Origin of the sequence: Arthrobacter sp. 49Tsu3.1M3 (assembly GCF_900168135.1) — a bacterium.
Classification (GTDB): domain Bacteria; phylum Actinomycetota; class Actinomycetes; order Actinomycetales; family Micrococcaceae; genus Arthrobacter.
The window spans coordinates 1-57,671 of sequence record NZ_FUZD01000025.1; the positions used below are offsets into that span (position 1 = coordinate 1).

The following is a 57,671-nucleotide window of genomic DNA, read 5'->3' on the forward strand; positions in this document are numbered from 1 at the left end:
CGGCTTGAGCGGTCCTGCAGACCGGCCGCGCCCTCGGCCCGGAAACGTCTGACCCACCGGTACGCCGTCTGCCGGGACACACCCAGCTCCGCGGCGATATGGGCGACCGGGCGGCCTGCGGCCACACGGTCAACGATCAGGAGTCTTCCATGAACTGTTAGACGGGCATTAACGTGGGACACGAGGACCTCCGAGCGCAAAGTGTGTGAACTAGACAGCTCCACTTAGCCCGGAGGTCCTCCTCGTTTTCAAGCCCTACATGTCAACAACGTCCCGGCGCAGTACATCTAGCCCAAATTCCGGGACACCCCCAGCGAGGGGACAGTTAAGGCCAATGTTCGTACCGGACATTGGCCTTAACTGTGCCGTCCTTAACTGTTCCCTCGCTGGCTGGCACCCCGCGGGGGAGAGCCCCTGGGGCGGGCGGGGCCCCTGGCCCGCTCCGGGCCGCTGGGACCTCTCAGCGGCTGGCGAGGCGCACAAGATTCGAGAACTGACGGGTCTGCATGACCCAGTGCGAGGGCTCCAGCACGGCGATGCTCAGGATCGGTTGCAGCCATCGCGGCCGCAGCGACCAGTACCCGCTGACTACCAGCCGGGTGCGCTCACCCGCGGACTCCCGCAGCTCGAATCCCCAGAGCGAGTCGGTGTAATAGCGCGGCCGGGTTCGTGCCGGGTCGAATGGGCGCCCCCGGAGATCGACCGACATACGCAGGCCCAGGAACCGCTCGGGTTCAAGTGCCGCGACCCCCCACCACTCGCTGCCGTCGGGCTTCGCCGCCAGACGGTCACCAGCGGCGATCTCCTGCCACTCGGGATGGATGCTCTCTGCGCTGCGGCGCCCGAAGTTGTCGAGACGGTCCCAGCTGTACCAGCCCGCTCGATCCGTTCCCATCTGCACCAGCCAGGGCCACACGTGGGAAGGGGGCGCATCGATGGTCACCGCCATGGTCGCCCCCCGGGTGCTGCCCGGAATCAACCCCGCACCCGGGTAAGGTCCCCGCACTTCGTCAACGGTCGCGCCCCAGCGAAGCAGGCGTGGCCGCATGAGTGCCAGGTAGCCGGCAGCGAAACCGGCCACGGCGCCCGCTGCCAGCAGGGCTACCCTCGGTGCAGGGTGCATCATCGCGCTTCCCCTTCATTGGTCAGGTGTTCCCGGAAGAAGCCGAGGATGCGCAGGCGCGCGTCCTCGGCGGAGGGCTCGTGGTAACCGGCAGCAACCAGCTTCGCGAGCACCTTGTCCCCGAACGTGAGCTCCGACGGGCCATGCCTGTTGAGGAAGCCGTGACCGGCGTCGGGATAGACCTTGATGTCATGGTCGATCCCGGCGTCGGCGAGCAGCGGCTCCAGACGCGCGGGGACCTTGCGCACTCCGGGCCAGCGGTCCCTGGCGCCGTAGCTGCCAACGATGGGGCAGGCCCGGGGCATTGCGCGGGCAGTTTCGTCATCGAGTCCGCCGTAGTTGACGCTTGCCGCGGCGAAGTCATGGTCCGGGGCCAGCATGAGGGCGAACCCGCCGCCCATACAGAAGCCGATCACGCCGATCCGGCCGGTGCAGCCGTCCCGTGCGGCCAGCCACGCGCGGGTGAGGTCCAGGTCGCCGAGGGGCCACCAGCCGCGGATGAGGGACCACAAGCAGGCCGACCTGCGGCCCCAGTAAAACAGGTCGGGCGCCACGGCGAGGAACCCCTCGCCGGCCAGCCAGTCGGCCTGGTCTCTGGTGTCACGGCTCAGGCCGAGTGCGTCATGGATGACGAGGACGCCGGGCCACGGACCGGCACCGGCCGGTGTCGCCGCGTAGGCAGGCATGTCCCCACGTTCGGCGTGAATGTTCACAACCGTCATGGGTCCTCCCGTGCACGCTCCACCCCGCCGGGCGCCCCGGCCGGGCGGTGCAGTCTCGATGGCATTAGCCTGTGATGCTGCCTGAAGACGCGGACGAAGCAGGTTTAGCGAGCTGGGCCGTAATCTGATCCGCCCATTCGTCGACTGCCGCCCAGTCCCGCAAATCCCCAAACCGGCCGCCGGTAAGCCGGAACAACACCCGGAGCGGTGCCGGCATCTGGCCGGCCTGGTAGACGCCGGAGAAGAGTTTGTGGCCCCGAAGCGGAACTTCTTTGATCAGGGCTTCTGCCAGACGTTTCTGTTGCAGTGCCGCGCCGCGCCGGCGAATGGGCTGAGGCAGCGCATCCGCCATCCCTACACTGAAGGCCCAGACGGGCCGACCGGCCAGCTCGCGGGCATGGTGTTTGAAGAACAGCAGAGCCGGGGGCAGCCAGGCCTGGTTGTGGACGGCGCTCCCGACCACGACAGCCTCGTAGCGGGAGAGGGCCTCGACGTCCTCCACGGACCGACACTCTACCTCGCCCAGTGCACCCGCCATGCGGTATGCCATATGTTGGGCCATCTCCCGGGTGGACCCCAAGGCGCTTGCATAGGCGATAAGGACAGTCATGGTGAAGCCTCCGGTCTTCCTGCCTCCAGCCTTATGCAACCTGCGCGCGCGGGGTTGTGCCATAAGTCCCGACCTGGGCCCGGACCCTCTCACCGAAGGGACAGTTAAGGCCAATGCCCGGCGCGAGCATTGGCCTTGACTGTCTCTTCGGTGCGGTTGGGGCGTTTAGTAGCCGGAGGTTCCGATGAAAACCTGGATGAAGGCGAAGAAGATCGTCGCGACGACGGCGACGTACAGCAGCGCAGTAATGATCCAGCCGGAGTCGCCGATCACCTTGGTGGGACCGGCGGGCAGGGCAATCACGCCGTGGGAGATGTTCCGCACGCTCACCCAGACGAACAGCGGGATCATCACGGCCCAGACGATCATGCAGAACGGGCAAAGGATGTGGATGGCGTATAGGGCCTGGGACCAGAGCCAGACCACGAACGCGAAGCCCAGCGTCACGCCCGCCTGAAGCCCCAGCCAGTACCACCGGGCAAACCGGGCACCGGCCAGGATACCCATGGCCGTGGTGATGATCACAGCGAAGGCGACAATCCCGATAAACATGTTGGGGAAGCCGAACACGGAACTCTGCGGTGTCTGCATGACCTGGCCGCAGGAGATCCACGGGTTCACGTCGCAGACCGTGACGTGGTTCGGGTCCTTCAGGACCTCCAGCTTCTCCAGCACCAGGGCTCCGGATGCGAGCCAGCCGATGACGCCGGTGATCAGCAGGAGCCACGCGAACGGGCGGTCGCGGGTCATCGTGGGAAGGGACCGCGCCGCGGGGGCCGGGCGGGAACCCGGTTGCTGCACGGTCGCGTCGCCGGCAGTGCTGGAGATGCTGGGCATGGAAATTGAGTCCTTTTTTAGTCGTCTTGACCGGGTGCTTCCTGCCCCGATTGTAACGCCGCAGGCTGAGCAGTGCCGGAGAACGGCCCCGTCCGCCGCGCCCGGCCGGACCCGTTGCACTTCCGGCACCGCCTACGCCTGCTTTCACGGCTCCTGTGAGACAATGATCGTGGCTGGAACCCGATCCACATCCGGATTCCGGTCCGGCGATTTTGTTTCAAGACCGCCAATGATGAGCAGGGAGCTGCGGATCCTCTGATTCCAGCTGTCCCGCAATGCCATTGGACGGCACCTGGTTGTGGCGTGTAGGTCAACGGGTTCCAAAACAATCTCGCCGGCCCTCCAGGGCTGCCGCACCCCACTGCCGGTGCGAACCTGAGGGTATCCAATTGACTTCTGTCAATGCCTGCGGGTGTTGACGCATATTTGCCCCCAAGGGGCGCCGAATGTGGCGGCGCATCAGGGGCAGGAGTGTCGCCACATATGGATAATGACCAGGTTGTAGCCGGAAACGAAGAACTAGTAGTCGCCGGGGAAGCGCAGGGAACTGCGGAAGCCGAGGCTCCGGTAGCGCCGAAGAGGGCCGTCCGGACCCGCCGGAAGGCGCCCGTCTCCAAGGTCAACGCCGCGGAGGCGGCCGAGGCTGTGGCCGAAGCCGCGGCCCTGGCCGACGCGGCCGGCTCAGATGAGCCCGTCCGGGGCCGCCGTAAGGCAGTCAACGTCGAAGCTGCCGTAGCTGAGCCTGCTGAACCCGAAGCTCCTGCCGCCGAGACTGCGGCCAAGGCGCCCGCGCGGCGCACCCGGACCCGGAAAGCTGTAGCAGCCCCGGAACCGTTGCCTGCCTTCGCCGGCGACGCCGAAGCCGGGGCACCTGACGCGGCTGAGGCACCCGCGGCAGCTGGCACTGACGCAGCTGCCGCCGCCGAGACGGTTGCAGAGAAGCCGGTCCGCCGCCGCGCCAGCCGTGCCAAGGCCGCCCCGAAGGCCGAAGAAGCACCCGCTGCAGTACTCCCGGCCGAAGAAACCGCCGCTGCGGAAGCACCCGCTGCGGAAGCCGCGGCAGTCCAGCCCGCCGCAGCCCAGCCCGAAGAGCCGGAAGCCCGGCCCGAGGAAAGCCCGGCCGCGTCGCTGTTCATGGAACCGGGCGCCCTCACTTCCGTCATCTTCCAGGCCCCGGACCTGAGCACCGTGGTGCGTCAGGCCCCCGTTGCCGCGGCAGCAGCTGAGCCCGAGGACGAAGAAGGCGACGAGGACGAGGATGCCGGCAACCGCCGTCGGCGCCGCAGCCGCGGCCGGCGCGGCCGCACCCGCACCTCTGCCGAGTCCGACACCGACTCGGAAGGCACTGAAGAAGAGGGCGATGAAGGCTCCGAGGTAATCCTCGAAGACGGTGTGACTTCCCGCCGCCGCCGCCGCCGTCGCCGCGGTGACCAGGACCTGGAGCTGACCGGCGGGGAAGGCGACGATCCGCCTAACACGGTGACCCGCGTCCGTGCGCCGCGTGCGATGGCCGAGGCGCCGGTGAACAACCGCGTCACTTCTGTCAAGGGCTCCACCCGCCTGGAAGCCAAGAAGCAGCGCCGCCGCGAATCCCGCGACACCGGCCGCCGCCGCACCGTCATCACCGAGGCCGAGTTCCTGGCCCGCCGCGAGTCCGTGGACCGCCAGATGATCGTCCGCCAGCGCGACGACAGAATCCAGATCGGTGTCCTTGAAGACGGCGTCCTGGCTGAGCACTTCGTGTCCAAGACCCAGCAGGACTCACTGATCGGCAACGTTTACCTGGGCAAGGTCCAGAACGTGCTGCCCTCCATGGAGGCCGCTTTCGTGGACATCGGCCGCGGCCGCAACGCCGTGCTCTACGCCGGTGAAGTGAACTGGGAGTCCGTCAACCTCGAGGGCAAGCAGCGCCGGATCGAAAACGCGCTGAAGTCCGGCGACTCCGTGCTGGTCCAGGTCACCAAGGACCCGGTCGGCCACAAGGGCGCCCGCCTCACCAGCCAGATCTCGCTGCCCGGCCGGTACCTCGTGTATGTGCCCGGCGGTTCCATGACCGGCATCTCCCGCAAGCTGCCCGACGTCGAACGCAACCGCCTCAAGCGGATCCTCAAGGACCGCCTGCCCGAGGACGCGGGCGTCATTGTCCGCACCGCGGCCGAGGGGGCTTCCGAGGAAGAGCTGACCCACGACATCAACCGCCTCCGCGCGCAGTGGGAAGGCATCGAGAGCCAGTCGACGTCCACCAAGATCCTGGCCCCCGAGCTGCTCTACGGCGAACCTGACCTGACCATCAAGGTGGTCCGGGACGTCTTCAACGAGGACTTCTCCAAGCTGATCGTCTCCGGCGAGGAAGCCTGGGACACCATCGAGGCCTACGTCACCTACGTCGCACCTGACCTCGTGGGCCGGCTCGAGAAGTGGACCAAGGACACGGACATCTTCGCGGCCTGGCGCATCGACGAGCAGATCCACAAGGCCCTGGACCGGAAGGTCTTCCTGCCCTCGGGTGGTTCGCTCGTGATCGACCGCACCGAAGCCATGACCGTGGTGGACGTCAACACCGGCAAATTCACCGGCTCCGGCGGCAACCTCGAGGAAACCGTCACCAAGAACAACCTGGAAGCGGCCGAAGAAGTCGTCCGGCAGCTGCGCCTGCGCGATATTGGCGGCATCATCGTGATCGACTTCATCGACATGGTGCTCGAATCCAACCGCGACCTCGTGCTGCGCCGCATGGTGGAGTGCCTGGGCCGGGACCGGACCAAGCACCAGGTGGCCGAGGTGACCTCGCTGGGCCTCGTACAGATGACCCGCAAGCGGATGGGCACCGGGCTGCTGGAAGTCTTCGGCGAACAGTGCGAAACGTGTGCGGGCCGCGGCATCGTCACCCACGACGAGCCGGTGGAGCACCGCCGCGCCAACACGGTCGCCGCGGAGCACTATGTGCCGCGCACCGAGGCGCAGCCTGCTGCCCGCCCGGAACGCAAGAGCCGTCGCCGCGGCAGGGGAGGCCAGGGCGTGGAGACCGCGCCGGCCGCACCCGCACCCGTCCACGCCGAACCCACTGAGGCCGAACGCCACGCCAAGGCCGAGGCCACCCGTGCCGCGCTGGCCAACATCGCAGCCGCGGCGCACGCCGCGCACCTGCACGACGGGGAGGCAGCCGCAGCCAGCGACGCCGGGGCCCGCCAGGCCGCCGTCGACGCCGTCACGCAGCTCGCGGCCGCCGACGAGGCAGCCGGCCGCCCCGCAACGGTGCTGACGTTTGGCGGCGAGCAGGTGGCGCTGCCCTTCGTCGAGCACGCGGAGGACGCGCCGTCACCGGCCCTGACCCTGGACCTGCTGACCGAGGCCTTCGCCAACCTGGGCGAAGCCGAAGCCGGCAAGCAGGCCGAGGATCAGGCCGCCGGCCAGGCGGCGCCTGTTGCCGCCCCGGAGGCGACGGCGCCCGAGGCGCCGTCGGCCGTCCGCGCGGCCGAGGCGCCGGCGTCACGCACGGCTGACACCACGCGCGGCCGCCGCGGGCGCCGCAACCGGAGTGCCAGCCGCGCCCAGGGCGCTGCCAACGAAACCTCCGTGGAGCACCGCGAGGCAACCCGGCCGGCCGCGGCCGGATCGGTCCACGAGGCCAAGGCTCCCGCTGCGGCCAAGCCCGCGTCCATCCCGGCCGGCAACGAGCCGATCATCCTCGGGGTCGGCGTGCCGGCGTCGGAGCTGTAGTCCTCCGCGACTGACCACGTCCCCGACCAGTCGCTATTTCGACTGGTCGGGCTGCGGGTCCGGGTCCGGGCAGACGTAACATACGTCCGCCCAGGCCCGGGCCCGCCCGTGCGTTAACGGGTCCGCATGGTGGCAGCGGCTAGGCTGGAACACTGACACGGGGTGCCGGGCATCGGGCCGGCTGAGATCCAGACCCGTTGAACCTGTCCGGTTAGCACCGGCGAAGGGATGTCTGCCTTGTCCGCGAGATCGAATCCGTCCGAGTTCCTGCCCAGCGAGTTTCTGCACAGCGAGTCTCTGCCGGCGCCGCCGCGCATTCCCCGCGTGCTGGCCATCGCCGGCTCCGATCCCTCCGGCGGGGCCGGAATCCAGGCCGACCTGAAGAGCATCGCGGCCAACGGCGGCTACGGCATGGCCGCCATCACCGCCCTGACAGCGCAGAACACCCAGGGCGTGCGCGCCGTCCACGTTCCCCCGGCGGCGTTCCTCACAGCGCAGCTGGACGCCATCAGCGACGACATCGGCATCGACGCCGTCAAGATCGGCATGCTCGGTGACGCCGCCGTGATCGACGCCGTCCGCAGCTGGCTGGAAAAGGTGCGCCCCGCCGTCGTGGTCCTGGACCCGGTGATGGTCGCCACCAGCGGTGACCGTCTGCTGCAGGAATCCGCCGAGGCCGCCCTGCAGGCCCTCCTGCCGCTGGCGGACCTCATCACGCCCAACCTCGCCGAACTCGCCATCCTGCTCAAGGAACCCGTCGCGGCCGACTGGTCCGAGGCCCTGGCGCAAGGCAAGCGGCTGGCCGCCCTGACCGGCACGACCGTCCTGGTTAAGGGCGGACACCTCCAGGGCGGCGAGCCCGGGGACGGGCAGGCCCACGACGCCGACGGCAACGGCCCCGCCAACGACACCAACGACGCCGGCGCCGGCTGCCCGGATGCGCTGGTCAACACCGGCGGCCTGCTCGGCCAGGAAACGGTGGTGGTGCCGGGGGAGCGGATCGCGACGCGCAACAGTCACGGCACCGGCTGCTCCCTGTCCTCGGCCATGGCCACCGTGCAGGCCCGGGTGGGGAACTGGGAAGCGGCGCTGCGGGAAGTCAAGCCGTGGCTGCTGGGCGCGCTCCGCGAAGCCTCGGCCCTGGACGTCGGCACCGGCAACGGCCCGGTCCACCACTTCCACCACCTCCACGGCGGGCAGGGCCTCAAAGGCGGCCAGCGCCGCCCGGCCGGGCACGGTCCGGCGGCGGGGGAGTTCGCCGCAGCCCTGCGCGCAGGAGCCACGGGCGATCTTGAGGCGATTTACGCCCTGGACTTCGTCCGCGGACTCGCTGACGGCACCTTGCCCGAGCACGAGTTCGCGTACTACCTCGCCCAGGACGCCATCTACCTCAACGGCTACTCCCGGGTCCTGGCCCGGGCCGCGGCGATTGCCCCCACCGAGGCCGAGCAGCTGTTCTGGGCCCGTTCGGCGCAGACCTGCCTGGAAGTCGAATCCGAGCTGCACCGTTCCTGGCTCAGCACCCGCCCCACGGCCTCCACCCTGGGCCCGGTCACGAAAGCGTACGTGGACCACCTGCTGGCCGCCTCGGTCTCCGGTAGCTATGGCGTCCTGGTGGCGGCGGCGCTGCCCTGCTTCTGGCTCTACGCCGAGGTCGGTTCCACGCTGCACCGGGAGTTCCTGGCCGGCGGCGCCCCCGGGGAGCACCCCTACGCCAGCTGGCTGCGGACCTACGCCGACGAGGCCTTCGCCGCCGCGACCCGGCAGGCCATCGCGTACACGGACACGGCGGCCAGGCGGGCATCGGAGAGCGAGCGGGAGGCAATGGCCCTGGCTTTCCGGCAGTCATCGCGCTACGAAGTGGACTTCTTCGACGCGCCGCGGCTGTACGCCTGACACGAGCCGGTCCGGACTACCGGTACGATGGTGGGGCACGGTTCCGGAAGTCGTTGCGGCAGCACAGCTCAAGATGGTCAAGATCCCGGCCAAGAACATTGGCAGGGTCTTTGCATCAAGACGTTGTGGCGCCTATCACGGACTACCCGCCGGAACCAGCCTCATTTGCGGCCGAAGGCAAAATTAGCGTATTCTAGATCTTCGGTGCTTACGCCAACACTTGGGTTATGACCCTGAGAACAGTCCGCTTGGAATTCCAAATGGATTTGTTCCGGGGATAGCTCATGGGTTCCCCCGGGGAATCCACCGGCGTTGAGGCACAGCGTGAGCCGGTCCAAACAATTTGGCCCCTGGTTCCGCACGCAAATCTAGTAATAAACGTCGAGAGAAGTGAGTTCCCCAGTGGTGTACGCGATTGTCCGCGCAGGCGGCCGCCAAGAGAAGGTTTCCGTTGGAGACTTCGTTACCCTGAACCGCGTCCCCGGTGGAGCCGGCAGCACCTTTGAGTTGCCCGCACTGCTCCTGGTGGACGGTGACAAAGTCACGTCTGCTGCTGCGGACCTGGCCAAGGTAACGGTTACGGCTGAGATCCTCGAAGACCTCCGTGGTCCGAAGATCGTCATCCAGAAGTTCAAGAACAAGACCGGTTACAAGAAGCGTCAGGGCCACCGTCAGGAACTGACCAAGGTCAAGATCACCGGTATCAAGTAACTCTTCGTTACTGTTCAGGTTCCAGCAGATTCCCCAGAATTTTTGAAGGCAGGCATTTCAAATGGCACATAAAAAAGGCGCGAGTTCCACTCGCAACGGTCGTGACTCCAACGCCCAGTACCTCGGCGTCAAGCGCTTCGGTGGCCAGGTAGTTTCCGCAGGCGAGATCATCGTCCGCCAGCGCGGCACCCACTTCCACCCGGGCGCCGGCGTAGGCCGCGGCGGGGACGACACCCTGTTCGCCCTGACCCCCGGTGCTGTCGAGTTCGGCACCCGCCGTGGTCGCCGCGTTGTGAACATCGTGGCTGCTGCAGCTGCAGAGTAACAATAAGTTCTAAATCGGTGGGGCGGGCCATTAGGTCCGCTCCACCGGTGTTTTAACCGCATTACAATCATCTTGGGCCTCTTTGGGGGTCCGGGGAACAGCACTGAGGAGATCCACGTGGCGAGCTTTGTAGACCGGGTAGTACTGCACGTATCCGGCGGTACCGGCGGCCACGGCTGTGTCTCCGTCCACCGCGAGAAGTTCAAGCCCCTCGGCGGTCCCGACGGCGGCAACGGCGGCAACGGCGGCGACGTCATCCTGCGCGTGGACCCCCAGACCACCACCCTGCTCGACTACCACCACGCGCCCCACCGGCACGCCACCAACGGCGGCCCCGGCATGGGCGACTGGCGCGGCGGCAAAAACGGCGAAACCCTGATTCTTCCGGTGCCGGTCGGCACCGTGGTGAAGTCCAAGTCCGGCGAAGTCATCGCCGACCTCGTGGCCGAAGGCGACGAATACATCGCCGCCGCCGGCGGCATCGGCGGCCTCGGCAACGCCTCCCTGTCCTCCCAGAAGCGCCGCGCGCCCGGCTTCGCGCTGCTCGGCATCGAAGGCGAATCCAGCGACGTTGTCCTGGAACTGAAGTCCATCGCGGACATCGCCCTCGTCGGCTTCCCCTCCGCCGGCAAGTCCAGCCTGATCGCCGCCATGTCCGCCGCCCGGCCGAAGATCGCGGACTATCCCTTCACCACCCTCATCCCCAACCTCGGCGTCGTCCAGGCCGGTGAGGTCCGCTTCACCATTGCCGACGTCCCCGGCCTGATCGAGGGCGCCAGCGAGGGCAAGGGACTGGGCCACCACTTCCTGCGCCACGTCGAGCGGTGCGCCGCCCTGGTGCACGTGCTGGACTGCGGCACCCTCGAATCGGACCGCGATCCGCTCTCCGACCTCGCCATCATCGAGGCCGAGCTGGAGAAGTACGCCGTGGACATGAGCTACAGCGGGTCCGACGGCGAAGTCGTTCCGCTGAACCACCGCCCCCGCCTGGTGGCCCTGAACAAGGTCGACCTGCCCGACGGTAAGGACATGGCCGAGTTCGTCCGCCCGGAGCTCGAATCCCGGGGCTACAAGGTCTTCGAAATCTCTGCGACGAGCCACGAAGGTCTCCGCCAGCTCGGCTTCGCCATGGCCGAAATCGTCAAGGCCGCCCGCGACGCCGTCGCCGCGACCCCGCCGAAGGTACACGCCCCCGTGCTCCGCCCCCGCGCCGTCAACGAGACCGGCTTCACGATCCGCCGCGAGGAAAAGAACCTCGAGCCGCTCTTCCGCGTCCTCGGCGACAAGCCCGTGCGCTGGGTCAAGCAGACCGACTTCACCAACGAGGAAGCCATCGGCTACCTCGCCGACCGCCTGGCCAAGCTCGGCGTCGAAAATGAACTGTTCAAGCAAGGCGCCAAGCCGGGCGACATGGTGGTCATCGGCGAGGACGACGGCGTCGTCTTCGACTGGGAGCCGACCATGATGGCCGGTGCCGAGCTGCTCGCCTCACCCCGCGGCACCGACGTTCGCTTCGCCGACATCGGCGACCGCCCGACGCGTGGCCAGAAGCGCGACGAACAGCAGGAACGCCGCGACGCCAAGGCCGCCGCCCGCGCCGAGCTCGAAGCCGAACGCAAGGCCGGCATCTGGACCGAATCCGTCAGCAGCCGCCGCGCGCGGCAGCCGCTCAAGGAGAGTGGACTGGGCGAAGCCGATGACGAGTAAGACCGTCGTCGAGCACCGGTCCCAGCCGCTCAAGGCCCAGACCATCAACGCCCCGGACCGCTCCGCGCTGTCCGGGGCCCGCCGGATCGTCGTCAAGGTCGGCTCGTCCTCGCTGACCTCCATCAAGGGCGGGATCTCCGAAGAGGCCCTGACCGGGCTCGCCGACGCCCTGGCGCACAAGCGAAACGCGGGCGCGGAGATCATCCTGGTGTCCTCCGGCGCGATCGCCGCCGGCCTCGCCCCGCTCGGCCTCGAGAAGCGCCCCCGCGACCTCGCCACCCAGCAGGCCGCGGCCAGTGTGGGCCAGGGCCTGCTGATGGCCCGCTACACCCACGCCTTCGGCGCGCACGGAGTTACCGTCAGCCAGGTGCTGTTGACCGCGGATGACTTCATGCGCCGCAGCCAGCACACCAACGCGTTCCGCGCACTGGACCGGCTGCTGAACCTCGGCGTTGTCCCGGTGGTCAACGAAAACGACACCGTAGCCACACACGAGATCCGCTTTGGCGACAACGACCGCCTCGCTGCCCTGGTGGCGCACCTGGTCCGCGCCGACGCGCTCGTGCTGCTGTCCGACGTCGACTCCCTGTACGACGGTCCGCCGTCGCACGGCGCCAAGCGAATTCCGCACGTCTCCGGCCCCCACGACCTCGACGGCGTCTCGATCGGCAGCACCGGCAAGGCCGGCGTGGGCACGGGCGGCATGGTCACCAAAGTCGAAGCCGCCAGCATCGCGGCGGGGTCGGGCATCCACGCCCTCGTAACATCCACCGCCAATGCGGCCGCCGCGCTGGCCGGCGAGGACGTGGGCACGTGGTTCTCCGTCAACGGCGCGCGCAAGCCCATCCGGCTCCTGTGGCTGGCCCACCTGGCATCCGTGCGCGGCACCCTGGTGCTCGACGACGGGGCGGTCAAGGCCGTCCGCGACCGCCGCACCTCGCTGCTGCCGGCCGGAATCGCCGCGGTCAAGGGCGACTTCGAGGCCGGCGACGCCGTGGAGATGGTGTCCGTAGACAACACCGTGATTGCCCGCGGGCTGGTCAACTACTCGGCCGCCGAGCTGCCCCAAATGCTGGGCCGCTCCACCCATGAGCTCGGCAAGGCACTGGGCCGCGGATATGACCGCGAAGTTGTTCATGTTGACGACCTGGTGCTGGTCTAGGTTCCCCCGACGCCTAAACTGGAAGCATGACTGAGGCCCTGACTTCCGCTGCCGTGACTGATGTGCCTGCCGGCACCGTTTCCGCCCGTAGCGCCGCGCCCGCCCAAGGGTTCGCCGCGGCGCCGGATCCGGCCGCCGCCCCTGGCACGGCAGCAGAGACCGAAGCAGCCGTCCACGCGATCGCAGACCGCTCACGTAACGCTGCCCACAAGATGGCGCGTGCCAACCGGGCCTGGAAGGACCGGGGCCTGCGCGCCATCGGCAAGGCGCTGGTGGAACACAAGCACCAGATCATGGCCGCCAACGCCAAGGACGTCGCCGCCGGCCGGGCCGCCGGCACCAGCGCCGCCCTGCTGGACCGCCTGACGCTGACCGACTCACGCATCACGGCCCTCGCCGCCGCACTGGAAAACCTGGCCACCCTGCCCGATCCTGTCGGAAACGTCGTGAGGGGCCAAACCCTCCCCAACGGGCTGCGCCTGCGCCAGATCAACGTACCCATGGGCGTGGTGGCCGCGATCTATGAGGCCCGCCCGAACGTCACGGTCGACATCGCCGGACTGGCCCTCAAGAGCGGCAACGCCGTCATCCTGCGCGGCGGATCCGCCGCCGCCGCCACCAACGCCGCCCTGATCACCATCCTCCGGGATGCGCTGGAATCGGTGGGCCTGCCCGCCGACGCCGTCCAGACCGTGGACCAGTACGGCCGCGACGGCGCCAACGCGCTCATGCGGGCGCGCGGCCGGGTGGACGTGCTCATTCCCCGCGGCGGGCGCGAGCTGATCCAGACCGTGGTGACGAACTCCTCCGTGCCGGTCATCGAGACCGGTGAAGGCAACGTCCATATCTTCCTGGACGCTTCCGCCAGCGAGGAAATGGCCGTGGAGATCCTCCTCAACGCCAAGACCCAGCGGCCCAGCGTCTGCAACACCGTCGAAACGCTCCTGGTGCACTCCAAGTCCACCGTCCTTCCCGCGGTCGCCGCCGCGTTGCGGGCTGCCGGGGTCACCCTGCACGTGGACCAGCGCATCCGCGCCGCCCTGCCGGCCTCGGTCCAGTCCGTGCCGGCCACGGAAGAGGACTGGGCCACCGAATACATGAACCTGGACCTGGCGGTGGCCATGGTGGACAGCCTGGACGAGGCCGTCAGGCACATCCGGAAGTGGTCCACCGGCCACACCGAAGCGATCCTGACCAACGACCTCGCCAACGCCGAGCGCTTCATCGCCGACGTCGATTCGGCCGCCGTGATCGTGAACGCCTCCACCCGCTTCACCGACGGCGGCGAGCTCGGCCTCGGCGCCGAAGTGGGCATTTCCACGCAAAAACTCCATGCCCGCGGCCCCATGGGACTGACCGAACTGACCACGACCAAATGGATCGTGCAGGGCGAGGGCCAGATCCGGGGCTAGCAACGCTGTAACATGGAACGGAAGACCGGAACGGCGGACACCTCCGCCGTCGTCAAAATTTGAACTCACTAGGGGAGAACATGCTGTCGCAGCAGATCGCCACTTTCGTCGCCGCCGCCGGCGAATCGGGCCACGAGGAACTCGCACCGCTCATTGCACCGCCGTTTGTCATTGGCGGCACCATGTTCGCGATCCTGGTGGTCCTGCTGCTGATCACCCTGTCCTACTCCAACCTGGGCCGGCGCCACGTGGCTGTCGAGGAGCACGCGGACCCGCACCGCCAGCACCCGAACAAGCACGATCACGGCCAAGGTCACTAATATTTCCGCCCCCACGAAGCAGCGCGGCGCCCAGCGCCGCCTGCGTCTGGGTGTGATGGGCGGCACGTTCGACCCCATCCACCACGGACACCTTGTCGCGGCCAGTGAGGTCGCGGCCAAGTTCGACCTCGACGAAGTCGTTTTTGTGCCCACCGGCCAGCCCTGGCAGAAGATGGCCAAGAAGGTCAGCGAAGCCGAGCACCGGTATCTCATGACAGTCATCGCCACGGCCTCGAACCCGCGCTTCACCGTAAGCCGGGTGGACGTGGACCGTCCGGGACCGACCTACACGATCGACACCCTACGTGACCTCCGGACCCTGCGTCCGGACGCCGACCTGTTCTTCATCACCGGCGCGGACGCCCTGGCACAGATCTTGTCGTGGAAAGACATCGATGAACTCTGGTCCCTCGCGCACTTTGTGGGCGTAACCCGGCCGGGCCACGTCCTGGATGGCATGGGCCGCAAAGACGTCAGCCTCCTGGAGGTCCCGGCCATGGCCATTTCCTCCACGGATTGCCGCACGAGGGTGGCAGAAGGCAACCCGGTCTGGTACCTCGTGCCCGACGGGGTGGTCCAGTACATCGCCAAGTACGGCCTGTACCACGCCAGCCCCGACGCCGATCGCCTTGAGGCCGGTCACGCCGGGACCGCCAACACGGGAAACGGCGCGGCAGGGACTGCCCCCGCACAGCACGATCCAGCCTTTGAGATAACCCAACCAGCCAGCACTGAATGAGTTTGCCATGAGTCAGGAACAGCCTCCCATCCGCAGCCGCCGCGAATTGCGGCAGGCCAGAGATGAACGTCTGGACACTCCGGGCCCGGGCGAGCCGACGGAGGCCGAAATCACCGGCCGGAGCCGTCGCGTTGCCGACGTCCCGGTGGACTCTGTGCGTGCTGACTCTGCGCCTGCCGGCACGGAGCGGTCTTCCCAGGTCCGGGCACGTGACCGCGCCGCGCTGCGCACCATCAAGGAACTCGCAGAGAAGGAAGGCCAGCTGGCCGGCGGAGGGCCGCCCACGCGACGCCAGTTGAGGCTTTTGGAGCTGGCGACCGAAACTGCCCCGGCCACCCAGGCCAACACCATTGTCCCGGTATCGCCGCGGACCCGTGCCAGCCCGGTGGTCTCCCCGGCCGGGAAGGACGCCGCCTCCAAGGACGCCGCTTCCAAGGATGCCGCCTCCAAGGATGCGGCTCACCCGGCGTCCAAGGATCCCGCTGCGTCCAAGGATCCCGCTGCCGACGGCGCCGGACCGGGCGGGGCGACGCCCGAAGGCATGACCGTGGAGCAGGCGCTGGCCGCCCGCGAACTCCTCGCGGAGCAGGCCAAGAACCAAGTGGCCAAGATGGAACACATTGCGGCCACGGATCCGGAGGCCGTTGATCCGGCCGTCCTGGCCGAGCAGATCGCCCTCGCCGAGCGTGCCGCGATCCTGAACCGCCGCGCCGCCGCCAAGCAGAAGCTTGCCGAACAAAACAGCCAGCCGGCGGCGCCCCGAAACGATCCGACCACGGCCAACAACCTGGCCATGGTCACACCCCTGGAATTCGAGAAGGTTCCCGGCGTGGAGCGGCCCGTCATGAAGCGCCCTGCCACGTCGTACGTCCCCGTTGTCACCAACCCGGGTCCGCGCGTGGACTCGCCACGGAAACCCGGCCTGCGGCGGCCGGGTATCTCCCGCCAGAAGGCCGCAGGTCCTGCTACGGGTTCTGCCGCTGGCAGGGCCGGCGTCCTGGCCCGTGCGGAAGCAGCCGCCAAAGCCGGCACGGCACGGCCGGCGAACGCGGCGAATTCGGTGGGGGAGTCCGAGGAAAGACTCGTCGGCGGGGAACCCGTGGCCGCGAATGCCGCCTACGGGCTCGAACCCCTGGATGCCGCCACCGCCGGGCTCGGCCGGGCGCGCCGCCTGCGCATGCTCCAGCTCGGCGTCCTGGCGGTGGGGATCGTTGCCCTCATTGCCGGCATCACGCTGATCATCACCGGGCTGGCCCACTAGGTCTGAGGCCGCCACTGGCGCCACATTTTCATCACCATAATTTTTCATCACTACAAGGAGTCCCGTGACTGCAACCGATTCATCCATCACTACCGCCCGCCACGCAGCCCGCGCTGCCTCGGAGAAGCTTGCCGAGGACATCGTGGCCCTGGACGTCAGCGAGCGGCTGGCCCTGGCCGACGTCTTCCTGATCGCTTCCGCCCCGAGCGAACGCCAGGTCAACGCAATCGTGGACGGCATCGAGGACGAGCTCTCCAAGTTCGACCAGAAGCCCGTCCGCCGCGAGGGCCGCTCCGGCGGTCGCTGGGTGCTGCTGGACTACTCCAACGTCGTCATCCACGTCCAGCACGAGGAAGACCGCGTGTTCTACGCCCTCGAGCGCCTGTGGAAGGACTGCCCCGTCGTCGATCTGCAGCTCGGCGATGACGCCTCCGCCAAGGCCACCGCCGGCACCGACACGGAGTAGCCGCCCGCGCTCGGGCCACCCTCGGACGCTGAACCGGGCCGAATATGCCCGATTTGGAATTTTCCGAAGGGCTGGTCTAAGATATTTGAGTTGCTTCGGAGAAATCCGGACAAAAGCCGGAACACCGCACGTCAGCAGACATGCTCGGAGCAGCGAAAATTCGGGGCTGTGGCGCAGCTGGTAGCGCACCTGCATGGCATGCAGGGGGTCAGGGGTTCGAGTCCCCTCAGCTCCACCGGATAATCCGCCGGAATCGAAAGATTCCGGCGGATTTTTTTGTGCCCTGTCCAGCGCCTTGTTCCGCGCCTGTTCCATGCGGCAGCGCGCCGATTAGCGCGAACGCGATTTGTGGTTTAGGCTATTCAGGTTGCTTCAGGGAGGACGAAACTTCCAGGCAAATGAGGGGCTGTGGCGCAGCTGGTAGCGCACCTGCATGGCATGCAGGGGGTCAGGGGTTCGAGTCCCCTCAGCTCCACCAGAAAGGGAATCACCGCTAGGCGGTGGTTCCCTTTTTCGTACCCTCCGCAGCCGTGCCGGACTTCGAAAGCCGCATCCGTCAAGACCGTCTCATGAGCGGACGTCATAAACTGTCATTTAGGCTCTCCACCCTGAGCTGGACCTTGCTATCGTCGCTAGGAGACAGCCGCCATGCGGCTTAGCTGGAAGGCCATTTCCGGCTCCACGACTAAGGAACATCATGAAGCGCACACGACTTTCCGTTATCGGCCTCATCGCTGCTGCAGGACTCGCCCTGGCAGGTTGCGGGTCGGCGTCCACCACCCCGGCCAGCTCGGCGCCGGCGGCCGGTGCGGACACTTCCCTCAGCGACGTCAAGAGCGCAGGCGTGCTCAAGGTCGGCACGGAAGGCACCTACAAGCCGTTCACGTTCCACGCCAACGGCAGCGGTGAACTGACGGGCTACGACGTGGAGATCATCAGCGCCGTCGCAGAGAAGCTGGGCGTCAAGCCCGCCTTCCAGGAGACGCAATTCGACGCCATCTTCGCCGGCCTCGACGCCAAGCGGTTCGACGTCGTCGCCAACCAGATCTCCATCACGGACGAGCGCAAGGCGAAGTACGATTTCTCCACCCCCTACACGGTGAGCACCGGCGTCGTCGTCACCAAGTCGGACAACGACAGCATCCACTCCTTCGAGGACCTCAAGGGCAAGACCACGGCCCAGTCCCTGACCAGCAACTGGTACAAGCTGGCGCAGCAGAGCGGCGCGAACGTCGAGGCCGTCGAGGGCTGGGCGCAGGCGATCACGCTGCTCAAGCAGGGCCGGGTCGATGCAACCATCAACGACAAGCTGACCTACCTGGACTCGCAGAAGACCAACCACGACGCCGACATCAAGATTGCGGCCGAGACCACTGACAAATCGCTGAGCGCCTTCACCCTGCGCAAGGGATCGACCAGCCTGACCGAGGCCATCAACAAGGCCCTCGGCGAACTGGCGGCCGACGGCACGCTGACGAAGATCTCCCAGAAGTACTTCGACGCCGACGTCTCGAAGTAACCCTGTGCCAGCCGCAGAGAAACACCGCGTCCGGGCATGAGCATCAACTGGGAACTCGTGTGGTCATCGCTGGGTCCGCTCCTGACGGGTGCGATCTTCGGCACCATTCCCTTGGCACTGGCCTCATTCAGCCTGGGCCTGCTGCTGGCACTGGTGGTGGCCCTCATGCGGCTGAGCCGCAACCGCGTGGTTTCGGCAGTGGCGCGGACCTACATCTCCGTCATCCGCGGAACCCCGCTTTTGGTCCAGCTGTTCGTCATTTTCTACGGGCTCCCTTCCGTCGGCATCACCATCAGCCCCTGGCCCAGCGCCATCATCGCGTTCTCCCTGAACGTCGGCGGCTATGCGGCGGAGGTCATCCGGGCGGCCATCCTGTCCGTCCCCAAGGGCCAGTGGGAGGCCGGCCACACCATCGGAATGTCGCGCCGGCAGACGCTCGTGCGGATCATCCTGCCGCAGGCCGCCCGGGTCTCGGTTCCGCCGCTGTCGAACACCTTCATCAGCCTGGTCAAGGACACCTCACTGGCGTCGCTGATCCTCGTCACCGAACTGTTCCGCGTAGCGCAGCAGGTGGCGGCCTTCAGCCAGGAATTCATGCTGCTGTATCTGGAGGCGGCCGTGATCTACTGGATTATCTGCCTCGTTCTCGCCAGCGGACAGTCCGCCCTGGAGAAGAGATTGGACCGCTATGTCGCCCACTGAACCGCAACCCTCCGATGTTCCTGTCCCGGACGAGCCGCTCCTGACCGTCACGGGCCTGCGCAAGGCGTTCGGCCAGCACGAAGTGCTCAAATCCATCGACCTTGAAGTCCGCCGCGGCGAAGTGGTCACGTTGATCGGGCCGTCCGGATCCGGGAAAACGACGGTCCTGCGCTGCCTGAACGGCCTCGAGGTGCCCGACGCCGGCGTCGCCGAATTCGCGGGGCAGCTGACCGTGGACTTTGCCACACCGGTGGCGAAGAAGCAGGTGCTCGCGTTGCGGGACCGCAGCGCCATGGTGTTCCAGCACTACAACCTCTTCCCGCACAAGACCGTCCTGGAGAACGTGATCGAGGGCCCGGTCCAGGTGCAGAAGCGGCCCAAGGCGGACGCGATCCAGGAGGCCCGGGACCTGTTGGCCCGCGTCGGCCTGACCGGCAAGGAGGACAGCTACCCGTTCGAACTCTCCGGCGGCCAGCAGCAGCGCGTCGGCATTGTGCGTGCCCTCGCCCTGCGCCCGCAGCTGCTGCTCTTCGACGAGCCCACCTCCGCGCTGGACCCCGAGCTCGTGGGCGAGGTCCTGGCCGTCATCAAGGAACTCGCGGACGAGGGTTGGACCATGGTGGTGGTCACCCACGAGCTCGCATTCGCCCGTCAGGTGGCCGACGAGGTCATCTTCATGGACGGCGGCGTGGTGGTCGAACGCGGTCACCCCGACACCGTACTGCGGGACCCGCGGGAGGAACGCACGCGGCAGTTCGTGGACCGGCTCCTGAACCCGTTCTAGGGCGATCCGTCCGCGGCGGGAATTCGGGCCGGCACAGGGGTGGGGATTCGGGCGGGCACAGGGGTGGGAACTCGGGCGGCACAGGCGGCGACTAAACTTGGTCGGGTGAACGACTCCCTGCCCCCGTGCCCCGAATGTTCCAGCGAATACACCTACGAAATGGGGGCGCTCCTGGTCTGCCCGGAGTGCGCGCATGAATGGTCAGCATCCGCGGAGACTGACACAGAGGCCGACGCCGATGCTCCTGCGGCCGCGGACACCGTTATTAAGGATGCCGTTGGCAACGTCCTCGCCGACGGCGACACCGTCACCGTGGTCAAGGACCTGAAAATCAAAGGCAGCTCCACGGTCATCAAGGTGGGCGCCAAGGTCCGCGGCATCCGTCTGGTTAACGGTGTTGGCGATCACGACATTGACTGCAAGGTGGACGGCGTGGGCCCCATGCAGCTCAAGTCCAGCGTCGTCAAGAAGATCTGACCGGGCACGCGACCGTGACCGCAGAGACGGTGCGGGCGGCCGACGTCGTCGTGGTCGGCGCCGGCCAGGCGGGCCTGTCGGCGGCCTACCACCTTCAGCGCCGCGGCTTCGTCCCGGCCGCCGCTGACACTGCCGGCCCTGACGGTGCCGGCCCGGCCCCGGCCGCCGCTGACGGCCCGGCTCCGGCCGGGACGTACATCGTGCTCGACGCCGAGGACGGGCCCGGCGGAGCCTGGCGGCACCGCTGGAAGAGCCTGCTCATGGCCACGGTGAACGGCATCAGCGACCTCCCGGGAATCCCACAGCCCGATGTGGACCCCGCCGAGGCCAGCTCCAGTTTCCTCACCCGCTATTTTGGCGGGTACGAGCACGACCTCGGCCTCGCGATTGAGCGGCCGGTCAAAGTGCAGTCGGTAAGCCGCGAGGACGATGACCCCGCCGGGCGGCTGAGCATCGCAACCTCCCGCGGCCGGTTCTCAGCCCGCGCCCTCATCAACGCAACCGGCACCTGGACCCGGCCGTTCTGGCCCATCTATCCGGGCAAGGCCAGCTTCCGCGGCCGGCAGCTGCACGTCGCCGACTACGTATCCGCCGACGAATTCCGCGGGCAGCACGTCATTGTGGTCGGCGGCGGGATCTCGGCCGTCGGGCTGCTCGATGAGATCTCCAAGGTCACCACCACCACATGGTTCACGCGCCGGGTACCGGTCTGGCGCGAGGCCGCGTTCGACCGGCAGGCCGGCCACGACGCCGTCGCCCTGGTCGAGGAGCGGGTGCGCCAGGGTCTGCCGCCGCAGAGTGTCGTCTCCGTGACGGGCCTGATCTGGACCCCGGCCCTGCGCGCCGCCGCCGCGCGCGGCGTCCTGGACCGGCACCCCATGTTCACCGCGATCGAACCCGACGGGGTCCGGATGGCTGACGGCAGCTTCCTGGCCGCCGGGATCATCCTGTGGGCCACGGGGTTCCGGGCCGAACTCGAACACCTCGCACCGCTGCACCTGCGCGGACCCGGCGGCGGCATCGCGATGGACGGCACCCAGGTCGCGGCCGAGCCGCGGGTCCACCTCGTCGGCTACGGGCCTTCCTCGTCCACAATCGGCGCCAACCGGGCCGGCCGGGCCGCCGTTGCCGGAATCGTCACCCTGCTGGCCCGGTCCGGTATAACTAAAAGCAACGCGGGGTCACATACGGCCCATCCCGGAGTGCAGGACGGACCGTAAGTGACCCCCCGTTGAAGTGCAGTGCCGAAGTTCCAAACACCCAGCTAAATTCCCACCCTGAGAAGAAACGGCGGCACAACGCGCGTGGCGGACAACAGCTTCGAATCCCTCTTTGCCCGGCTGGGAAGATTCCCGGACGTCGAGGCCGACAACCTGCAGGCCTGGGACGCCACGGACAGGCTCCTGCTCGACACTGCCCTTGAGATGCGTGCCTTTGAGATGCCCGCGGCCGGCCTGCTGCGGCCCGACGGGCGGCTCGCGGTGGTGGGGGACCGGTACGGTGCCCTGACCCTCGGCGCACTGACCCTCGGAGCGGAAGCCGTGCGGGTCCAGCAGGACCTCATCACCGGTGAACGGGCACTGCGGGCGAACGCCGAGGCCCTGGGCATCGACGGCGGCTTCGAGCACCTCCCGTTGGGCGCGGAACTGCTGGAGGGAGCCTCCCTGGTGTTGCTGCAGTTGCCGCGGTCGCTGGCGGAACTTGAGGAAATCGCCGACGCCGTGGCCCGCTACGCGGCGCCCGAGGTGGTGCTGGTCGCGGGCGGACGCGTCAAACACATGAGCCTGGGCATGAACGCCGTGCTGGCGCGCTATTTCGAGGATGTCCAGCCCCAGCTGGCGCGGCAGAAATCGCGGCTCCTGCTGGCCCGGAGCCCCAGGCCGGTCCCGGCCGCGGCGCCCTTCCCGGTCACTGAGGTCAACGACGAACTGGGCCTCACGGTCTGCGCCCGGGGCGCCGTCTTTGCCGGCACCGGGCTGGACATCGGGACCAGGTTCCTGCTGGATTTCCTGCCCCGGATGCCGCACGCCACCCATGCCGTCGACCTTGGCTGCGGCACCGGAATCCTGGCCGCGATGTACGCCCGCGCCAACCCCGGTGCCCGCGTCACCGCGACCGACCGGTCCGCCGCCGCCGTCGACTCAGCTCTGGCCACCTCCCGGGCCAACGGCCTGGACGGCCGGATCGAGGTGCTCCAGGACGACGCCATGGGCTCCCTCCCGGACGCCAGCGCCGACCTGGTGCTGCTCAACCCGCCCTTCCACCTGGAAGCGGCGGTCCACGCCGGCGCGGGGATCAAGCTGATCGAAGCGGCCGGCAGGGTGCTTGCCCCGGGCGGGGAGCTTTGGACCGTGTTCAACAGCCACCTGCACTACAGGCCGGTCCTGGAACGGCTGATCGGTCCCACACGCGAGGCCGGGAGGAATCCAAAGTTCACCGTCACGGCCAGCACCCGGCGGCCTTGACGCAAGAAACTTTGTGTCGGTAAAGCGCAAGTGTGGGCGCACGCCTGCACGTAACGTACGATTCTGACAACTGCTGTGCGTGGCCAAAACGTTTAGAGGTATCAGTGACCGAGTTCCGGCAACCCTCGCCGAGGCGAGGGACCAACCTACCGAAGATGGGCGACTTCAACCTCACGGTCATCCTCGACGCCATCCGCCGCACGCCGGGCGGGCTGAGCCGGGTGGAACTCGCCCAGATTGTCGGACTCTCGCCGCAGACCATCTCCAACATTTCCCGCCGCCTGCTGGACCAGCACCTGATCGTCGAGGCAGGCAAGGAAGGAACCGGCCCGGGCAAGCCCAGGACCATGCTCAGGCTGAATCCCGCGGGGATGTATGCCGTGGGTGTCCACCTGGACCCGGCCGTCCTCACGTTCGTCGTGCTGGACCTGCTCGGCGCCGTCGTCCGGCACTCACGGATCACCACCCCGCCCGGCACCGACCCCAGGGCCGTCATTGACACCATCGCGGGCGAAATCAAGAGGCTCATCCTGGACTCCGGGGTGGACCCGGACCGGATCGCCGGGCTCGGGGTTGCGTCGCCGGGCCCCATCGACCTCAACGAGGGCGCCGTTGTGGACCCGCCGCTGCTGCCGGGCTGGGACCACGTGGGGCTGCGGGATGCCCTCGCGGAAGCCACGGGCCTGTCGACACTCATGGACAAGGACGTCACCAGCGCAGCCGTGGCCGAAACCTGGGCCGGGGGCCCCAGCGGCGAGGGCAGCTTTGTCTTCATGTATATGGGGACCGGGATCGGCTGCGGGATCGTGCTCAACGACGAAGTCGTCCGCGGGACCTCCGGCAACGCCGGGGAAATCGGGCACATCGTCGTCGATCCGGGCGGTGCCCTCTGCGACTGCGGGCAGCACGGCTGCGTGAAGTCCTCCGCCATTCCGCAGGTCCTCGTGGCGCAGGCTGAGGCGGCCGGAATATTGAATGGTTCACTCCACGACAGGAGCGCACCGGCAGTCCAGGAACGGTTCGCCGAGTTGTGCGCGGTCGCCGAAGCCGGCAACGACCAGGCCAAGGAAATCATTCGAGGCTCCGCAGTGCTCGTGGCCCGTGCGGTGTCGGTGGTCACCAACGCCCTGGACGTGGACCGGGTAGTGTTCGGCGGCCCGTTCTGGACCTGCCTCTCAGCGGCTTACCTCGAGCTGGTCCCCGGACTGGTTGAGGCGAACAGTGCCACCCGGAGGATCCATGGGATCGAAGTCGTGGGCACGGGGGTAGGCGAGGACGTCGGCGCCGTCGGTGCGGCCTGCCTGGTGCTTGAACACACGCTGGCCCCGCGTTCCCAGCGGTTGCTCCTGGGGGACTAGACAGGAGCTAACCGGGCGTCAGTCGATGTCCTCAACCACCGTCCCATACGGGATGGTGTCATCCAGATGCGCCTGGTGTCCGTGCGGAAGCACGAGAATCCGGACCCCGTGCAACCTCTCTGCGGCCGACTGCATGAGGACTGGCCGGACGGTGTTGATGAAGCTCTCGCTCTTGCCGGCGAGGTACTGCTGGTAGCTGGCTGGAAGCTGGATCATGGCAACAGGATAGTCCTGCCCGGGTGCGTTGGGGAGAGCGGCCCGCGTGGGGCGAAAATGCCGCCTTGGGCGAACATTATTCTGCCCGTCGCCGCAAACGGCCGTAAAGGTGCGTCTTAATTCGGGGGCCGACTTGAAGGGTCCCACCGCCCGGCCTTAGAGTTCTTTACAAGTTACCTCAGTAACGTGTCAGCGATCCTCCGCTGAAAGCTGCCCCCGGGCGGCCCAGGAGGGTGTGGGTGCCCCCATGTGGGCCTGACATTTGCTCACGGACAACTTCGAATCAGGCGTAACAGTCGCGGCTGCGCCCTGCTGAAGTTCCCTCCGTGTTCCCCAAACTCAATTCACTGACGACGGAATTTCCGTTTCTGGTTCCGGTCCTCCGGGATTCCGGATCTCCCGACGGCAGTGTTCAAAGCCAAGGACGCAAATGTCACCACCAAGCCTTATCGATACCCATCCCAATCTTGCCGGCGCGGCCCCTGTTGCGCTGTCCTACGAGCTGTTCCCCCCGCGGTCGCCCGCAGCCGCGGAATCCCTCTGGACCACCATCGGCGAGCTGGAAGCCACGGATCCGGACTACGTGTCCGTGACCTACGGCTCCAACGGCTCGAACCGCAGCACCGCCGTCGATCTGGTCAACCGGCTCGTGCAGGAAACGACGCTCCGGCCCCTGGCCCACCTGACCTGCGTGGGGAATTCCCCGCAGGAACTGGCGGAGATCATCGGCGAACTGCTCGACGTCGGCGTCCGCGGCATCCTCGCCCTCCGCGGCGACCGGCCCAAGGATGGAGAAATCCCGCCGCCGGGATCGCTCCGGTACGCCCAGGACCTGATCGAACTCATCCGCCGCGTGGAGCAGCGCCGCTCGGCGCTGCTGTGCGCAGGCAGGGTCGCGGTCGGCGTCGCCGCCTACCCGACCCGGCACCCGGAATCCCCGAGTGAAGCGCACGACGTCGAGGTCCTGCTGGCCAAGCAGCGCTCCGGCGCCGACTTCGCCATCACGCAGGTCTTCTTCCACACCGAACAGTACGCCGACCTCCTGGCCCGGGCCCGCCGGGCCGGGGTGACCATCCCGATCATCCCCGGGGTCATGCCGCTCACCAGCCTCCGGCGGCTCGCCCGGCTCGGCGAACTGACCGGCGTCGAACCGGCCCCGGAACTGATTGAACGCCTCGCGGCTGCCGATACCGACGCCGACCGGACCCGGATCGGGGTCAGCGCCACCGTCGATCTCGCCAACGCAGCCCTGGACGCCGGAGCCCCCGGCATCCACCTCTACACGTTCAATGAGCATGCCGCGGCCCTGGACGTGCTGGACAAACTCGCGCTGCCCCGCCCGCGTAGCGGCAACAAGAACAGCGGCAACCGGCAGAGCGGCAACCGGCACGGCGCCGGCCGCATCAACGCGTCCCGGAGCGCCGCCAGCGGCCAGCTCGCCAGCTAGGCACAACAACTTCCCTCCGTACAGAACCACCAACACCAAGGACTTCCCATGACTGAACTTCCCATCACCCCCTTCCCGTCCGCCTCGATCCTGGGCTACCCGCGCATCGGCCGCCGCCGCGAACTCAAGAAGGCCGTCGAGGCCTACTGGGCCGGCAAGATCGACGCCGCTGCCCTGGACGCTGCCGCCAAGGAAATCCAGCTCGGCACCGCCAAGCGGCTCCAGGGCCTGGGCCTGACCGAAGCCGCCGCGGTACCCGGCACCTTCTCCTACTACGACCAGGTGCTCGACGCCGCCGCCCACCTCGGCGCCGTGCCGGCCCGCTTCGGGAACCTCCTCAACGCGCAGGGCCATCTCGACGTCGACGGCTACTTCACCCTGGCCCGCGGCAACAAGGACCAGCAGCCGCTGGAAATGACCAAGTGGTTCGACACCAACTACCACTACCTCGTGCCGGAAATCGGGCCGGAGACCAACTTCGCGCTGACCTCGAACCGGATCGTCGAGGAATTCGAGTACGCCCTCGCCAACGGCGTGGAGACCCGCCCGTACATCGTCGGCCCGGTCACGTTCCTGCTGCTGAGCAAGGCCTCCGACGACGCCCCGGCCGGCTTCAGCCCGCTGTCCCGCCTGGAGGACATCCTCCCCGTCTACACGGCACTGCTTCAGAAGCTCGCCGAGGCCGGTGCCAGCTGGGCCCAGCTCGACGAGCCCGCCCTCGTGGTGGACCAGGACACGCCGGCCGTGGAAATCCAGGCCGCAGTTGCCCGCTCTTACGAGGCCCTGGCCGCCCCGGCCCAGCGCCCGCAGCTTTTCGTCTCCACCCCGTACGGCGCGCTCAACGGCCAGCTCGGCACCCTCGCCGCCACCGGCATCGACGCCCTGCACCTGGACGTCTTCAAGGGCGAGGTCCCGTCCGCCGCGGCCCTGGCCGCGCTGGGCAACAAGACCCTCGTCGCCGGCGTCGTGGACGGCCACAACATCTGGCGCAACGACCTCGCCGCGTCCGCGAAGAAGGTCGCCGAACTGAAGAAGTCGGTGGCCAAGCTGGCCATCAGCACCTCCACCTCCACCCAGCACGTCCCGCACGACGTCGACGAGGAAGTCCAGCTCTCCGAGCAGCTGCGCAGCTGGCTGGCCTTCGCCGACCAGAAGGCCGTTGAAGTCGTCACCCTCGCCGGTCTGCTGACCGACGAAGCAGCCGTCCAGCCCGCGATCGACGAGGCCACCCGCGTCATCGCCTCCCGCGCCGAGGCCGAAGGCGTCCGCCGCGGTGACGTCCGGGCCCGCACCGCTGCCCTGACCGGCGCCGATTTCAACCGCTCCGCCTACGCCGTCCGCGAGGCAGCCCAGGAGAAGGCGCTGCACCTGCCGCCGCTGCCCACCACCACCATCGGTTCCTTCCCGCAGACCTCGGAAATCCGCACCGCCCGGGCCCGCGCCAACCGCGGCGACCTCACCACGGAGCAGTACGAGCAGCTCATGAAGGACGAGATCAAGCGCGTCGTGGAGTTGCAGGAAGAGCTCGGCTTCGACGTCCTGGTCCACGGCGAGCCCGAGCGCAACGACATGGTCCAGTACTTCGCCGAGAACCTCGAAGGCTTCGATGTCACCGTCCACGGCTGGGTCCAGTCCTACGGCTCGCGCTGCACCCGGCCGTCCATCCTGTGGGGCGATGTCACCCGCAGCGCCCCGATCACGGTGAAGTGGGCCGAGTACGCGCAGTCCCTGACCAGCAAGCCGATGAAGGGCATGCTCACCGGCCCGGTCACCATCCTTGCCTGGTCCTTCGTCCGCGATGACCAGCCGCTCGGCGAGACCGCCAACCAGGTGGCACTGGCACTCCGCGACGAGATCGCCGACCTCGAGGCCGCCGGCATCAAGGTCATCCAGGTGGACGAGCCCGCCCTGCGCGAGCTCCTGCCGCTGCGCAAGGCCGACCAGGCCGCGTACCTGGACTGGTCCGTGAAGTCCTTCCGGCTCGCCACCGCCGGTGCCGCGGACGCCACGCAGGTCCACACGCACCTGTGCTACTCCGAGTTCGGCGCCATCATCGACGCGATCGACGGCCTCGACGCCGACGTCACCTCGATCGAGGCGGCACGTTCCCGCATGGAGGTCGTCCACGACCTCGAGTCCCACGGCTTCGGCCGCGGCGTTGGACCGGGCGTTTACGACATCCACTCGCCCCGCGTCCCCGGGGAGCAGGAAGTCACCGAACTGCTCAGCACCGCCGTCAAGCACGTCCCGTCCCGCCAGCTCTGGGTCAACCCGGACTGCGGCCTGAAGACCCGCGGCTACGCTGAGACTGAAGAGTCCCTGCGCAACCTGGTCACGGCCACCAGGACGGTCCGCGCCGAACTGCTCTCAGCCGCCAAGTAACGGGCCACCAGGCAAGCAGCCGCCAAGGAGCCCGCTTCACGCAGAAACGACGCCGGCCGGTCACCCTCCAAGGTGACCGGCCGGCGTCGTACGTTTTTGATCATCGATTGCTGAGCAGCCGCCGTTTTGAGCGCCCGGAAGGGCATCTACGGAGCACTCGATGCAGGATCCCCGATGCAGGATTACCAGCGACTCAGGAATCCCGAGTCAGGACTCCCAGAGGATTTCGTCGTCGACGACGCCGTCCTCATCCGCGGAGGCGACGAGGACCTCGTCGGTGAAGTGCTGGCCCAGCGTGAAATCGAGGACGAAGTAGCGTTCCGGCTGGCCGGGGTAGATGCCCACGTGGCCGAGCTTGAGCGCCTTGAGGAAGACCTCGTCGGTCAGCTGGCTCTTGTCCTCGACGCCGAAGACCTTCTTGAGGTGTTCGTCCTTGATCGCGTTGCAATGGAAGTGGCGGTACTCCTGCGGACTGGTGCCTTCCTGGTCCAGTTCCTCGGCGATCATTTCGCGGACCTGGTCCACGAGTTCGGGCAGGAAGCGCAGTCGGTAGTCAACTTTATGCATGGCGGCTTCATCGAAATGGTCATGCGCGTTGACATTCAAGTCAAGCTCCACGGTCTGGCCCGCCAGCTCATGCGTGGCGGTGAGATTATGCTCCCGTCCGTGGTTGAGCTCGACCTCGCCGAAGTGCTTGCTCGCTACCTTGTTCATATCTTCAACATAGTCCTGAAAACCGGACCATTCCAGCGTTGGGAGGGTTTTATCCGGTACCGGACCGGCCTACGGCCGCATGACTGTACATTGATCGGATGCAGCATGTAATCTCACCCGTCGGCCGTGCCCGGGCCGCGTTCGACGCCGGAACCACCCGCCCGCTCACCTGGCGGCTGGATCAGCTGCGCCGGCTGCGGCGCATGCTCGCGGAGCGCCACGCGGACTTCGCCGGAGCCCTCGCCCGCGATCTGGGCAAGCACCACACCGAGGCGCAGCTCGCGGAAATCGGGTTCGTGGACGCCGAGGCGGCGCACCTGGAGCGGCACCTCGAAGGCTGGCTGCGGCCCCGCCGCGTGCCGGTGCCGCTGGCAGTGCGCCCGGCCCGCGCCTGGACCGAACTCACCCCGCTGGGCGTGGTGCTGGTGATCGGGCCGTGGAACTACCCGCTGCAACTGCTGCTCGCCCCGCTCGCCGGCGCTCTGGCCGCGGGAAACACCGTGGTGCTCAAGCCGAGCGAACACGCCCCGGCCACCTCGGCGGTGCTGGCCCGCTGGATTCCCGAATACCTGGCCGGCGCCGCCGAAGTGGTTGAGGGCGGCATCCCGGAGACCACCGCCCTCCTGGCCGAACGCTTCGACCACATCTTCTTCACCGGGGGAGAAGCCGCGGCCAAGGTGGTCATGCGCGCGGCGGCCGAGCACCTGACCCCGGTGACGCTGGAGCTCGGCGGCAAGTCCCCGGCCTACGTCGATGCATCCACGGACCTTGCCACGGCGGCCAAACGCATCGCCTGGGGCCGGTTCATGAACGCCGGGCAGACGTGCGTCGCACCCGACTACGTCCTGGCCCGGGAGGAGATCCTGGAGCCGCTGCAGGCCGAGCTGATCAAGGCCGTTACGGCGCTCTTCGGACCGGACCCGGCGGCGAGCCCGTCGTACGGCCGGATCGTCGATGACCGCCACTTCGCACGGCTCGCGGCCCTCGCCGACGCCAGCACGGTGGTGCACGGCGGACAGCGCGACGCCGCCAGCCGCTACTTTGCGCCGACTCTGCTGCGCCCGGCGCCCGGCGACGCCGTCATGGCGGAGGAAATCTTCGGGCCGCTGCTGCCACTGGTGCCCGTGGGCGGCCTCGACGCGGCCATCGAGGAGGTCAACGGGCGCGCCAAGCCGCTGGCACTCTACGTCTTCAGCAACGATCCGCAGACGCGCCGCGCCTTCGCCGGGCGGACCTCCTCGGGGGCCCTGTGCTTCGACGTCCCGGCGGCCCACTTGTCCGTCCCCGGGCTGCCGTTCGGCGGGGTCGGCGGCAGCGGCATGGGCGCCTACCACGGGGAACATTCGGTGCGGACGTTCTCGCATGAGCGGCCCACCCTGGATAAGCCGGTGTGGCCGGACACGCTGGAACTGATTTACCCGCCGTACACCCGGACCAAGCACCGGATCATCGACGCACTCGTGGCGCCGGTCGGGAAGCGGGCCAGGAAGCGCTGAACGCCGGCCGGCCCGCCCGGGCCTCCACGCCGTGGCATTCGACCTCGACACACCGCTGCCCGGTCGTTTCAGCCCAGTTCCTTGAGCTCGGTTCCTTGAGCCCGGTCCTTCCAGCTCAGTCCTTTCGCGCGGTCCCGAGCCGGTGCATCGTCTCGGCCAGCAGCTCCACGAACAGCTGTACCTGCGCCGTCCGCTTCTCGTTGATCAGCAGGGCGAAAACATTCCGTGCCAGCCGGATCTCCGGCACATCGAGGACCACCACGCCGGCCGGCCGGTGCCGCAGGGCGAGCTCCGGGACCAGGGCGGCGCCGAGCCCGGCGGCGGCCATCTCGAGGCTCGCGTGGAAGTCATCGCTGTAGGCCACCACGCGGGGGTGCAGGTTACAGCTCGCGAAGAGCCGTTCAATCACCGTGGCGTCGGACGTGCCCGGGTGGTGCATGATCCAGGGCATGTCCGAGAGGTGCGGTGCGGCCACCTTGGAATCCGTGCCGATGCCCCAGGCCGCCGGCAGCACCACACGGAAGTCGTCGTCGCCGATCCACTGCCGGTCCACGGTGTGCGGCCAGGCGAGGCCGGACTGTCCCACCTGGTACACCAGGGCGACGTCGAGTTCGCCGCCGGTCCGCAGCCCCTGGATGGTCTGGGCCGGTTCCGCGACCGAGACCCGCAGGTCGATGCCGAGCTTCTTCCAGGCCGGGTTCTGCAGGATCGGCGGCAGCACATAGGTGGCCAGGCTCGGGAAGATGCCCAGCCGCAGCTCCTGGCTGGGGCTTTCCTGCGCCCGGGAGGCGGCGGCCATCAGCGTCTCGATGTCCGTCAGGACCTTGGCGGCGTGCCGGGTCATGACGACGGCGGCTTCGGTCGGCTGGATGCTGCGGGCCGCGCGCTGGAACAAGGTGACGCCGGTGTCGCGTTCCAGGGCCGACATTTGCTGGGAGACGGCCGAAGCCGTGTAGCCCAACCGGGTGGCGGCGGCGGCAAACGATCCAAGCCGGATCACTTCCACAAGGGTCCGGAGATGGACGGGGTTGATCAAGGGCTGCCCTTCGCCTGGTTGCGGGTCCACGGAGACGGACCGGAATTCCCGCTTCATTGTGGCATATCCGGCCCTCCGGCGGCCGTGCTGGTATGTCTGCCGATACGTCTGCCGGTATGTCTGCACGGAAAGTCTGCGCTGCGGGGCCGGGCCCATGCAGGAGAATCCGAGGAACCCAGCCCACGTGGCAGATGACCGCGTCACTGGCGACGGTCTGACAACACAACTGAAAAATCCCAAATTCATACTCATCCGGCCGGCCAGCGGCCACGAATTGCCCATAAGAGACTTTGGGCCAGACAACAGGAGCAGATCAGTGTCGCAAGCAGCAGGGATTCCGGCAGGCCGGCGCGTCGCCGTCATCGGCAGCGGAGTGGCGGGGCTGACCGCCGCGTACGTGCTGAACGGGCAGGACCGGGTAACGCTCTTCGAGGCCGACTCCCGGCTCGGCGGCCACGCCCACACCCACGATGTGCCGCAGCAGAACGGACCCACGCTGGGCGTGGACACCGGCTTCATCGTCCACAACGAGCGGACGTATCCCACGCTCCTGCGCCTGTTCGCCGAGCTCGGCGTCGAAACCCAGGACTCCGAAATGAGCATGTCCGTCCGCTGCGACGGCTGCGGGCTGGAATACGCCGGCGCACGGGCCAAGGGGCGCGGCATCATTCCCCGGCCATCAACCCTGCTGCGTGGCCGCTACCTGCGGATGCTGCTGGAAGTCACCCGGTTCCACCGCCGGGCCCGCGCCCTGCTGGCCGAGCCCGCCGCAGGCGCAGGCACGGCCGTCGCCGGACACGAGCTCACCCTGGGGGAGTTCCTGGCCCAGGAGAAGTTCAGCAGCTATTTCATCTCGCACTTCATGACCCCCGTGGTCAGCGCCGTTTGGTCCTGCGACCCCACCACCGCCCTGGCCTACCCGGCCCGCTACCTGTTCACCTTCCTGGGCCACCACGGCCTCCTCGGGGTCAAGGGCTCCCCGCAATGGCGGACCGTCACCGGCGGCTCGCGCAGCTACGTCGACAAGGTCGCCGCGACCCTGCCGGACATCCGGCTTGCCAGCCCGGTCACCACGGTGCACCGGCACGCCGACGGCGTGGACGTCACGTCCGCGCTCGGTGCCGGGACCGTGCGCGAGACCTTTGACGCCGTCGTCATCGCCACCCACCCGGCGCAGGCCCTGCGCATGCTCACCGACGCCTCGGCTGCCGAGAGGGCCGCCCTTGGCGGCATGCCGTATTCGGTGAACCAGACGCTCTTCCACCGTGACGAGGCCGTGCTGCCGGCCAGCCCCAACGCCCAGGCCTCCTGGAACTACCGGCTGCCGTCCTGCGACGCCCGGCCGGACAAGGTCCTGGTCAGCTACGACATGACCCGCCTGCAGCGGCTGGAACCCGTCGACGGCGGCCGGTACATCGTCAGCCTCGGCGAATCCGAACTGATCGACGACGCCACGGTCCTGGACCGGATGGTCTACGAGCACCCGCAGTACACGCCGGAGTCGCTCGCGGCGCAGCAGCGGATCCTCGGACTCGGCGACGGGCGGCTGGCCTTCGCCGGTGCGTACCACGGCTGGGGATTCCACGAGGACGGCGCCCTGTCCGGGCTTCAGGCCGCTGCCCGGCTCGGCCGGGACTGGGACCAGCTCCCAGTTAACATCGGCACGGTGGCCGTGGACCCGGACCTTCAGCCGGCCGCAGAGGAGCCGGCCGCAGTTCAGCCGGCCACGGTGGAGGTGCCATGAGCGCGCCGGCCACCATCCAGCCGGCCGCCCTCCACGGCGCGGCCATCTACCGCACCGCCATCGCCCATGTGCGGCGGACGCCGCTGCGCAACGCGTTTACCTACCGCAGCTACAGCTGGTATGTCGACGTCGACCATCTCCCGCGGCTGCCGCGCCTGCTGCGGCCGCTGGCCGGCTTCCGGGTGGAGGACCACCTCGGCGATCCGGACGGCACCCTGCGCGGCAACGTGGAAAGCTACCTTGCCACCCAGGGGATAAAGCTCGACGGCGGACGCATCACCATGCTTGCCAGCGCCCGGGTGTTCGGGCACGTGTTCAACCCGTTGAGCGTGTTCTGGTGCCACAGCGCCTCCGGTGAGTTGCGCTGCGTCGTCGCCGAGGTCCACAACACGTACGGGGAGCGGCACTGCTACCTCCTCGAAACCGACGCCACGGGCAGGGCAAGCGTCCCGAAGGCGTTCTACGTCTCGCCGTTCAACGACGTCGACGGCGAGTACCGCATGAAGCTCCCCGAACCCGGCGAACGGCTGGCCGTATCGATCGTCCTGGAACGGGAGGGACAGCAGCCCTTCATCGCCACCATGGACGGCGTAAGGCGCGAAGCGAGCGTGCGGAACATCGTGTCCGCGGCGCTCGCCGTACCCGCGGCCCCGCTGCGTGTCGCGGCACAGATCCGCTGGCAGGGCATCAAGCTGTGGGCGCGCCGCCTGCCCATCATCAAGAAACCACACCACCCTTCACAGGAGGCAGTTCAGTGACAATGACCGAAGCGACCGGATCCGGTACGGGACGGGCACAAGGCACCACGCGCAGCAGCGCAGTAGACGGCAGCGCAGTTACCGGCAGCGCCGTCACCAGCGGGCTCGTCACCGGCAGGGTGCCGTACACCGTTCCCCAGCCTCCCGCCACCATCGACGCCGCCGTCTGGCCGAGCATCGCCACGGTGCCCGCGAGCCTCAAGGCCCGTGTGGCCGGACGCGCCGCGGACGCCATCTTCAAGGCGGCCGTGCGCAGGCTGCCGCTGGAAGTCCGGTACCCGGACGGCACAGTATTGGGCAAAGCTCCCTCTGATGAGGGGTCCGCCGCCTACCCCGTCATGACCATTAACCGGCCCGACGCCTTCGCCACCCGGCTCGGCGACGGCGGCCTGATCGGCCTGGGCGAGTCCTTCATGGCCGGCGACTGGGACGCCGATGACCTCACCGCCGTCATGGAGGTGTTTGCCTCCCGCGTCGGCACGCTCGTTCCTGAGCCGCTGCAGAAGCTGCGCGGCCTGTACCTGCCGCGCCAGCCGCGCAGGGAGCGGAACACGGAGAAGAACACCCGCTCCAACATCTCCCGTCACTACGACCTCTCCAACGAGCTCTTCGCCTCGTTCCTGGACAGCACCATGACCTACTCCAGCGCCCTCTTCCCGGAAAGCGGCGACGCCCTGCGGAACGTGGCCTGGGACGGGCTGGCCGCCGCGCAGCAGGCCAAGATTGACCGGCTGCTGGACAAGGCCGGCGTGAAGGAAGGCACCCGGGTCCTGGAAATCGGCACCGGCTGGGGAGAGCTTGCCCTGCGCGCCGCCGCCCGCGGCGCCACCGTCTACTCTGTGACGCTCTCCAGCGAGCAGCAGGAACTGGCACGCCAGCGCGTGGCCGAGGCCGGCTACGCCGACGCCGTCACGATCGAGCTCAAGGACTACCGCGCCGTGGAGGGCGAGTACGACGCCGTCGTCTCGGTCGAAATGATCGAGGCCGTCGGCTTCGAATACTGGGCCACCTACTTCCAGACCATCGAGCGGGTCCTGGCCCCGGGCGGCAAGGTGGCCATTCAGGCCATCACGATCGCCCACGACCGGCTCATGGCCACCCGCACCAGCTACACCTGGGTGCACAAGTACATCTTCCCGGGCGGGGTCATTCCGTCCGTCCGCGCCATCGAGGACATCACCGCGAAGCAGACCGGACTGCGCGTCCGCGAACGCCTCGCCATGGGTGAGCATTACGCCCAGACGCTGCGGCTCTGGGAGGAACGGTTCATGGCCCGCGAAAACGAGGTCGGGGCCATGGGCTTCGACGCGGTCTTCCAGCGGATGTGGCTGTTCTACCTCTGCTACTCCCGGGCAGGGTTTGAAACGGGCTACCTCGACGTGCAGCAGATCGTGCTCGACTCCGCCTCTTAGCTCCGGTGTTAGAACAATCACGAACCGCATGAGGCGGGCACCACGGTGCCCGCCTCTTTCGTGTGCCCGGACACCAGAGGTAGTGGCCGGCGCCACCGATCCGGGTCCCCGCGGCGGCGCGCGACACGCCGTCTGCGGTGCGACACGCGGGCGTGATTAATGTGGCTAACTACTCCACAGGGTGTGGATTTCGTCCGCCAAAACGGCGGAAATCCGGACATTTGGCGGGCCCCCTCCTGTGGATTAAAGGTGGGTTAAATGACATACTTGTAATACATCATCTTGGGGTCCACATGAGGCTCTTGCACTACATGTAGTATCGACATACAGTTCCAGCAGAGCATCAGCGCGGGACATCCGGAGCCGGGATTGCGCTCCACAGAACTTCAACAAAGGGGACAGGACCATGACCGTTACGGTTTACACGAAGCCGGCCTGCGTTCAGTGCAACGCGACCTACCGCGCGCTGGACAAGAAGGGCATCGCCTACCAGAGCGTCGACATTTCCCAGGACGCGGAAGCCCTTGAGCGCCTGAAGTCCCTGGGCTACATGCAGGCTCCCGTTGTCGTCACCGGCCAGGACCACTGGTCAGGTTTCCGCCCGGACAAGATCGAAGAACTGGCGCAGGCTGCCGCCGTCGCTGTAGCCTGAAACGCCCTGTCGCCTGAAAAGTCCAGGACGCCGCTACCAGGCAAGAATTCACGGTAGATGAGGTGACCGCCGTGGCTGTAAGAACTGAAGATCGGGTGGCTGCCACGGCTGACGGCGGGGAAGCGGTCAGCGCAGCAGCACCGGCCACCACAACGCACTGCCGGCTCATCTACTTTTCCTCCACCTCCGAGAACACCGCACGCTTCGTCGCGAAGCTGGGCGTCGACGCCGCCAGGATCCCCCTCTACCCGAGGGACGCTCCGCTGGTGGCCCGGGAGCCCTACGTGTTGTTGCTCCCGACCTATGGCGGCACCGGGGGAGAGGGATCTGTTCCAAAGCAGGTCATCAGGTTTTTGAACGATCCGGGCAACCGGAAGCTGATCCGCGGAGTGATCGGCGCAGGAAACACCAATTTCGGGGACAACTACTGCATGGCCGGCGACATCATCGCCGCCAAGTGCAAGGTCCCGCACCTATATCGCTTCGAACTCATGGGGACGCCGGAAGACGTCAACCGCGTACAACAAGGATTGGAAGAGTTTTGGACACGACTGTCGCAGACAAAGCAGTAACTGAGGGCGCAGGCGCGGGCACGCACGCGGCCACCGCCGTCGAAAAGCAGGAAAAGCACGAGATGCCGGCCGCCTACAAGGGCTTGGGCTACCACGAGCTGAACGCCATGCTGAACCTCTACGGCCCCAGCGGAGAAATCCAGTTCGAGGCCGACCGCGAGGCCGCACACCAGTACTTCCTGCAGCACGTGAACAACAACACTGTGTTCTTCCATGACCTCGAGGAAAAGCTCGACTACCTCGTCAAGAACGAGTACTACGAGCGCGAAACCCTCGACCAGTACACGATGAACTTCATCCGCGAGCTCTACAACCGCGCGTACAAGAAGAAGTTCCGCTTCGAGACCTTCCTCGGCGCGTTCAAGTTCTACACCTCCTACACGCTGAAGACGTTCGACGGAAAGCGCTTCCTGGAGCGCTACGAGGACCGTGTCTGCATGGTGGCCCTGCACCTGGCCCGCGGCGACGAGAAGCTCGCCACCCAGATGGTGGACGAGATCATCGAAGGCCGCTTCCAGCCGGCCACCCCGACGTTCCTGAATGCCGGCAAGCGCCAGCGCGGCGAGCTGGTCTCCTGCTTCCTGCTCCGCATCGAAGACAACATGGAGTCGATCGGCCGGTCCATCAACTCCGCGCTGCAGCTCTCCAAGCGCGGCGGCGGCGTCGCCTTCGCGCTGACCAACATCCGCGAGGTCGGCGCGCCGATCAAGCAGATCGAGAACCAGTCCTCCGGCGTCATCCCCGTGATGAAGCTCCTCGAGGACAGCTTCTCCTACGCCAACCAGCTCGGTGCCCGCCAGGGTGCCGGCGCGGTGTACCTGCACGCGCACCACCCGGACATCTACCGCTTCCTGGACACCAAGCGCGAGAACGCGGACGAGAAGATCCGCATCAAGACCCTCTCGCTCGGCGTCGTCATCCCGGACATCACCTTCGAGCTCGCCAAGCGGGACGAGGACATGTACCTGTTCTCCCCGTACGACGTCGAAAAGGTCTACGGCATGCCGTTCTCCGACGTCTCGGTCACCGAGAAGTACTACGAGATGGTCGACGATTCCCGGATCAAGAAGACCAAGATCAAGGCGCGCGAGTTCTTCCAGACCCTCGCCGAGATCCAGTTCGAATCCGGCTACCCGTACATCATGTTCGAGGACACCGTGAACCGGGAAAACCCGATCGACGGCAAGATCATCATGTCCAACCTGTGCTCGGAGATCCTCCAGGTCTCCCAGCCCACGACGTACCACGATGACCTGTCCTACGACCAGACCGGCAAGGACATCTCCTGCAACCTGGGCTCGCTGAACATCGCCAAGACCATGGACTCGCCGGACTTCGGCCTGACCATCGAAACGGCCATCCGGTCCCTCTCGGCTGTTTCGGACATGTCCAACATCACCTCGGTGCCCTCGATTGCCCGCGGTAACGACCAGAGCCACGCGATCGGCCTCGGCCAGATGAACCTGCACGGCTACCTGGCCCGCGAGCGGGTCCACTACGGTTCCGAAGAGGGCCTGGACTTCACGAACATCTACTTCTACTCGGTGGTGTTCCACGCGGTCCGCGCCTCCAACCTGCTGGCCATCCAGACCGGCCAGACCTTCGGCGGCTTCGAGAAGTCCAAGTACGCCTCGGGCGAGTTCTTCGACAAGTACACCGAGCAGGAATGGGTCCCGCAGACCGAGAAGGTCGCGGAGCTGTTCAAGAACATCCACATCCCCACCCAGGATGACTGGCGCGAGCTGAAGGCCTCCGTCATGGAGCACGGCATCTACAACCAGAACCTGCAGGCTGTCCCGCCGACCGGCTCGATCTCCTACATCAATAACTCCACCTCCTCGATCCACCCGGTGGCGTCCAAGATCGAAATCCGCAAGGAAGGCAAGCTGGGCCGCGTGTACTACCCGGCGCCGTACCTGACGAACGACAACCTGGAGTACTACCAGGACGCGTACGAGATCGGCTACGAGAAGGTCATCGACACCTACGCCGCTGCAACGCAGCACGTGGACCAGGGCCTGTCCCTGACGCTGTTCTTCAAGGACACCGCCACCACGCGCGACATCAACAAGGCCCAGATCTATGCCTGGAAGAAGGGCATCAAGACCATCTACTACATCCGTCTGCGCCAGCTCGCGCTGGAAGGCACCGAGGTAGAGGGCTGCGTCAGCTGCATGCTGTAGCTTCAACTAAATCGTGACAGTACGACGGCGGGCGCCCGCCCGCCGTCGTACGCTTTAACTAGAGAACTAAACCCAACCTTGAGGGGATGACATGACCGAGAAGGTCAAGCTGCTTAGCCACGTTGAAGCCATTAACTGGAACCGCATCCAGGACGACAAGGACGTGGATGTCTGGAACCGCCTGGTCAACAACTTCTGGCTGCCGGAGAAGGTGCCGCTGTCCAACGACGTGCAGTCGTGGGCGACGCTGACCCCGGACGAGCAGCAGCTCACCATGCGCGTGTTCACGGGCCTGACCCTGCTGGACACCATCCAGGGCACCGTCGGCGCCGTCTCGCTGATTCCGGACGCCCTCACCCCGCACGAAGAGGCTGTCTACACGAACATTGCGTTCATGGAGTCCGTGCACGCCAAGAGCTACTCCTCCATCTTCTCCACGCTGGCCTCCACCAAGGAGATCGACGAGGCGTTCCGCTGGTCCACCGAGAACGAGAACCTTCAGAAGAAGGCCCAGATCGTCATGGACTACTACCAGGGCGACGACCCCCTGAAGCGCAAGGTGGCCTCCACGCTGCTGGAGAGCTTCCTCTTCTACTCCGGCTTTTACCTGCCGATGTACTGGTCCTCACGGGCCAAGCTGACGAACACGGCCGACCTGATCCGCCTGATCATCCGCGACGAGGCCGTGCACGGCTACTACATCGGCTACAAGTTCCAGAAGGGCCTTGAGGGCCTGTTCGAGGAGCGGAAGCAGGAGATCAAGGACTACACCTTCGAGCTGCTCTTCGAGCTCTACGAGAACGAGGTCCAGTACACGCACGACCTCTACGACTCCGTCGGCCTGGCCGAGGACGTCAAGAAGTTCCTGCACTACAACGCCAACAAGGCACTGATGAACCTGGGCTACGAGGCCATGTTCCCGGCTTCCGTCACTGACGTGAACCCGGCGATCCTCTCGGCCCTGTCGCCGAACGCGGACGAGAACCACGACTTCTTCTCGGGCTCGGGTTCTTCGTATGTGATTGGCAAGGCTGTCAACACTGAGGATGATGACTGGGACTTCTAGGACAGTGTGTGTGACCTGAACGTCTAGTTGTTGCTGCGACTTTTGCAAAGTTTGCGCGACTTTTGAAAACGTACTCTCGACTTAGTTGTGAGTGTGAGTGACGACTTATTTGGCGCCGAGCATAGATCTTGGTGTGAGGTGTCGACCTAATGGAAGAATGGCACCCTACCTGGAAGAAACTGAGCGTCTAGTTGGAAGTCTTCCAAGTAGCTGCAGTTTTAGCGGGCCCTGCACGGTAAATCGTGCAGGGCCCGCTTTGTAGGCTTGCCAGGACCGATCGGGGGAGTGCTGTAGTCGCATTCACCTTCTGTCCCCATCGACTCTGGCCATCAAGGTCAGAGTCCCTTCCATCGGAGGTGGCCGCAAAAGCGATCCGGCCGATGCATTCGCTGTTGCCGTCACTGCACTCCGGCAAGAGAATCTGTGCCCAGTCACCGCCGAAACCAGAGCACCATTCTGTGCCTGCTGGCCGAACGTCGCGCTGACCGCGGCCACGAACGCGCCCGACTCCTCAACCGCCTGCACCGGCTCCTGCGCGAGCTGATACCCGGCGGGGTCGAGCCCGGCCTCAGCGCCGGGCTCCTGCAGCGTGGTGGCGGATGCGGCCAAGGCCTCTCGGGTTTGGGTCTCGTTATTCTGGTTCCTGCATCGATGCGCCGCAGATCGGACAGCAGTTCTCGGGTGAGATCGCGTCTGAACGCGGTTCTGGGAGGTCGACAGCGACACCTGGCGGACGATCGTCGATACCAACGTCAACGGTGCGTTCCTGATGGCAAAGGCGGCCGTGCCGCACATGTTGCGCCAGCGCTGGGGCGCTGCTCTGGCTCGCCTCGGAGGCCTCCGCGGACATCAATGGCGCCCGCCTAGATGCGGCGCGCTGGGACAGTGCGCTGGCGCCGGAACGGACTGCCGCAGCCGCGCTCGAGCATGCAGGCTGGGCCAACCAGGCTTCGCACTGACCGGCGTTCGCGCTGCTGAGGCTGCGCAACTTCAGTGCGGGCACCGTCTCTTCCGGCGGGACGCCGACGGGTCCTCCGCCTATATGCTCCTGTGTGTGAGATTCGGAGTTAGTGGTGTCTCAGCTTTGTTTGGCGGCTTGGTGTGCGGCCCGGCCGCGGGCGGCTTTTCTCGCTGCCTATCGAAGATAAGGCGGCCGTGGTAATTTCTGCTTGGATTAGGAGCTCCCTGCGATTGCCTTCCAATCCGGCTCCTGATCCCGCTTTCGAAAGCAGAGGCAACGATGGCAACTCTACTGATCTTCCATGAGGTCGACGACGTTGACCACTGGCTCAGCTCGCCGCGACGCCAGGAACTCTTCGGACCTATGGGTATGACTGTTCGAACCTTTGTCGACCCGGGGAAAACCAACCGCGTCGGCCTGATCGTCGAAGTCCCGGACATGGACACCTTCCAGCGAATGATGGAGTCCGAGGCAGCGGCCGATGCCATGAAATTCGACGGGGTACGCCCGGACACGATCCTGGTGCTGGTCGAACCCGAGCCCAGCGTCTGACCCGGGGACGGTCACCGCACGACGGTGCGGTGACCGGCATCCAGGCGCCGGGTCCAGCCGCGTGAGTCCAGATATTCAAGCAACGGAACCGCGACCCGTCGAGTTGTGCCGAGGGCTTGGCGTGCCTGGCTCGTGGTGAAGGGCTGCTCCAATCGGGCCAGTTCGCGCATCGCAAAGGCCGGGGCCGTAGGCAGCAGCACCACCCCATCGCGCAACCGCAGCAGCCGCCCGGCGCGCTCGGCGGCAGCGAGTTCCCGGGCGCCCAGGCCCAGCGCGGCCAGCTCAGCGGCTTCCGGGGCATGGAAGGCGTTTGCAGTGAGCCTGCACTCCAGCTCGGCGACCGCCGGCCCGGCGGCGCCAAGGTTGCCTTGGGTCCCTGGCAGCCGGACGTGGCCGCCCTCCTGTTCGAGACCTGCTTCGCGGATGACCGGGTCAAGAAGCCGCTCATCGGGCAGGTTGAGGAGGTCCCGGGCCGCGCCCCGGGAGAGGCCCGGGGCGAGGGGATCGCCCTCATGCAGTTCCCCGAGCGCCGTACGCAGCCGATGCTGCCATGCCTCGAAGAGGGGAGCGTGCACCCACCAGTCGCCGAGAACCCGGACGCCGGGGGGCGCCCCCTCATGCGCAGACAACAGCCCGAGCCGACGCAGGTGTTCTTCCTGCACGGCCCCGCGGCCTGCCACTTCCCCAAGTACGTCTCCGGCGGCGTCCATGCCTGCGAGCCGCTCAGCCCAGTGGACCCCGTCACCGCGCCGCCGCAAGGCCGGCGGATCGGCGTCGAGCACCTGCGCGCCGCCCAGCACCGCGCGGGTCCCGGGGTCCCGCAGCACCAGACGGTCTCCGAGAACGAGCGGCAGGCGCCGATCCAGAACAAGCCGGGCGTGGTCGGCACCGAAGGGACGCAGCCGGGCCGGCACGGCAGCAGTGCCGGCATGCACCATGAGATGCTCCGGTACATCCGTATAGGCCACGCCGGTGGTGCGCTGGATGCCCAGGACGCCCGTGACGGGCCACGCGTCGGGGGTCACCAGCGCGTCTCCCCGGCGGACGTCGGCGGTGGAAACATCGCGCAGGTTCAGTGCCACCCGGTTGACCGGCCCCAGCGAGGAGTATGACGTGTCGCGGCTTTGCAGGCCGCGGACCACCACGGACCGCGAACCATCGTGGCCAAGCAGCTGCAGCCGGTCACCTTGAGCAAGCGTTCCCGCTGCCAAAGTTCCGGTCACCACGGTTCCGGCACCCTTGATGCTAAACGAGCGGTCCACCCACAGCCGGAGCCGCCCTGTGGTGGCGGGGGCGGGCGCCCCGGCCAGAACGCCGTCGAGAGTGGCACGCAGTTCGGCCAGGCCGGTGCCCTCGACTGCAGACACAGCCACTGCGGGCGCATCAGCCAGGCCTGTCCCGGCCAGCTCTCTGCGGGTCCGGGCGAGCACTTCACCAATCTGCCCGGGCGCCCGGTCGGTGCGGCTGATGACTACGACGCCGTACTCGATGCCCAGCGCCGCGACGGCGTCCCGGTGGTCGCTTGACTGCGCCTGCCAGCCTTCGTCGGCAGCGACGACGAAGCAGACAACGGGAGCGGGTCCGATTCCGGCGAGCATGTTCCCGATGAATCGTTCGTGGCCCGGTACGTCCACGAAGGCAACATCCTGCCCGGAAGGCAACGTGGTCCAGGCGTAGCCTAAGTCAATGGTCAGCCCACGGCGCCGTTCTTCCTCCCAGCGGTCCGGCTCCATGCCGGTAAGCGCGCGCACCAGCGTGCTCTTGCCGCAATCGACGTGTCCGGCGGTGGCAACGACATGCATCGTTCAGCCCGCCCTGCCTGCATCCGAATCCGTGAGGGTCACCAGCGCCTGGCGCACCGCGTCGAGTATCCGGTCATCGTCCTCTTCGGGCACGCAGCGCAGATCGAGCAGGCAGGAGCCGTCGTGGACACGCGGGAGCACGGCCGGGTCGCCGGTACGCAAGGGGCCCGCGAGCGCTTCGGGGAGCCGGAGCGCCCACCCCTGCAAGGCGACACCGGGTGCTCCGCCGCCGCCGACCCGGCCGTCGTGCGTGACGACCGGTACCCCGAGGGCCGCGGCGAGCCGGTCGGTACGGTTCCGCAACCACTCCGGGTCGGCGTGCAGGGCCCGGACAACTGGTGGTGGTTCGCCCGCGACCGTCGCCTCCAGCGCCGCGAGGGCAAGTTTGTCGGCCCGTACCGCTCGGGCGAGAGGGTGGCGTGCCAGCTGGGAGATGATCTCCGTCCGGCCGAGCAGCAAACCGGCCTGGGGTCCGCCCAGCAGTTTGTCCCCGCTGGCGATGACGACGTCGGCCCCGCTGGCCAGCGCGGTGGCAGCGTCCGGTTCTTCGGGAAGGTGCGGATCGGGCGCCAGCAGTCCACTCCCGAGATCGGCCACGAGGGCAACCCCGTGCGCGGCGGCCAGCGGGCTCAGTTCGTCCAATGGAACAGCGGAGGTGAATCCGTCCACCCGGAAGTTGCTCGGGTGGACCTTGAGTACGCAGCCGGTGGCCGGTCCGAGGGCGTCGGCGTAGTCCCGCAGGTGCGTCCGGTTCGTCGTGCCCACCTCGCGCAGCGTCGCGCCCGTTGATTCGATCAGGTCCGGCAGCCGGAAGCCCGCACCGATCTCAACCAGTTCGCCGCGGCTCACCACCACTTCCCGGCCGGCGGCGAGGGCCGTGGTGGCCAGCACCAGCGCCGCAGCCCCGTTGTTGACCACCAGAGCGTCCTCGGCAGCGGGACAGGCGGCGAGCAATGCAGCCCGGGCACCGGCGCCGCGGCGGGCACGGCTGCCGGTTGCCAGGTCGAGCTCCACGTCGACGTAGCCGCTGGCTGCGACAAGTGCTTCAACCGCGGCCGCAGAGAGCGGGGCGCGGCCGAGGTTGGTGTGGACGACTACGCCGGTTGCGTTGAGCACCGGGCGCAGGCTGGTCGCCGTGCGGGCAGCGACAGCGGCCAGCAGGGCCGGTTCCACCTGGCTGGGATCGAGTTCACCACGCCGCGCCTGCTCCTGGGTTTGCCGGACGAGTTCGCGGATGAGCCGTGCACTCAGGCGTTTCCGGGCCGCGCGGACGGCCGGCAGGGCCAGCAGATCGTCGGTGCGCGGAATCAGGCGGCGGGGATCGACCTGGTCCACAGTCCCTCTTCCTTCCGCGGCATTGCATGCCGGTGGTTGGCGGAGGCGGACGGGAATCGAACCCGCCAGGCCGAGATACTCAGCCTCACCGGTTTTGAAGACCGGGGGGCCCACCAGGACCCGGACGCCACCGGGATCAATCTAGCAGATCGCCCACGGAGGTAACCTAGGGGAGTGAAAGAGACCGAGACGTCTATTCCGCAACATAACAACGACGGCGTCGGCGCAGTCCGGCTCACCGGCTACGCCCACGGTGGTGGGTGCGCGTGCAAGATTCCGCCCGGCGAGCTCGAAGAAGCGGTGCGCGGCCTTACCGGCCAGCCAGGCGCGGACGTGCTGGTCGGTCTTGACAGCGGCGACGACGCAGCAGCCGTCCTGGTGCGCGGCGACCTGGCGGTACTGTCCACCGCCGACTTCTTCACTCCCGTGGTCGACGATGCCTTTGACTGGGGCCGGATCGCTGCCGCCAACGCGCTCTCGGACATTTACGCGATGGGCGGCCGCCCGATCATGGCGATCAATCTCGTCGGCTGGCCCCGCGGCGTGCTGCCGCTGGAGTTGATGACTGAAGTACTCCGCGGCGGCCTGAGCGTCGCCTCAGAGGCGGCGTGCCCGGTGATTGGCGGGCATTCGATTGACGATCCGGAGCCGAAGTACGGCATGGCGGTCACCGGCGTCGCCCATCCCGACCGGTTGCTGCGCAACGACGCCGCCCAGCCCGGGCTGCCGCTCACGCTCACCAAGCCGATCGGCGTCGGACTGCTCAATAACCGGCACAAGCAGACCGGTGAAGTGTTCGCCGAAGCGGTAGCGACGATGTCGCGTCTCAACCGTGACGCCGCCGAGTCCGCGGTGGCGGCCGGCGTGCGTGCGGCCACGGACGTGACGGGCTTCGGCCTGCTTGGACATTTGTACAAGATGTGCCGCGCCTCCGGAGTGGGGGCAGTGATCGACCGGACGACGGTGCCACTCGTCGAGGGCGCCCGGGAGGCGTTGCGGGACGGCTTTGTCTCCGGCGGGACGCGGCGCAACCTCGATTGGGTTCGATCGCACCTACGGCCCGCCGCTGGCGTCACCGAAGACGACCTGTTGCTGCTGGCCGATGCACAGACCTCCGGCGGCCTGCTCGTCGTCGGCGAGGTGCCAGGCTATCCAGTGATCGGGCATACCGTCGTCGGTCAGGGCATCGAGATCGGCTGAACCCGGGAGCCCCTAAACCACGGCAGACCCGTCAGCCGGCAGTAGTGATCGAATCGCCGGTGATGCCGGCGGCGCGGCGGGCGGCGAGACGGTTCTTCTGCGGTTCGATCGTGTAACGCGGATCCCTGGCAGAAGAAAGGCCGGCCTCGAACACGCCGAACCGGGTCAGCGCCGAGGCGGCCAGCAGTGCCAGTCCCGAAGCCGCGGCCACCGCCCGGTTGCGTCCGCCCAGCAGTGCCCCCAGTCCGCCCGCAGCCGCCAGCCGCTCGCTCCATTTCAGCATGACACCTGCCTTGCCCTGGTGCAGGGGCTCGGCCACCACCGGGTCCATCCGGTGCTCCATCACCCGCATGGCAACCACGTCACCCATCACGCCCAGCACAGCAAGTTTTCGGGCCGGACCCGCCTCACGGACCGGAGTAGTGATCATCGCGAGCCCGGCAGAAGCGAGGGCCGCGGAACTCACGAAAACGAATGGCAATTCCTCGTGCGCGGCGTTCCAGGTGGGTGTGGCCGTGTCACCGAGCAGAACCGCCGTGTACGCCGCCAGCGGTCCGGCGAAAAACGCGGCCTCGAAGCCGGCCGGTCCCTCGACCGCTTGCAGCAAGTTCCGCAACGGACCCAGCGGCAACCGCGTCCCGGTCATCCGATCGATTTCCGCTGCCGCCGAGACGGCCGTGCCGACGCTGAAGGCGCTGAGGATCCACGAGCCCACACTCATCGGCGAGGTCAGCTTGATGGTCCGCAGCATGTTCAGGAAGCGCTCCGGCCTGCCCAGATCCTTCACCAGGGCAACAGCACCGAAGCTCACCGCCGTCAAGGCACTCAACCGGGCATTCCGGCGCAGCGTCGGCCGCCCGGTCAGCTGGCCGCCGAGACCAAGCAGCGCGGAACCGGCTGCGACACCGCCAAGGAACAGGTAGGCGGCCACGTCTTCGGTCCAGGGTGCCGGCTTGACCACCGGACGGCCGTAGTACGAGGTGAATTCCGGCTCCGGGACCATAGGCATTTCACGCGAACCGTCACCGCCGTCGCGCCGTCCGGTGCCGCGCTTGCCGCCAGCCCGGCGACCGCGGGCAGGCTCGGGCGGCCGAAAGCTGTCGAACTCAGAGTGGGTCATGCGCGCCTTCCCAGGAAAGCCAGCGCCGCAGCGGCGACCATGCCGGCGACGGCCATACCTGCCCGCCGGTACATCTGCGGCAGATCGGCTGTGGGTACTCTCGGATCCGGCGGAAGTCCATACACTTCGGGTTCGTCGAGCAGGAGGAAGACCGCGCCGGTTCCGCCGACGCCGTCGAGTTCGTTGGCACCATAGAGCCTGGCCTCCGTGAGTCCCTGCTCGTGCAGGGACGCCACCCGTTCCCGGGCCGTCTCCACCATGTCGTCGTGGTTGCCGAATTTGATGGATGTCGTCGGACAGGCTTTCGCGCAAGCGGGCGTCTCATCGTTGACCAGGCGGTCGTAGCACAGCGTGCACTTCTGGGCGACGCCGACGTTGGGGTCGGCCGGATGCTTGGCGTGCTGCTCCTCCCGCTGGGCGGCCACCGCCACCATGCCGTCGCTGCGGCGCTCAATCACGCCGAACGGACACCCGGCGACGCAGGTTCCGCAGCCGTTGCACACGTCGTCCTGGACCACCACAGTGCCGAACTCCGTGCGGAAAAGCGCTCCGGTCGGGCAGACATCCAGGCACCCGGCGTGCGTGCAGTGCTTGCAGACATCGGAGGACATCAACCAACGGAAGTCTGCCGTGTCCGGCGGCGTCGTATCCACGTTCGCCAGGTCCGGCCCGGCGGACGCTGCCGTCGGCGGAGGGCCGATGCGGGGCATGCCGAGGTTGACCAGCGCGCGCCCGGACTCCCGCGCCTCGGTAATGCGTTCCTGGCCCTGTTCAACGAAGGCGACATGCCGCCAGGTGCTGGCGCCGAGCCCTCCGGTGTTGTCATAGGAGGATTCCAGCAGCTCCAGGTTCCCGTCGTGGGGGTTGTGGTTCCACTCCTTGCAGGCCACTTCGCACGCCTTGCAGCCGATGCAGACGGAGGTGTCTGTGAAGAACCCCTTGCGCGGCTGCTGCTTATCCCACCGGGCATCGGCGGCGGGGTCGGTCGGTCCGGACAGCTGGCCCATCTAATCCTCCAACGTCGAGTCGGTATCCGGAACGCTGCCAGAGCGCACCGGTTGTGCAGGCGGAGCAGGCGGAGCATGGTGTGGCCACGCCGGACCGACAGTGAAAATGCCCATCATCCTGGCCGGCCCTCGGTGCGGCCGTCCTCTCGGCGGCCCGGGTCAAGGCTATCCGCGCCCGGATCAGTGACGAGTCGGTTCCCGGTCTCGGTCGTCGCTCCGGCCCGTGCCTGGTACTCAGCAACCAGGGCAAGCAGCTCCGCCCCGCGCGGCCGGCGGCCCGGGCGGATGTCACAGGAGGCGGCCTTGGATTCCTGGATCTGGACGTTGGGGTCCAGCGTCACGCCCAACAGGTCATTGGCCGCGTCACCGCTGACGACAGCATCCGCTCCGACGCCCCAATGGTAGGGCAACCCGATCTGGTGGACGGTGTGGCCGCCAACGGCCAGGGGTTTCATCCGCTGGGTGACGAGCACCTTCGCCTCGATGGCGGAGCGGGCCGAAATGATCGTGGCCCACCCGTAGGGCTCGAGTCCGCGCTCAGCGGCCAGCTCGGGAGAGACCTCGCAGAACATTTCCGGCTGCAGCTCCGAGAGGTACGGCAACCAGCGGCTCATTCCGCCGGCAGTGTGGTGTTCGGTGAGCCGGTACGTGGTGAAGACGTAGGGATAGACGTCCGCGCCACTGGTACCGGCGCTTGGTGCACTGAGGTTGTCCGCGCGTGGGTACACCAGCCGGGCCGGATTTTGCTGCTGCGGGTAAAGCGCGTTGGCCACCGGCGATTCCTGCGGTTCATAGTGGGTGGGAAGGGGGCCGTCGACGACGCCCGACGGCGCGAACAACCAGCCCTTGCCGTCTGACTGCATGATGAAGGGGTCATCTCCGGTCAAGGCGGCCGGACCACCGAGATCGGGGTCAGGTTGGCTGCCCGGTGCACGGTCAACCGGGAAGTCGGGCACGTCGTCTCCGACCCACCGTCCCTGCTCCTGGTCCCACCAGATGTATTTCTTCCGCTCGCTCCACGGTTTACCGGCCGGGTCGGCCGACGCCCGGTTGTAGAGGATTCGGCGGTTGGCCGGCCACGCCCAGCCCCATTCCGAGGCGGCAGGTCCTTGCTCCTGGCCCGGTTTGCGGTTGGCGGCATGGTTGATGCCGTCGGCGTAGACGCCGGTGTAGATCCAGCAGCCCGCCGACGTGGAACCGTCCGGGCGCAGCTCCGTATACGCGGAGAGCGGTTTGCCCGCGTCCGGGCCGCTGAGGTGGCGGCCATTGATCTCGGCCAGCACCGCCTCGGCGTCGGGCTCGCCGTGCTCGTCGGTGGGGTAGTCCCAGGTGAGGTCGAGCAGCGGACGGTCGCGTTCGTCCTCCGAACCCGTCAGTTTTTCGCGGATCCGCTGGCCCAGTTCGAAGAAGAACTGCAATTCACTTTGGCACTCGCCAGGGGGTGCCACCGCCTGGTGCCGCCACTGCAGCAGCCGTTGGGTCTGCGTGAACGAGCCGGCCTTTTCCACGTGGCTTGCTGCAGGCAGGAAGAACACTTCGGTCTCGATGTCCTCGGCGCGCAGTTCCCCCGATTCGATCTCCGGGCCGTCCTTCCACCAGGTCGCCGACTCGATGAGATTCAAGTCGCGCACCACCAGCCACTTCAAGTGCGACATACCCAGGCGTTGCATGCGGCCGTTAGACGAGCCCACGGCGGGGTTCTGTCCGAGCAGGAAGTAGCCCTCCACCTTGTCGTCGAGCATGTCCATCACCGTCTGGTACGTGCCGTGCGCTCCGGTCAGCCTGGGAAGGTAATCGTAGGCCCAGTCGTTCTCCGCGGTCGCGGCCTCGCCCCACCAGGCCTTCAGCAGGCTGATGGTGTAGGAGTCGGCGTCCGCCCAGAAGCCCTTCTGCTTCTTCGACGCGACCGCATCCAGGTATGCGCTGAAGGTGTCATGGCGCCCGGCGCTGGGCATTGGCAGGTACCCGGGCAGCAGGTTGAACAGGGTCGGAATGTCCGTGGAACCTTGGATGCTTGCATGGCCGCGCAGGGCCATGATCCCGCTGCCCGGGCGGCCCACGTTGCCGAGCAGAAGTTGCAGGATTGCGGCGGCCCGGATGAACTGCGCTCCGAGCGAGTGCTGGGTCCAGCCCACAGCGTAGGCAAAGCACGTTGTCCGTTCGCGCCCGGAGTTTTCCGTGATGGCGTGGGCCAGATACTCAAAGTCTGCGACGTCGATGCCACACATGTCCTGAACCATCTCCGGGGTGTAGCGGGCGTAGTGCCGCTTCAAGATCTGGAAAACGGTCCGCGGGTCCTGCAGGGTATCGTCACGCTGCACTTGGGCGTGTTCCAGGGCCGGACCGCCGCTGCCGAACTGGTCTCCCGCGGCACGATCCGACGCATGGGAGCCGTGCTCGGCGCCAGCCCCAGCGTCGTCGATGGTGCCTCCGCCCTGTTCCGCGTACGACCAGGACGCCCTATCGTACGCTCCCGTCTCCGGATCGTAGCCGGAGAACAGGCCGCCGAGATCCTCGGCGTCGCGGTAATCGGCATGAACCAGCGTGGCCGCGTTGGTGTACGCGCTCACGTACTCCTTGAACCACAGGTCGTGCGTGATGACGTAGTTAATCAGCGCGCCCAGAAGGACGACGTCAGAGCCGGCCCGGATGGGAATGTGCTTGTCCGCGACGGCCGAGGTGCGCGTGAATCTGGGATCGATATGGATGACTTTCGCACCGCGGGCCCTGGCCTCCGCTACCCACTGATATCCCACAGGATGGCATTCGGCCATATTGGAACCCTGAATGATGATGCAGTCGGCGTTGGCCATGTCTTGCAGTGATTGCGTTGCACCACCGCGTCCAAACGAGGCTCCCAAACTGGGAACCGTGGAAGAGTGTCAAATACGTGCTTGGTTCTCGATCTGCACTGCTCCGGCAGCCGTGAAGAGTTTTTTGATCAGGTAGTTCTCTTCGTTGTCCAGGGTTGCCCCGCCCAGTGAGGCTATGCCCATCGTGCGGCGAAGCAGCCGGCCTTCTTCGTCTTGCTGCTGCCACGTCCTGCGGCGGGAATCGACGAAGCGGTCCGCGACCATATCGATGGCAGTTTCGAGATCCAAATGCTGCCACTGGGTGGAGCGTGGCGCACGGTAGAGCACTTCGGTCTGCCGGCCCGGCGAGTTGACCAACTGCTCGCTCGCAGAGCCCTTGGGGCACAACCGGCCACGGGAAATAGGCGAATCGGGATCGCCTTCGATCTGAACGACCTTTTCGTCCTTGACGTAGACCCGCTGTCCACAGCCCACGGCACAATACGGGCACACGCTCTGCACGACTCGGTCTGCGGTGGCCGTCCGCGGCGTGATCTCCCTCGTCCGCGGGGAGGTTACCGCGGGGCCGCGGCCCAGCAGGTCGCCCGTACTGAACTGCCGGACGACCGGCCACTGAAGAAAACTGCGCCGAGCCATGGCAGGAGCCTACACAATCCGGGGCGCCAACGACAGAGTGGCAACCGCATCGGCACCGTAGCAGGGATTTCATCCGTGCGCGCAACAAGACGATCGACGCCCAACCCTGACCTTCTGATCAGCAGGGTCCAAAGCTGCAGTTGAGTCCCCGCTGACGTCAAGTGCTCAGGTAAGAGCACCCCGATTCGTGCGCCCTTATCGCGGAAAGTGACTTGGAGCGAAGGCTCAGGCGTAGTTCAGGCTGAGCAGCAGGGGCTTGAGTTGGGCGTACTGATCGGTCGCCATCCAGGCCTTGGCTGCGCCCTTGTTCGGGAAGCCCGGGTCGTTGAAATGAACACGGGTAAAGAGTCCGCCGTTTGCTGTAGGGACGAGATTGCACCAGGACGAGACGCCTTCGCCTTCTTTCAGCGACCGAGGATCGGTGAGCCCCATGAAATAGGCGTCGCCCTTCCCATAGGATTCCGCAACGAAGCCGAAGCTGGGTTCCGTGCCGTTCGGCGCCGCCATTCCGGGAACCGCCGCCTGATCGAAGACCTTACGTGACACGGGTCGGCCCGTACATCCGGCGTTGACGCCATTGGCCAGGGTGAGCAGATCGTTGCCCGAAGCGTCGGCGACGATCGCCTCAACTCCGGCGAGGCCGGCCGGGGGCAGTACGGTCCGCACAGTCCAGGCCTCCGGGTAGGCAAAGGAGATGTGGCCATCTGGGAAAGTGAAGGTCTTCAGCGCCGGAGACACATGTTTCGCCGATGGGGCGGCCGACACCGGTACCGCGCTGGTAGCCGCGGCCGACGGTGCTGCAGTGGAGGCGCTCCGGAGGGTGAGTATTGCGGTCCGCTCCGCCGTGCCGCTCACGGCAAGGTCCGAGGCTGCCGCCGGGGTCCCCGGCTGTGCCCCGCATCCGGCAAGGACCAGGCTGACGGAAAAACCTGCGCTGGTGACGGCGGTGAAGAATGTGGCCCGACGTGAATTCATTGTGTAACCCCCAAGTTCTCTGACGGCGGGCTGAATATCCCGCTTGAAAGCAAAGTTTCCGGAACATGGCCAGGAGTTACAGCCAGGGCCAACTATTTTGTGCTGCCCGCCAGGACTCGGGAGAGGAAGCCTTGCACCACCGCGGCGAACTCGTCGGGCCGTTCGATCTGCGGCATATGTCCTGTCTTCGAGAAGACATGCGACTCGGCATGCGGCAACGCCGCGGCCGCGGCCTCCAGGTGGCTGAACGGAAGGATGTGGTCGTGGGAGCCCCAGAGCACGAGCGTGGGAACAGACGATTGCGCCAGGGCCTCAATCAGGTCCCTCCGCCATTCGGCCCTGACGCCGGAGATGGTGCCAAGATCGTGGGCAACGTCCAGGAGCGTCCTGCGATGCGTCTCCCGTCGCGACAAGGCAAACGCGTGGCCGACGCGCTCGCCGGTCACCAGCGTCTTGTCATAGAACAGCGACTTCACGGTGCGGCGGGAGGCTTGCTCGTCCGGACGCAGCAGCACTGCCGCGAGCGGCCCGACGGCGAGCAGGCGCAGCACCAGTGCCACCTCCTTGCCGAAGCCGGCGCTGTTGGCAAGAACCAGGGCCGAGACACGGTCCGGATGGTCGGCTGCCAGCTTCATGGCGACGGCGCCGCCCAGCGAGTTGCCCACCACGGGCAGCGGACCGTGCACCCCCAGGGCATCGAGGAAGGCGGGCAGCGCGTTGGCAAGCTTCGTCAGAGTTGCCGGCCCGGAGAGCCGGTCTGAGTACGCGAAGCCCGGCAGGTCAACGCTGATCACGGTGTGGCGCGCCGAGAGCCGCTCGTGCTGCTCGTTCCAGTCCTCCAGGCTCTGGCCGATGCCGTGCAGGAGCAGCACTGGATCCCCGCTGCCGGTCTTCCGGTAGCGCAACCGCGCACCGCCGACGTCGACGTGCCCGGTTCCGGGGAGGACGAGCGGATCCGGGAGCGCCGCCGTCGCCCGTCCGGATCCGCGCACCTGCTGCCCGCGCCGGCCGAAACGAACGTGGTCCGTGACCCGGCCGGCCCTGAGCAGGGCGAAGTCGCGCAGATAGTTCTGGTGCAGCCGCCATGGCGAGCCCGCGCCCTGCCGGGGGAGCTTGTCCGCGCCGCGAAGAATGTACCCGGCCTTCAGGTCGATCAGGGAACCCAGCTCCGCCGCCGCGACGTCGGCGGGTGCTTTAGGTGCCGCCCACTGCAGGTTCCGGCGGTCGAGGTGCTTGAGCAGCCTGCAGATGTAACCCGCGACCAGATCGGCTTTGAGTGTCCATGACGCGTTGGTGTAGCCGACAGTGAGCGCAAAGTTGGGCACGCCGTCGAGCATCATGCCCTTGTAGGTGAGGGTCTTGCCCACGTCCACCTGCTCGCCGTCGACAGTGAGGGTCATCCCTCCGATCACCAGCAGGTTCAGTCCTGTCGCGGTGACAATCACGTCGGCAGGAATCGACCCGCCGGAAACCAGGTCAATCCCGTGCGGGGTGATGCGTGAGATCTCGTCGGTCACGATGTCGGCAGTGCCGGCGCTGATCGCCCGGTAGAGGTCCCCATTCGGGATCGCGCAGACCCGCTGGTCCCAGGGCTGATATGACGGGGCCAGGTGCATGTCGACCGGAAAGCCGGCCGGCAGCTTGGCGACGGCCGATTTACGGAGAATAGCCTTCATCGTTTCCGGCCGCCGCCGGCTGAGCTGGTACGTGAACATCGAAAAGAGTATGTTCTTCGCCCGGACGACGTCGTACGCCAGTTGAGCGGGCACCTTGCCCCGAAGGCAGTCGGCCAGGTGGTCCCGGGACGGCACGGGGGCGATGTAGGTGGGGGAGCGCTGAAGCATGGTGACCTTGGCGGCCGACTTCGCCATGGACGGCACAAGGGTCACCGCGGTGGCGCCGCTGCCAATGACCACCACCTGCTTGCCCTCGTAATCGAGGTCGGCTGGCCAGTGCTGCGGGTGGACGATCGATCCGGCAAAAGTGTCGGCGCCCTCGATGGCTGGGGTGAACCCCTCGTCATAGCGGTAGTAACCCGAGCAGACGGACAGGAATGAGCAGGTAAAGGTGGCTGCCTCGCCGGGACGGGATGCCGCATCGTCTTGTTGGTACTCGCCGCCCGACGTCGGGACTGCCGTCACTGTCCACCGCGCGGTTTCGCTCGACCACTCTGCCGAGACGACACGGTAATTCAGCCGGATCCGCGATTCGAGACCTTCATCCGCAACCGTCGCCTCGATGTACTCGCGAATCGAATCGCCGTCGGCTATGGCCTTGGCACCCGCCCAGGGCCGGAAGGAGTAACCGAGCGTGTACATGTCGCTGTCGGAGCGGATGCCGGGGTAGCGGAAAAGGTCCCAGGTGCCACCAACAGCGCTGCGGGACTCCAGGATCGCGAACGTTTTCCCGGGTGCCTCGCGTTTCAGCCGGCTTGCGAAACCTATACCGCTTAGCCCGGCCCCGACAATCAACACATCCACGTGTTCGCTCATGTCGCCAAGTTATCGACTTAAAGTTGACGTAGTCAACACGGCGTCGAAAACGTGGATTAGGATGGCGGCATGGTTCAGCGAGGACGACGTACGCCAAAGGTCTCGGGGGATGAGCGCCAGGATGCAATCCTGCTCACGGCCGAGGCCCTCCTAACGGAGCGGGCCTTTGACGACATTTCGATCGAGGCGCTTGCCCGCGGCGCAGGCATTTCGCGCCCCACCTTCTACTTCTACTTCTCGTCCAAAGACGAAGTGCTGCTGGCCCTTCTGGATCGCGTCATCACCGAGGTGGAACACCGGGTAGGCGACTTGCCGCGGGATTTCGAGAGCGACTCCGCGGCGGCCTGGACTCGTTCCATTGGCATGTTTGTCGAAGTGTTCGTGGCACACCGCGGCGTTTCCACCGCAGCGATCGCAGCGCGCGCCCGCAACGACGAGGTACGTGCTCTATGGTCCAAGTCAATGCAGTCATGGGTCGACTTCTCCACCGACGTGATCCGGTCCGAGCAGGCACGAGGGGCGGCGCCAGGGGGCGTCGACGCGCACGACCTGGCAGTAAGCCTCAACCTGATGAACGAACGGGTGATCACCGCGGTCCTCAACAAGGAGAGTCCCGCCATCCCTGAGTCGAGTGCCTTGGAAGTCTTATCAACCATCTGGATCCGCAGTATCTACGGGTCCGACAACCCGGGACGCCGGTAATGCCCGCGTCGAAAGGAAGAACCCGTATGCCCTGCCAGATCAAGACCCTGACCGTGCTCGGCACCGGAGTGCTCGGCTCCCAAATCGCCTATCAGGCCGCCTTCCACGGATTCGCTGTGACCGCCTACGACGTCGACGGCGTCGCCCTGGAGAAGGCCCGGGCGCGCTTGGCCCGGCTTGTCGGCATTTACCGGGCGGCCGACGTCGGCGGTGCCGGAGAGAGCAAAGCCGAGGCAGCTCTTGATAAGCTCCGTCTCACCGCCAACCTCGGGGACGCCGTCGCCGACGCAGACCTCGTGATCGAGGCCGTTCCTGAACTGCTCGAGGTGAAGCGGGACGTCTACCGCATGCTCGCAGAACTGTCCCCCGCCAAGACCATCTTCGCCACGAACTCATCAACCTTGCTGCCTAGTGATCTCAAAGATTCCACCGGCCGCCCCGACCGCTTCCTCGCCATCCATTACGCGAACAACATCTGGGCGCAGAACATCGCCGAGGTGATGGGCACCGCCGAAACCGATCCCGCAGTCTTCGACGCAGTGGTCGAATTCGCGCGAAACAGCGGGCTGGAGCCGATCGAGATCAGGAAGGAGAAAGCCGGCTACGTGCTGAATTCCCTGCTGGTCCCGCTCCTGAACGCGGCAGCCGGCCTGCTGATGCAGGGCGTCGCCACTCCGGAAACGATCGACAAGACGTGGCGCATTGCCACCGGAGCGCCGAGCGGTCCGTTCCAGATCTACGACGTCGTTGGGCTGGGAACTGCCTACAACATTGCAGCGTCCTCTCCAGACGCCGGATCTCAGGCCTTCGCTCGGTATCTCAAGGACAACTACATCGATCAGGGCAAGCTCGGCGTCGCGACGGGCGAGGGTTTTTACACCTACTGAGTCTTTCCCTGGATTGGCTGAGCCGCGAACCACGATAGCCCAGGACATATCCTTTGATCAGCGCCGCGTTGGAACAGCTGAGAGCCACGGTTGCTGGAACACTGCCCTGGGTGACACCGGAAGCACCGGCGTTGTTGACCCAGATGTCCAGCGTCCCGCGGCCTAAGGCCTCGTCGCGGAGGGCCCTCGACGTCCGCGAGCTCACCGGTGTCGCAGCGACGTCCGGATGCCGCAATCCCTTCCGTATGCAGCCGCTCGACGGCGGCCGCGACGTCGACGCCCGACCTGGACGCCAGCCCCACCGTCGCGCCCCGTTGCCCCTGCAGCCGGGCCATGGCAAACCCCAGGCCGCGTGTCGAGCCAGTCACGACCGCCACGCGTCCGCGGAGAACGTCTCGTTGCGAACCCATGCTTCTCTCATACGCGCAGCGGCCGGGGAGAGCAGAGCGCCGGCGTGGCGAACGTCTTCGATCCACTTGGTAGCCCTGCAGAGCCTCCGCGCCTGCTTGCATGGAGGCGCGGTTCTCGTCGTGCCGGACTTTCTTGCCTAGAACTGGGTAGTGCCGCGCAGCCGGCGGGGGCGGCCGTCTGGGTCCATGAGGAGGCGGCTCATCGGATCTGCCCAGAGGCGTTGGCGGCCCGACACCGGCTCCGGAGTGTGGTGGCGCGCGTGTCCGGCGGGTCGGGAGGAACGGCGGCCGGCTTCATGCCAGCTGTCCAGAGCGTCCGCGGTGGTATTCCAAAGTTTGAGCCCGGCCGCCGGGTCGACGAGCCGGGGATCGTTCTGGTCCAGGCCCAGGTGTTCGGCCCAGAGCTGGAGCCGGAGCCCGTGCGCCAATGGCCGGAAACTGTCGTGGCCATTGGCTGTGCCGGGCGCCTCCCGGTTGTGGACAGTCGTGTCGAGTACGGCGCAGGTGAGCTCGCTGTCGTTGGTCCAGGACCGGCGGTTGAAGTTGTCTGAGCCGCAGGTGAACCAGGTGTCGTCGATGATGCAGATCTTGGCGTGGACATAGATCGGAGTTCCTGCGCGGTTCTCCAGGTCGAACACGCCGACCCTGTCGGGCGCAACCCGGCGCAGCATGCTGATGGCACGTAGTTGCCCGATCCGGGCAGCCGGCCCGGCGAGAGGCCCGTCAGCGTCTGGGTAACGGGGTACGACGGCGATCACGTTCAGGTCGGGGTTCCGTTCGAGGGC

49 protein-coding genes, 3 tRNA genes and 1 riboswitch (1 of these 53 running past the window's edge) are annotated in these 57,671 nt (G+C 67.1%); of the genes, 34 read left to right on the top strand and 18 right to left on the bottom strand.

Features of this window, described 5'->3' with window-relative positions; genetic code table 11:
• The 5 genes from B5X90_RS18700 to B5X90_RS18720 form a co-directional block, all read right to left on the bottom strand.
• Positions 1–182, bottom strand: a 182-nt coding sequence (locus B5X90_RS18700; protein WP_143264802.1) for a helix-turn-helix domain-containing protein, incomplete at its 3' end; no start/stop codon positions are given.
• 278 nt (positions 183–460) lie between these two features.
• Complete coding sequence (locus tag B5X90_RS18705) at positions 461–1,126, bottom strand: hypothetical protein (RefSeq protein WP_256860331.1); 666 nt, start codon at positions 1,124–1,126, stop codon at positions 461–463.
• The gene (locus B5X90_RS18710) at positions 1,123–1,845 is read right to left on the bottom strand and encodes a dienelactone hydrolase family protein (RefSeq protein WP_179129210.1); all 723 of its coding nucleotides are present in this window, start codon (positions 1,843–1,845) and stop codon (positions 1,123–1,125) included. Before B5X90_RS18710 ends, B5X90_RS18705 begins: the two co-directional genes overlap by 4 nt.
• A 64-nt stretch (positions 1,846–1,909) precedes the next feature.
• Positions 1,910–2,455 carry a flavodoxin domain-containing protein gene (locus tag B5X90_RS18715; RefSeq protein WP_143264817.1) on the bottom strand — a complete coding sequence of 182 codons (546 nt, stop codon included), beginning with the start codon at positions 2,453–2,455 and terminating at the stop codon, positions 1,910–1,912.
• Positions 2,456–2,620: 165 nt separating this feature from the next.
• The gene (locus tag B5X90_RS18720) at positions 2,621–3,292 is read right to left on the bottom strand and encodes a vitamin K epoxide reductase family protein (RefSeq protein WP_079555432.1); all 672 of its coding nucleotides are present in this window, start codon (positions 3,290–3,292) and stop codon (positions 2,621–2,623) included.
• Between the two features lie 483 nt (positions 3,293–3,775).
• Here B5X90_RS18720 and B5X90_RS18725 point away from each other — a divergent pair, with 483 nt between their 5' ends.
• From B5X90_RS18725 to B5X90_RS18820, 20 genes are all read left to right on the top strand, one after another.
• Positions 3,776–7,012 (top strand): Rne/Rng family ribonuclease, encoded by a 3,237-nt coding sequence (locus B5X90_RS18725; RefSeq protein ID WP_079555433.1) that lies wholly within the window; start codon positions 3,776–3,778, stop codon positions 7,010–7,012.
• Between the two features lie 148 nt (positions 7,013–7,160).
• Positions 7,161–7,258: riboswitch (TPP riboswitch) on the top strand.
• Positions 7,241–8,908 (top strand): bifunctional hydroxymethylpyrimidine kinase/phosphomethylpyrimidine kinase, encoded by a 1,668-nt coding sequence (locus B5X90_RS18730; RefSeq protein ID WP_256860332.1) that lies wholly within the window; start codon positions 7,241–7,243, stop codon positions 8,906–8,908. (Overlaps the previous riboswitch by 18 nt.)
• A gap of 402 nt (positions 8,909–9,310) precedes the next feature.
• Positions 9,311–9,619 (top strand): 50S ribosomal protein L21, encoded by a 309-nt coding sequence (gene rplU, locus B5X90_RS18735; protein WP_018773353.1) that lies wholly within the window; start codon positions 9,311–9,313, stop codon positions 9,617–9,619.
• Positions 9,620–9,680: 61 nt separating this feature from the next.
• Complete coding sequence (rpmA, locus tag B5X90_RS18740; protein ID WP_009372867.1) at positions 9,681–9,944, top strand: 50S ribosomal protein L27; 264 nt, start codon at positions 9,681–9,683, stop codon at positions 9,942–9,944.
• A gap of 117 nt (positions 9,945–10,061) precedes the next feature.
• Positions 10,062–11,651 (top strand): GTPase ObgE, encoded by a 1,590-nt coding sequence (gene obgE, locus B5X90_RS18745; RefSeq protein ID WP_079555434.1) that lies wholly within the window; start codon positions 10,062–10,064, stop codon positions 11,649–11,651.
• Positions 11,641–12,813 (top strand): glutamate 5-kinase, encoded by a 1,173-nt coding sequence (gene proB, locus B5X90_RS18750; RefSeq protein WP_256860333.1) that lies wholly within the window; start codon positions 11,641–11,643, stop codon positions 12,811–12,813. Before obgE ends, proB begins: the two co-directional genes overlap by 11 nt.
• Before the next feature lie 26 nt (positions 12,814–12,839).
• A complete protein-coding gene (locus B5X90_RS18755; protein ID WP_079555435.1) occupies positions 12,840–14,225 on the top strand; it encodes a glutamate-5-semialdehyde dehydrogenase in 1,386 nt (461 codons plus the stop codon).
• 80 nt (positions 14,226–14,305) lie between these two features.
• A complete protein-coding gene (locus tag B5X90_RS18760) occupies positions 14,306–14,545 on the top strand; it encodes a hypothetical protein (RefSeq protein WP_026537133.1) in 240 nt (79 codons plus the stop codon).
• Positions 14,546–14,600: 55 nt separating this feature from the next.
• Positions 14,601–15,284, top strand: a complete 684-nt coding sequence (nadD, locus tag B5X90_RS18765) for a nicotinate-nucleotide adenylyltransferase (protein WP_372702900.1) — start codon at positions 14,601–14,603, stop codon at positions 15,282–15,284.
• A 7-nt stretch (positions 15,285–15,291) separates the two neighbouring features.
• Positions 15,292–16,545 (top strand): hypothetical protein, encoded by a 1,254-nt coding sequence (locus B5X90_RS18770; protein WP_079555437.1) that lies wholly within the window; start codon positions 15,292–15,294, stop codon positions 16,543–16,545.
• A 64-nt stretch (positions 16,546–16,609) separates the two neighbouring features.
• On the top strand, positions 16,610–17,011 hold the full coding sequence (rsfS, locus tag B5X90_RS18775; protein WP_018773346.1) for a ribosome silencing factor: 402 nt from the start codon (positions 16,610–16,612) through the stop codon (positions 17,009–17,011).
• Positions 17,012–17,173: 162 nt separating this feature from the next.
• A tRNA-Ala gene (locus B5X90_RS18780) sits at positions 17,174–17,246 on the top strand.
• Positions 17,247–17,413: 167 nt separating this feature from the next.
• Positions 17,414–17,489, top strand: a tRNA-Ala gene (locus tag B5X90_RS18785).
• 219 nt (positions 17,490–17,708) lie between these two features.
• Positions 17,709–18,530, top strand: a complete 822-nt coding sequence (locus B5X90_RS18790) for an amino acid ABC transporter substrate-binding protein (RefSeq protein WP_079555438.1) — start codon at positions 17,709–17,711, stop codon at positions 18,528–18,530.
• Between the two features lie 36 nt (positions 18,531–18,566).
• On the top strand, positions 18,567–19,232 hold the full coding sequence (locus tag B5X90_RS18795; RefSeq protein WP_179129212.1) for an amino acid ABC transporter permease: 666 nt from the start codon (positions 18,567–18,569) through the stop codon (positions 19,230–19,232).
• Positions 19,219–20,016 carry an amino acid ABC transporter ATP-binding protein gene (locus B5X90_RS18800; protein WP_079555439.1) on the top strand — a complete coding sequence of 266 codons (798 nt, stop codon included), beginning with the start codon at positions 19,219–19,221 and terminating at the stop codon, positions 20,014–20,016. Before B5X90_RS18795 ends, B5X90_RS18800 begins: the two co-directional genes overlap by 14 nt.
• A 105-nt stretch (positions 20,017–20,121) precedes the next feature.
• The gene (locus tag B5X90_RS18805) at positions 20,122–20,493 is read left to right on the top strand and encodes a zinc ribbon domain-containing protein YjdM (protein WP_079555440.1); all 372 of its coding nucleotides are present in this window, start codon (positions 20,122–20,124) and stop codon (positions 20,491–20,493) included.
• Between the two features lie 14 nt (positions 20,494–20,507).
• Positions 20,508–21,713, top strand: coding sequence for an NAD(P)-binding domain-containing protein (locus B5X90_RS18810; protein WP_079555441.1), 1,206 nt, complete (start codon positions 20,508–20,510; stop codon positions 21,711–21,713).
• 84 nt (positions 21,714–21,797) lie between these two features.
• Positions 21,798–22,958, top strand: coding sequence for a class I SAM-dependent methyltransferase (locus B5X90_RS18815; RefSeq protein ID WP_079555442.1), 1,161 nt, complete (start codon positions 21,798–21,800; stop codon positions 22,956–22,958).
• Between the two features lie 155 nt (positions 22,959–23,113).
• Positions 23,114–24,316: an ROK family transcriptional regulator gene (locus B5X90_RS18820; protein WP_079555443.1), complete on the top strand. Its 1,203-nt coding sequence runs from the start codon at positions 23,114–23,116 to the stop codon at positions 24,314–24,316.
• 18 nt (positions 24,317–24,334) lie between these two features.
• On the opposite strand, the gene B5X90_RS18825 is transcribed toward B5X90_RS18820, so the two are convergent.
• Positions 24,335–24,532 carry a hypothetical protein gene (locus tag B5X90_RS18825; RefSeq protein ID WP_018773338.1) on the bottom strand — a complete coding sequence of 66 codons (198 nt, stop codon included), beginning with the start codon at positions 24,530–24,532 and terminating at the stop codon, positions 24,335–24,337.
• Between the two features lie 430 nt (positions 24,533–24,962).
• Between B5X90_RS18825 and B5X90_RS18830 the strand changes: the two genes are divergently transcribed.
• The gene (locus tag B5X90_RS18830; protein WP_079555444.1) at positions 24,963–25,979 is read left to right on the top strand and encodes a methylenetetrahydrofolate reductase; all 1,017 of its coding nucleotides are present in this window, start codon (positions 24,963–24,965) and stop codon (positions 25,977–25,979) included.
• A gap of 48 nt (positions 25,980–26,027) precedes the next feature.
• Positions 26,028–28,361 (top strand): 5-methyltetrahydropteroyltriglutamate--homocysteine S-methyltransferase, encoded by a 2,334-nt coding sequence (gene metE, locus B5X90_RS18835; RefSeq protein ID WP_079555445.1) that lies wholly within the window; start codon positions 26,028–26,030, stop codon positions 28,359–28,361.
• 207 nt (positions 28,362–28,568) lie between these two features.
• Here metE and B5X90_RS18840 read toward each other — a convergent pair whose 3' ends face one another.
• Positions 28,569–29,075, bottom strand: coding sequence for a DUF2004 domain-containing protein (locus tag B5X90_RS18840; protein WP_026537142.1), 507 nt, complete (start codon positions 29,073–29,075; stop codon positions 28,569–28,571).
• A 98-nt stretch (positions 29,076–29,173) separates the two neighbouring features.
• On the opposite strand from B5X90_RS18840, the gene B5X90_RS18845 reads away from it, so the two are divergent.
• Positions 29,174–30,571 carry an aldehyde dehydrogenase family protein gene (locus B5X90_RS18845; protein ID WP_079555446.1) on the top strand — a complete coding sequence of 466 codons (1,398 nt, stop codon included), beginning with the start codon at positions 29,174–29,176 and terminating at the stop codon, positions 30,569–30,571.
• 115 nt (positions 30,572–30,686) lie between these two features.
• Here B5X90_RS18845 and B5X90_RS18850 read toward each other — a convergent pair whose 3' ends face one another.
• Positions 30,687–31,607: a LysR family transcriptional regulator gene (locus B5X90_RS18850; RefSeq protein ID WP_018773333.1), complete on the bottom strand. Its 921-nt coding sequence runs from the start codon at positions 31,605–31,607 to the stop codon at positions 30,687–30,689.
• Between the two features lie 316 nt (positions 31,608–31,923).
• Between B5X90_RS18850 and B5X90_RS18855 the strand changes: the two genes are divergently transcribed.
• From B5X90_RS18855 to B5X90_RS18900, 8 genes are all read left to right on the top strand, one after another.
• A complete protein-coding gene (locus B5X90_RS18855; protein ID WP_079555447.1) occupies positions 31,924–33,351 on the top strand; it encodes an NAD(P)/FAD-dependent oxidoreductase in 1,428 nt (475 codons plus the stop codon).
• A complete protein-coding gene (locus B5X90_RS18860; RefSeq protein WP_079555448.1) occupies positions 33,348–34,109 on the top strand; it encodes a DUF1365 domain-containing protein in 762 nt (253 codons plus the stop codon). Before B5X90_RS18855 ends, B5X90_RS18860 begins: the two co-directional genes overlap by 4 nt.
• A gap of 2 nt (positions 34,110–34,111) precedes the next feature.
• Positions 34,112–35,521 (top strand): class I SAM-dependent methyltransferase, encoded by a 1,410-nt coding sequence (locus B5X90_RS18865; protein WP_218670214.1) that lies wholly within the window; start codon positions 34,112–34,114, stop codon positions 35,519–35,521.
• 406 nt (positions 35,522–35,927) lie between these two features.
• Positions 35,928–36,173: a glutaredoxin-like protein NrdH gene (gene nrdH, locus B5X90_RS18870; protein ID WP_079555449.1), complete on the top strand. Its 246-nt coding sequence runs from the start codon at positions 35,928–35,930 to the stop codon at positions 36,171–36,173.
• A 167-nt stretch (positions 36,174–36,340) separates the two neighbouring features.
• Positions 36,341–36,745, top strand: coding sequence for a class Ib ribonucleoside-diphosphate reductase assembly flavoprotein NrdI (nrdI, locus tag B5X90_RS18875; RefSeq protein ID WP_223916943.1), 405 nt, complete (start codon positions 36,341–36,343; stop codon positions 36,743–36,745).
• Positions 36,746–36,807: 62 nt separating this feature from the next.
• Positions 36,808–38,928: a class 1b ribonucleoside-diphosphate reductase subunit alpha gene (nrdE, locus tag B5X90_RS18880; RefSeq protein ID WP_079555476.1), complete on the top strand. Its 2,121-nt coding sequence runs from the start codon at positions 36,808–36,810 to the stop codon at positions 38,926–38,928.
• A gap of 91 nt (positions 38,929–39,019) precedes the next feature.
• The gene (gene nrdF / locus B5X90_RS18885) at positions 39,020–39,994 is read left to right on the top strand and encodes a class 1b ribonucleoside-diphosphate reductase subunit beta (RefSeq protein WP_079555451.1); all 975 of its coding nucleotides are present in this window, start codon (positions 39,020–39,022) and stop codon (positions 39,992–39,994) included.
• A 1,240-nt stretch (positions 39,995–41,234) separates the two neighbouring features.
• Positions 41,235–41,507, top strand: coding sequence for a hypothetical protein (locus tag B5X90_RS18900; RefSeq protein ID WP_079555454.1), 273 nt, complete (start codon positions 41,235–41,237; stop codon positions 41,505–41,507).
• 11 nt (positions 41,508–41,518) lie between these two features.
• Here the strand turns inward: B5X90_RS18900 and selB are convergent, their stop codons facing one another.
• From selB to B5X90_RS18915, 3 genes are all read right to left on the bottom strand, one after another.
• Entirely contained in the window at positions 41,519–43,309 is a 1,791-nt protein-coding gene (gene selB / locus B5X90_RS18905; RefSeq protein ID WP_079555455.1) for a selenocysteine-specific translation elongation factor, read from the bottom strand.
• A 3-nt stretch (positions 43,310–43,312) separates the two neighbouring features.
• Complete coding sequence (selA, locus tag B5X90_RS18910; protein WP_079555456.1) at positions 43,313–44,644, bottom strand: L-seryl-tRNA(Sec) selenium transferase; 1,332 nt, start codon at positions 44,642–44,644, stop codon at positions 43,313–43,315.
• 37 nt (positions 44,645–44,681) lie between these two features.
• A tRNA-Sec gene (locus tag B5X90_RS18915) sits at positions 44,682–44,776 on the bottom strand.
• Between the two features lie 42 nt (positions 44,777–44,818).
• Here B5X90_RS18915 and selD point away from each other — a divergent pair.
• Positions 44,819–45,844 (top strand): selenide, water dikinase SelD, encoded by a 1,026-nt coding sequence (selD, locus tag B5X90_RS18920; protein WP_079555457.1) that lies wholly within the window; start codon positions 44,819–44,821, stop codon positions 45,842–45,844.
• 31 nt (positions 45,845–45,875) lie between these two features.
• Here the strand turns inward: selD and nrfD are convergent, their stop codons facing one another.
• The 5 genes from nrfD to B5X90_RS21730 all read right to left on the bottom strand — a co-directional run bounded on the left by nrfD (position 45,876) and on the right by B5X90_RS21730 (position 54,887).
• Positions 45,876–46,964 carry an NrfD/PsrC family molybdoenzyme membrane anchor subunit gene (nrfD, locus tag B5X90_RS18925; RefSeq protein ID WP_079555458.1) on the bottom strand — a complete coding sequence of 363 codons (1,089 nt, stop codon included), beginning with the start codon at positions 46,962–46,964 and terminating at the stop codon, positions 45,876–45,878.
• Positions 46,961–47,971 (bottom strand): 4Fe-4S dicluster domain-containing protein, encoded by a 1,011-nt coding sequence (locus B5X90_RS18930; protein ID WP_079555459.1) that lies wholly within the window; start codon positions 47,969–47,971, stop codon positions 46,961–46,963. The genes nrfD and B5X90_RS18930 overlap by 4 nt, the downstream gene beginning before the upstream one ends.
• A 113-nt stretch (positions 47,972–48,084) precedes the next feature.
• Positions 48,085–51,420 (bottom strand): formate dehydrogenase, encoded by a 3,336-nt coding sequence (gene fdh / locus B5X90_RS18935; RefSeq protein ID WP_143264818.1) that lies wholly within the window; start codon positions 51,418–51,420, stop codon positions 48,085–48,087.
• A 225-nt stretch (positions 51,421–51,645) separates the two neighbouring features.
• A complete protein-coding gene (locus B5X90_RS18945) occupies positions 51,646–52,395 on the bottom strand; it encodes a hypothetical protein (protein WP_143264819.1) in 750 nt (249 codons plus the stop codon).
• A 92-nt stretch (positions 52,396–52,487) separates the two neighbouring features.
• Positions 52,488–54,887, bottom strand: coding sequence for an alpha/beta fold hydrolase (locus B5X90_RS21730; protein ID WP_079555464.1), 2,400 nt, complete (start codon positions 54,885–54,887; stop codon positions 52,488–52,490).
• A 69-nt stretch (positions 54,888–54,956) separates the two neighbouring features.
• Between B5X90_RS21730 and B5X90_RS18960 the strand changes: the two genes are divergently transcribed.
• Positions 54,957–55,589, top strand: coding sequence for a TetR/AcrR family transcriptional regulator (locus B5X90_RS18960; RefSeq protein ID WP_079555465.1), 633 nt, complete (start codon positions 54,957–54,959; stop codon positions 55,587–55,589).
• A gap of 26 nt (positions 55,590–55,615) precedes the next feature.
• Positions 55,616–56,476, top strand: coding sequence for a 3-hydroxyacyl-CoA dehydrogenase (locus B5X90_RS18965; protein WP_079555466.1), 861 nt, complete (start codon positions 55,616–55,618; stop codon positions 56,474–56,476).
• Here the strand turns inward: B5X90_RS18965 and B5X90_RS21870 are convergent.
• The gene (locus B5X90_RS21870; protein WP_372702901.1) at positions 56,470–56,988 is read right to left on the bottom strand and encodes an SDR family NAD(P)-dependent oxidoreductase; all 519 of its coding nucleotides are present in this window, start codon (positions 56,986–56,988) and stop codon (positions 56,470–56,472) included. The genes B5X90_RS18965 and B5X90_RS21870 overlap by 7 nt on opposite strands.
• Before the next feature lie 35 nt (positions 56,989–57,023).
• On the bottom strand, positions 57,024–57,671 hold the 3' end of the coding sequence (locus tag B5X90_RS18970) for a phospholipase D family protein (protein WP_256860334.1). It continues 855 nt past the right edge of the window; the window shows 648 of its 1,503 coding nt (coding positions 856–1,503); the start codon falls outside the window, past its right edge — the gene reads right to left on this strand; it ends in the stop codon at positions 57,024–57,026.

Coding starts and splice junctions, on each gene's coding strand:
- proB (WP_256860333.1), top strand. CDS start 11,641: ATGACGAGTAAGACCGTCGTCGAGCACCGGTCCCAGCCGCTCAAGGCC.
- B5X90_RS18705 (WP_256860331.1), bottom strand. CDS start 1,126: ATGATGCACCCTGCACCGAGGGTAGCCCTGCTGGCAGCGGGCGCCGTG.
- B5X90_RS18865 (WP_218670214.1), top strand. CDS start 34,112: ATGACCGAAGCGACCGGATCCGGTACGGGACGGGCACAAGGCACCACG.
- B5X90_RS18800 (WP_079555439.1), top strand. CDS start 19,219: ATGTCGCCCACTGAACCGCAACCCTCCGATGTTCCTGTCCCGGACGAG.
- nrdF (WP_079555451.1), top strand. CDS start 39,020: ATGACCGAGAAGGTCAAGCTGCTTAGCCACGTTGAAGCCATTAACTGG.
- B5X90_RS18710 (WP_179129210.1), bottom strand. CDS start 1,845: ATGACGGTTGTGAACATTCACGCCGAACGTGGGGACATGCCTGCCTAC.
- B5X90_RS18840 (WP_026537142.1), bottom strand. CDS start 29,075: ATGAACAAGGTAGCGAGCAAGCACTTCGGCGAGGTCGAGCTCAACCAC.
- B5X90_RS21870 (WP_372702901.1), bottom strand. CDS start 56,988: ATGCAAGCAGGCGCGGAGGCTCTGCAGGGCTACCAAGTGGATCGAAGA.
- nrdH (WP_079555449.1), top strand. CDS start 35,928: ATGACCGTTACGGTTTACACGAAGCCGGCCTGCGTTCAGTGCAACGCG.
- B5X90_RS18770 (WP_079555437.1), top strand. CDS start 15,292: ATGAGTCAGGAACAGCCTCCCATCCGCAGCCGCCGCGAATTGCGGCAG.
- B5X90_RS18965 (WP_079555466.1), top strand. CDS start 55,616: ATGCCCTGCCAGATCAAGACCCTGACCGTGCTCGGCACCGGAGTGCTC.
- B5X90_RS18860 (WP_079555448.1), top strand. CDS start 33,348: ATGAGCGCGCCGGCCACCATCCAGCCGGCCGCCCTCCACGGCGCGGCC.
- B5X90_RS18820 (WP_079555443.1), top strand. CDS start 23,114: ATGGGCGACTTCAACCTCACGGTCATCCTCGACGCCATCCGCCGCACG.
- B5X90_RS18945 (WP_143264819.1), bottom strand. CDS start 52,395: ATGAATTCACGTCGGGCCACATTCTTCACCGCCGTCACCAGCGCAGGT.
- B5X90_RS18755 (WP_079555435.1), top strand. CDS start 12,840: ATGACTGAGGCCCTGACTTCCGCTGCCGTGACTGATGTGCCTGCCGGC.
- B5X90_RS18725 (WP_079555433.1), top strand. CDS start 3,776: ATGGATAATGACCAGGTTGTAGCCGGAAACGAAGAACTAGTAGTCGCC.
- B5X90_RS18715 (WP_143264817.1), bottom strand. CDS start 2,455: ATGACTGTCCTTATCGCCTATGCAAGCGCCTTGGGGTCCACCCGGGAG.
- B5X90_RS18790 (WP_079555438.1), top strand. CDS start 17,709: ATGAAGCGCACACGACTTTCCGTTATCGGCCTCATCGCTGCTGCAGGA.
- B5X90_RS18795 (WP_179129212.1), top strand. CDS start 18,567: ATGAGCATCAACTGGGAACTCGTGTGGTCATCGCTGGGTCCGCTCCTG.
- metE (WP_079555445.1), top strand. CDS start 26,028: ATGACTGAACTTCCCATCACCCCCTTCCCGTCCGCCTCGATCCTGGGC.
- B5X90_RS18730 (WP_256860332.1), top strand. CDS start 7,241: ATGTCTGCCTTGTCCGCGAGATCGAATCCGTCCGAGTTCCTGCCCAGC.
- B5X90_RS18900 (WP_079555454.1), top strand. CDS start 41,235: ATGGCAACTCTACTGATCTTCCATGAGGTCGACGACGTTGACCACTGG.
- B5X90_RS18930 (WP_079555459.1), bottom strand. CDS start 47,971: ATGGGCCAGCTGTCCGGACCGACCGACCCCGCCGCCGATGCCCGGTGG.
- nadD (WP_372702900.1), top strand. CDS start 14,601: ATGGGCGGCACGTTCGACCCCATCCACCACGGACACCTTGTCGCGGCC.
- selB (WP_079555455.1), bottom strand. CDS start 43,309: ATGCATGTCGTTGCCACCGCCGGACACGTCGATTGCGGCAAGAGCACG.
- B5X90_RS18760 (WP_026537133.1), top strand. CDS start 14,306: ATGCTGTCGCAGCAGATCGCCACTTTCGTCGCCGCCGCCGGCGAATCG.
- B5X90_RS21730 (WP_079555464.1), bottom strand. CDS start 54,887: ATGAGCGAACACGTGGATGTGTTGATTGTCGGGGCCGGGCTAAGCGGT.
- B5X90_RS18825 (WP_018773338.1), bottom strand. CDS start 24,532: ATGATCCAGCTTCCAGCCAGCTACCAGCAGTACCTCGCCGGCAAGAGC.
- B5X90_RS18830 (WP_079555444.1), top strand. CDS start 24,963: ATGTCACCACCAAGCCTTATCGATACCCATCCCAATCTTGCCGGCGCG.
- nrdE (WP_079555476.1), top strand. CDS start 36,808: ATGCCGGCCGCCTACAAGGGCTTGGGCTACCACGAGCTGAACGCCATG.
- B5X90_RS18845 (WP_079555446.1), top strand. CDS start 29,174: ATGCAGCATGTAATCTCACCCGTCGGCCGTGCCCGGGCCGCGTTCGAC.
- B5X90_RS18960 (WP_079555465.1), top strand. CDS start 54,957: ATGGTTCAGCGAGGACGACGTACGCCAAAGGTCTCGGGGGATGAGCGC.
- nrfD (WP_079555458.1), bottom strand. CDS start 46,964: ATGACCCACTCTGAGTTCGACAGCTTTCGGCCGCCCGAGCCTGCCCGC.
- rpmA (WP_009372867.1), top strand. CDS start 9,681: ATGGCACATAAAAAAGGCGCGAGTTCCACTCGCAACGGTCGTGACTCC.
- B5X90_RS18720 (WP_079555432.1), bottom strand. CDS start 3,292: ATGCCCAGCATCTCCAGCACTGCCGGCGACGCGACCGTGCAGCAACCG.